A 45593-nucleotide genomic window follows, 5' to 3' on the forward strand; every position below is an offset into this window, starting at 1 on the left:
CAGGCCAGCGTCGAGGCACTGCGCACCACCCTGGCACCCGGGCTCGAGCTGTATTATCGCCGCCGCGAACAGAATACCGACCGCAAAGTCGGCAATATCGCCGACTGGGTCAGCCGCTGGGGCGCGGACTGGGATGCCATGCTGGTGCTGGATGCCGACAGCCTGATGACCGGGCGCGCGATCCATCGCCTGACCGATGCACTGGCATGCGATCCGGGTGCGGGCTTGATTCAAAGCTATCCGCAGTTGATCGGCGCACAGTCGGTCTTTGCCCGGATGCAGCAATTTGCAAATGGCGTCTATGGCATCGCCTTTGCCGAAGGTCTGGCCCGTTGGTGCGGGCAAGAGGGCAACTATTGGGGCCATAACGCGATTATCCGCACCAAGGCCTTTGCCACCAGCGCCGGCCTGCCCAAGCTGCGTTCGTTCAGCGGTCAGGACAAGCTGATCATGAGCCACGATTTCGTCGAGGCCGGCCTGCTGCGCCGCGCCGGATGGGCCGTGCGATTTCTGCCGCGTATTCGCGGGTCATATGAAGAAACACCGCCGACCCTCATCGATCACGCCATGCGGGACCGCCGCTGGTGTCAGGGCAACCTGCAACACCTGAAATTGCTGGGTTCTTCCGGATTCCGTGCCGTATCGCGATTCCACATGTTCCACGGCGCGGTCGGCTATCTGATGTCCCCGTTGTGGTTTGCGCTATTGTTGATGTGGGCGCTGATCGGTCAGGGTCAGGATGCCTCTGTCCTGCATTATTTCAGCCCCGACAATCCTCTGTTCCCGCAATGGCCCGAGATGTCGGAAACCCGCCACGTGCTGATCATTCTGGTCATGTACGCGATGCTGTTGGCCCCCAAGGTTCTGGGCGTTCTGGCCCTGCCGCTGAGCGGTGTACGCTACGCGGATTTCGGTGGCGGGCGCAAATTCCTTGCCTCTTTCCTGGCCGAGGTTCTGTTGTCGATCCTTTACGCTCCGATCCTGATGGTGCAACAGATGATCGCTGTATTCCGTACGGCTTTCGGCATTCAGCGCGGCTGGTCGCCTCAGGCCCGCGACGGTGGCACCTATGGTCTGCGAACGCTGATCCTGTGCCATGCGCTTGAAACCGTCATTGGTGTGGCGCTGAGTGTCGGTATCCTGTCCGGTCTGGTGTCGATCTGGCTGGCCCCGATCGCAATCAGTCTGGCGCTGGCTATCCCGTTGTCAGCGCTCAGCGGTGTCTCGGCAGGTGCCGCGCGCAAGATGGTCGGAATGCGGGAAGACTTCAGCGAACCCGCCATTACCCGGTCAGCACGCCGCTATCGCGATGAACTGAAGCGACTGGTCGAAGGCAAAGGCAGCATGACCCCGGCCGAGTGATCAACTGCCGGGAAGCCCTTCGTACCAATCGACTATCATATCGGCCCAGCCCGCGGGAACGGTGTGCCCTCCGGGGAACAGAGCAAATTCCAGCGCGCTGCCTTCGGCACATGTGGTCCAGCGGCGGCGCATGAAATCACCCGTCGTGCTGAACCCGGTCGGTTTGTGATCGACACAACCGTTCGCATCGCGCCAGATTTCGAGACCCGCATGGATATCTCCCTGCTGAAAGCGTCCTCCGCCCAGCAAACGCCCTTCCAGCGGCACCACATTGTCGGTCCAGCCATGCGTATGGAACATACGGATCGGACCATTGCAGGTTTCAGGGTGCGGGCGCCAGAAACCACCGGACACCGGGACATAGGCCGAGAACGTATCGGGGCTCTCGCAGGCCAGATAGTTGACCATGAAGGCTCCGGCGGAAAACCCGCCCAGCAGGACACGGTCAGTGTCGATGCCAAACCGCCGTGCCGCGTCTTGCACCGCTTCGGTCAGAAAGGCGGTTTCGTCCCGCTCACCAAAACCGGGATAGAAATTCCAGCTTTTGGTGCCGCCCCGGTCGGGCCTTTCCAACCCCTCAGGGGCCATCACCGCATAGCCGCGCTCCAGCAGCGGCTCGACCATCCCGCGATTGCGCATCGTGCCCGACCCGCTGCCGCCATACCCATGCAGGAACACCACCATGGGCGCATTGTCCGCGTCGGGCAGTTCGATGTGATAGGCGCCCATGGGAATCTCACAGGTATCCTCTTGTCCGGCACACCCCGCGAAAGCGATTTGCCCGGTCACTGCCAAGGCCAACGCCAGACTGAATTCCCGGATCATCCTGCATCCTCATCATATTTGCGCACCGGCAATCCGGCCCGAACCCATCCCGGCCCTGCGGCCGAACCCAACATACCCTCGGGCACGTCGATCACATTGGTGAATCCAGCTTCGATCAGGCGGTTGCTCAGGCGCGCCGAGCGCACGCCGCGCGCGCAAATCAAGGCCACCGGGGTCACCGGATCGCCGCCAGCCAATTCCGTCAGTGCTTTGACAAAATCCTCGCGCCGCATGTCCAGCGGCACGGCACCTTCGCCAATGCCCGATGCGCGCCATTCACGCGGCGTGCGGATATCGATCAACAGAACGTTTCCCTTCGAGGCCTGCTCATGGGCCTCGGCAACCGTTATCCGGCCGCCGCCGTGGTCTTCGGGGATCAAACGGTATTCCCTGATCGCAAACCCGCCTGCAATCGCCGCGCATGCGCCGATCAACATCCATCTTCGGGCTCGGTTCACTTTCTCGGCCAAGATTCAGCCTCCTGTTCGCTGACATGTGTTCTATCACAGATGGTCTGAAACCGGGGCGTCGAAAAACCCGACCCGCATCAAGATCACGTCATTTTTTCGAATCCTTGCAGAGTTTTTGATGCGGCCTATAGGACTCTGTAAAAAAGTTACAATATCTGGACAGTCGGGAAAATATCCTTACAAAATTGGCTTCACACTGACCGCCCAGACCGGAGTATCGCACTTGTCCCTATTCCTCATCGCGGCCCTTCCCTTTCTCGGCGCTGTTTTTCCTGCCCTGCTGATCCGGGCAGGCCGGAACGCAGCCGCATCCGCCGCCGGGTTGACCACATTCCTGGCCCTGATGGGCCTGTTGATCCATATCCCTGCGGTGATGCGCGGAGACGTCGTGACCGCCCGGTTCGACTGGATACCGGGGCTGGGGCTGAACGCGAATTTCATGCTGGACGGCCTGGGATTTTTGTTCGCGTTGCTGATCCTGGGCATAGGGCTGCTGATCATCCTTTATGCAAGGTTCTATCTGTCGCGCGAAGATCCGATGGGGCAGTTCTTTACCTATCTTTTGCTGTTTCAGGGCGCGATGGTCGGGATCGTCCTGTCCGACAACATCCTGCTTCTGCTTATATTCTGGGAGCTTACATCGCTCAGCTCATTCCTGCTGATCGGCTATTGGAAGCACCTTCCCGAAGGTCGTCAGGGCGCGCGCATGGCTTTGGCTGTCACTGGCTCTGGCGGCTTGGCGATGATTGCCGGGATGCTGATCCTCGGCAATATCGTGGGGTCTTACGACCTCAGCGTCATTTTGCAGAACAAAGAACTGATCCAGGCCTCACCCTACTACATGCCTGCGCTGATCCTGATCCTGCTGGGCTGTTTCACCAAGTCGGCGCAGTTCCCGTTTCATTTCTGGCTACCGCACGCCATGGCCGCGCCAACACCGGTTTCGGCCTATCTGCACTCTGCCACCATGGTGAAAGCGGGCCTGTTCCTGATGGCACGGATGTGGCCGGTTCTGGCCGGTACGGATGCGTGGTTCTACATCGTCGCCACGACGGGGCTGATCACAATGCTGATCGGCGCGTCTATCGCGTTGTTCAAGGACGACCTTAAGGCTCTTCTGGCGTTTTCGACCGTTTCGCATCTTGGCCTCATCACCATGCTGCTGGGCTTTGGCACAAAGATTGCAGCCGTCGCTGCCGTGTTCCACATCATCAACCACGCGACGTTCAAAGCCGCCTTGTTCATGACCGCCGGGATCGTGGATCACGAAACCGGCACGCGCGATATCAAAAGGCTGGGCGGTTTGCGCCACCTGATGCCGATCACCTTCACAATCGGCACGATTGCCGCCCTCTCGATGGCCGGGCTGCCGCCTCTGAACGGTTTCCTGTCCAAAGAGATGATGCTTGAAGAAACCGTGCACACCACATGGCTGCACTCTCATTACCTGGTGCCGGGGCTGGCGCTTTTGGCTGCGTTGTTCTCGGCCGCTTATTCCTTCCGCTTCGTCAGCCACGTCTTTCTTGGACCTCAGCGGGAAGATTATCCGGCACATCCGCATGATCCGCCCGTCGGGTTGTGGATTGCGCCCGCGTTCCTGGTCGTACTTGTCATCCTGATCGGCCTCTATTCCGCGGCCATTGTCGGCCCATTGGTCGCAGTGGTGTCCAGCGCGGTGATTGGCGGCGAGAAGCTTCCGTATTACTCGCTGAAACTCTGGCATGGCTTCACACCGGCCCTTTACATGTCGGTCGTGGCCACGCTGGGTGGTCTATTCCTGCTGGCGTTGCACAGACGAGGTGAGCAGATCTGGAACGCTCTGCCCCGCCCCGAAGCCAAGCAGATCTTTGAAGCAATCATAGAAGCGCTGACCAGGTTGAGCCGATGGATCACGGATGAGATGCACAACGGGGTCCTTAGCCGCTATGCGATCATCTTTGTCGCCTTTACCGTTGGCCTGGGTTATTACGCGTATTCGACCGGAACCATCGGCATTGAAACCCGCGTTCCGCTGCCGGCCCAGATCATTCCGATCATTGGGTGGATCTGCCTTGTGGGTGCGACGCTGGGCATCATGTGGTTCCACCGAAATCGTCTTTTGTCACTGGTATTGATCGGTGTCGTCGGCCTGATCGTTTCGGTTGCCTTCAACTATCTCTCGGCCCCCGATCTTGCCTTGACGCAGATCTCGGTCGAAGTGGTGACAATGATCCTTTTGTTACTGTCGCTGAACTTCCTGCCGACCGAAACGCCCTGGGACAGTTCGGCGGCACGGCGCTGGCGGGACGCGGCGATTTCCGTGGTCGCGGGCCTTGGCACCGGTGCGCTGATCTACGCGATGATGATGCGCGATTTCGCATTCCCGACGATTTCAGAGTTCCATCTGGCCAATTCCTACAAAGGCGGCGGCGGCACCAATGTGGTCAATGTGATCCTTGTCGACTTCCGGGGCTTTGATACCTTTGGCGAGATCATCGTTCTGGGCATCGCCGCACTGATCATCTTTGCGCTGACGGAATCCGTTCTGGGTACAAATGTCCGCAGCTATCTGCTGAACCGCAAACCGCATTGGCCGCAATCCGGCGACTCGCATCCGCTGATGATGGTTGTGGTCACGCGCGTCATGATGCCGATCGCACTGATGGTCGGGGCGTACATCTTCTTCCGCGGGCACAACCAGCCCGGTGGCGGCTTTATCGCCGGCCTGATCGTCGCCATCGCCTATCTGATGCAATACATGGCCAGCGGCTATACCTGGGCCATCGAGCGGCAGAGGTTCTATTACCACGGCACCATCGGCTGGGGCGTTCTGATCGCCGCGGCAACCGGGTTGGGCGCGTGGTTCAACGAACGTCCCTTCCTGACCAGCGATTTCGGCTACATCAACTGGCCTCCGCTGGAGGAATTCGAATGGGCCACCGCCATGCTGTTTGATACAGGCGTATTCCTGGCGGTTCTGGGTGCGGTCATGCTGGCATTGGACAGCCTGTCCCGCTTTGCGTGGCAGCCGGGGATGGCACAGGAATTCCCGATGGATATCAACCCGCTGCGAGACAACCCTCCGGAAGAAGAACAAGAGAAGGAGCAGGCCTGATGGAAGCGCTCGTAGCCTCTGCCGTCGGTATCATGACCGCTGCCGGGATCTTCCTGATCCTGCGCCGCCGGACGTTTCCGGTCATTCTGGGCCTGTCTCTGATCACATACGCGGTGAACGTCTTCCTGTTCGCGACAGGACGACTGGCGTTGAACGCACCAGCGGTTCTGAACAAGTACGAGGACGTCCCCTATACCGACCCACTGCCACAGGCGCTGGTCCTGACGGCTATCGTGATCTCGTTCGGGATGACAGCCGTGATCGTGATGATCTCGCTCAGCGCATACCTGTCCGCCAAGAATGACCATATCGACATGACCGCCCAGGACAGTGTTGACGCGCCGGGAGATGACGCATGAACCACTGGATCGTTGCGCCGATCGTCCTGCCCGCGATTCTGGCCCCATTCATCATCATGGTCCTGCGATACCATCTGGACCTGCAACGCATCTTCTCGGTCGCGGGCGTCGTGGCTTTGCTTGGGATTGCGCTGACAATCACGGCTCAGGCCTCGGGCGGGGTCATTCAGGTGTACGAGCTTGGCGACTGGCCCGCCCCCTTTGGCATCGTCATGGTGCTGGATCGCATGTCCGCAATGATGGTTCTGCTGACCGCCCTGCTGGCCCTGCCGATCGTGCTTTATGCCATCGCCTCGGGCTGGGATGACCGGGGCAAGCATTTCCACGCGCTGTTTCATTTCCAGCTCATGGGCGTCTGTGGCGCCTTCCTGACCGGCGACGCCTTCAACCTTTTCGTGTTCTTCGAGGTGCTGCTGATCGCGTCTTACGGCCTTATGACACATGGCGGTGGCGCGGTACGGTTGAAAGCGGGTGTGCAATATGTGGCGTACAACCTGTTGGGGTCGACCCTGTTTCTGTTTGCCCTTGGCACGATCTATGGCGTGACCGGTACGCTGAACATGGCGGACATCGCCCTGCGCGTCGCAGAGATTCCGGCCGAAGACACCGCATTGCTGCGGGTTGGTGCAGTGCTGTTGCTGCTGGTCTTCTGCATCAAGGCTGCCGTTCTGCCCCTGCACTTCTGGCTGCCCGCCAGCTATGCCAACGCCCCGCTGCCGGTTGCGGCCCTGTTTGCAATCATGACCAAGGTAGGGGCCTATTCGATCCTGCGAATGTACACTCTGGCCTTCGGCCCCGACGTCGAAGTCACGCAGAGTCTGGTTGGCGATTGGCTGCAACCCGCGGCGCTGCTGACGCTTGCCGTCGGTGCCGTCGGCATTCTGGGATCGCAGCATATTGCCCGCATGGTTGCCTTTTGCGCAATTGCGTCCATGGGGACTTTGCTGATCGCGATTTCGCAATTCACGCCCGGCGCGACGGCAGCCGCCCTTTATTACGTGTTCCATTCGACACTTGCGACTGCGTTGCTGTTCCTCATTGCTGACCTGATCATTGAACGGCAGGGAGGGGCCATTGCCCCCAAGCCGCCGATGCCGCAAAGCGGGTTGATTGCTGCCCTGTTCTTTGTCGGCGCCATCGCGATGGCTGGAATGCCGCCGTTGTCCGGCTTTGTTGGGAAGCTTTTGGTTCTGGACGCTTCGCGTGATGCATCCGATGCCACCTCGGTCTGGGCCGTTATCCTGATTGGATCATTCGTCACCATCGTCGGGTTGGCCCGTGCCGGGACGCTGATTTTCTGGAAAAGCTACGACGCTGAGGTTGTCACAACCGATGAAACCGCCGAAGGCGAAAACGCGTCTGCACCCGCCGCCCCCGAACCGCAACCCGGCCTTGCTTTTACGGCTGTGTTCGGGGCCGTGGCAGGTCTGGTCCTGCTGACCCTGTTCGCAGGTCCGGCCCTTGAGTACACGAGCAAAACCGCAGAGCAGTTGTTTACGCCTGAAAACTACATCTCTGCCGTCTTGGGAAGGGAAGAGTGATGAAACTGCTGCGCCGAATTTTCCCGCACCCCCACCTGACGATTTTGCTGACGCTTGTCTGGATTCTGCTGGCGAACAAGCCTTCGCTGAACTCTTTGATCTTTGGTCTGATCCTCGGGATCATCATTCCGTTCGTTACGCAACCCTACTGGCCGGATCGTCCCAAGCTTCGCAACTGGCCAATGGTTGTGGAATATATGCTGGTGGTGCTTTGGGATATCGTGGTTGCGAACGTGACGGTGGCCCGGATCATCCTGTTCAAACGCAATGACAACCGCCAGCCCAACTGGATCTGCGTCCCGCTTGAACTGCGCACACCCGAAGCGATCACAGTTCTTGCGGGCACCATCACGATGACTCCGGGCACCGTCAGTTGTGATTTGTCAGCTCAGGGGCATAATCTTCTGGTGCACTGTCTTGATGCCCCCGACCCCGAGGCCGTGCGGGACCAGATCAAACAGCGCTATGAACGTCGCCTGAAGGAGATTTTCGAATGATCGACTACGCGATTTATTTTGCATTTGCCTGTTTCGGTGCGGCGATCATGATGTGTCTGTGGCGTATCATAACCGCTGACGGGGTCGGCACCCGGGTTCTGGCCTTGGACACGATGGTGATCAACACAATCGCCCTGATGATCCTATATGGGCTGGATCAGGGGACCGAGATCTTCTTCGAGGCCGCCATGATCATTGCCATGCTCGGTTTTGTTTCCACCGTGGCCTATGCGCGCTTCATGTTGCGCGGCAACATTATCGAATGAGGGCGGGATGACATTCATCGTGGAACTGCTGATCGCCTTTTTCCTGATCGTCTCGGGTATCTTCGGCTTTGTCGGGTCTTTTGGCATGATCAAGCTGAAAGACCCGATGTCCCGCCTGCACGCCCCGACCAAGGCAACGACATTGGGGGTGGGCGGCGTGCTTCTGGCTTCGATCGTGCATTCTGTTCTGCTGGAAGGAAAGCTGTCCCTGCACGAGCTGCTGATCACTCTGTTCCTGTTCCTGACCGCTCCGATCACGGCCCTGTTCATTGCAAAATGGCACATACACCGGCATGAAAAACCCGAAGACCTGCCGGATGCCGGCGAGGATGAGCTTTGGGCCACCCACGCCGTCGAGCAGGTCGAAGACGTTCCGGATCATAGCGCGAATTGAAACCGATGCATATTCCTCCGCTGCCCCTGACCCGCGATCTGGTTCTTGTTGGCGGAGGTCACACCCACGCGCTGCTGCTGCGCAAATGGGGGATGGACCCGTTGCCGGGGGCGCGTGTGACCGTGATAAACCCCGGCCCGACGGCCCCGTATTCCGGGATGCTGCCAGGCTATGTCGCCGGGCATTATGACCGGTGGGAGCTGGACATCGATCTGGTCAAACTGGCGCGTTTTGCAGACGCGCGGGTCATTCTGGGCTCGGTCGACCGACTCGATACCGATCGTCAGGAAATCCATGTTCCCGGGCATCCTCCGGTTGGTTTCGACGTGGCATCGGTCAATGTTGGCATCACGTCGGACATGCCCGCAATGCCCGGCTTTGCGGAACATGCGGTACCGGCCAAACCACTGGGGCCATTCGCGGCAAAGTGGGCCGCTTATCTGGAAGGCAGCGGCCCTGCCTCGGTCGTCGTAATCGGAGGTGGAATCGCCGGAGTTGAACTGGTCATGGCGATGGCTCACGCGCTCAGGGCCAAAGGTCGGACAGCACAGGTTACACTGATCGACAATGCCTTCGCCCTGACGGCCACCAAACCCAAGGCGGCAGCGACGATCCGGCAAGCCATGCAGAATCTTGGTGTAGAGGTGATCGAAAACGCGGCAATCAGCCGGATCGCTTCGGATCACGTCGCATTGCAGGACGGGCGCAAAATCCCGGCCGGTTTCGTGACCGGTGCGGCCGGAGCCCGCCCCTATGGCTGGATCGAAAAGACCGGGCTGGACCTTGAGGATGGCTTCATCCGGGTAAACAGCTACCTGCAATCCAGCGATCCCGTGGTTTTTGCCGCCGGTGATTGCGCCCATCTGACGGACAATCCCAGACCCAAAGCCGGGGTTTATGCAGTGCGCGAAGCACCAATTCTGTTCGACAATCTGCGCGCGGCGCTGGGGGCTGGACGGATGCGCAAATACGTCCCGCAGAAAGATTACCTGAAGCTGATTTCGCTGGGCGGCAAATCAGCGCTGGGCGAGCGGTTGGGGTTGTCCCACAGCGGAGCGATGATGTGGAAATGGAAGAACCACATCGACGAGACTTTCATGAACAAGTTCCGGGACCTGCCGCAGATGAAACCCCCTGCGCTGCCGCGCGCACATACCGCGGGGCTTGTCGAAGCGCTGGGCGAAAAACCGATGTGTGGCGGATGCGGCGCCAAGGTCGGGCGCGGAGCATTGCAGGTGGCGCTGAAATCGCAGCCCGATCCCGTTCACCCGGATATCATCCCCCTGCCCGGCGATGACGCGGCTCTGCTTCAGACAGGCGGGGTTCGGCAGGTCATGACATCAGATCACCTGCGGGCTTTTACCAATGATCCCGCACTTATGGCGCGCATCGCCGCTGTACATGCCCTGGGGGATGTGTGGGCCATGGGGGCCGCGCCTCAGGCCGCCACGGCAACGATCATCCTTCCGCGCATGTCTGCTGCCCTGCAACGCCGTACCATGTCGGAAATCATGTCGATCGCAGGAGCCGTCATGCGGGACGCCGGTGCCGAGATTGTGGGCGGACACAGCTCCATGGGTGACGAGATGACGATCGGCTTCACACTGACCGGGTTGTGCGAATCCGCCCCGATCACACTAGCGGGCGGGCAACCGGGGGATCGTCTGATCCTGACCAAACCCATAGGAAGCGGTGTTCTTATGGCGGCCGAGATGGCCGGCCAGGCCAATGGTGCCTGGGTCGCCGCAGCCTACCAGCAGATGGTGCAGCCGCAGGGCAAGGCGGCCCGCATACTGGCCGGGGCCCATGCGATGACCGACGTGACCGGGTTTGGTCTGGCCGGACATCTGCAAGGCATCTGCGACGCTTCCGGATGCGGGGCCATGATGGACCTGGGTGCCGTGGGCGTGATGGATGGCGCGCAGGAGCTGACGGACCGGGGTGTTCGGTCAACCCTTTTTGCGGACAACCGGGCAATAGCACCTGCCCTGCCCGCCGAGGGCAAAGCCGCCTTGATGTTCGACCCGCAGACAGCAGGCGGCCTGCTGGCCGCGGTCGCGGCAAAGGATGCCGATACCGTCCTGCAAGACCTCAAGAACGCTGGGTATCCTGCCATGGCAATCGGCGAAATCACCGAAGCACCGGGGCTGCGTCTTCAAAGCTGATCCAGCAGGGTTTCGATCCGGGTCGCTGCCTCGCTCAGGCCGGCGTCGTTCAGAACGGCGATCTCAATATCGGCCAGCACCTCGACGGAACGAGACCGCCGCGACTTTGCGTATGCCGGGTCGTAATGCTGCTCCATCAGGGCCTGGGTCAGCACCTGTTTTTGACCTGCTTCGATCAGCTGCATCCAACCATCCACGACCTCGTGCCCGCGATGAAAGCGCAGCGGCGACAACCGGTCCCTCAAACGGTCACTGTCAGACAGGATGTCGTCATAGGCCTGAACGAGATAGGCAGCGCGCGCCTCGAGCGGAGCCGTGATGTTCACCCGTGGGGCTGCGCACAACGCGTTCCACAGGCTGGGCGGCAATATCAGGCTGCCGATCTTGGACGATTCCGCTTCGATGACGACCGGGCGCGCCGTATCCATCGCACAAAGCGCCCCTGCCAGGGCCGATTCAAAAGCTTTCTGGCTGGGCTGGCCGCCCGGTCTTTCCCCCAGCAGAGACCCTCGGTGATTGGCCAGTGCTTCGAGGTCAAGAACCTGCACCCCGCGTGACTGCAAAAGTGCCAGCAATTCTGTCTTGGCCGTTCCGGTATAGCCATCCAGCGCCACCAACCGATGCGGCAACGGATCATCGTACAAATACGCATTCACCAGCCTGCGGTAGGTGCGATAGCCGCCCTCGATCATATCCGCGCGCCAGCCGATTTGTTGCAGCATCCATGTAAACGACCCCGAACGCTGTCCGCCGCGCCAGCAATAGACCAGAGGGCGCCAGCTTCCTTCGTGGCGGCTTAGATGTTGCTCGATGTGGTTGGCCGCATTACGGAACACCAAAGCGGCCCCGAGTTTACGCGCCAGAAACGGGCTCTCCTGTACATACATGGTTCCGACACGGGCGCGTTCCTCGTTGTTCAGAACCGGCAGGTTGATCGCGCCTGGCAGATGATCTTCAGCGAACTCTGCCGGGCTGCGCACATCTATGACAGTGTCAAAACCATGCGCATAAAGCTGTGTCAGATCAGAAAAATTCAGGGCCATGCCGATGGTCTAGCTTGCCGCGTCTGCAAAGAAAAGGCCGCACGCCCTCACTCGTGCAAAGGCGTGATCAGATCAGGTCCGCTGGCCCGGTTCGAGTTCACGACCAGATCAACGCGATGAAACGTCAGCACATCCTCTGCCCCCGGCTGCATCAGACGAGCAGCGCCCTTTCCCGCTTCTCCCAGCCACAATGACCAGTGCTCAGGCTCGAGGATCAGGGGCATCCGATGATGGATGGTGCCAAGGTTTTCGTTGGCCGCCGTCGTCACGATGGCACAGGTGCCCTGACGGTTTTCATCCACCCCCCAATCCTGCCAGATCCCCGCAAAGGCAATGGGGGCGCCGTCCCTGCGATGGATGTACCATGGCAAGCGCGTTCCCTCGTCCGTCTTGGTCCATTCGTAGAACCCTGTTGCGGCAATCAGACAGCGACGCAACCGGCAGGCATCGCGAAAGGCAGGCTTTTCCGCCAAAGTCTCGGCGCGGGCGTTGATCAGCAAAGGCCCGGCGGTTTCCGTCTTGTACCAATGTGGCAAGAACCCCCAACGCAGCGCATCCAGACGCCGACCCGAGTCACCACCCCGAACCACATGCACCTGATTTGTCGGACAAACATTGAAGTTCGGCACGGTCGGCAACGCGTTTGCCGGACGCGCGGAGAACAGCTGCGCCATCGCGTCATTGGGAAGAGTTATTGCAAACCGTCCGCACATGGGTAATGAACCACCGGTACTACATTGATACTGGCGCAGGATCTTACGGGGTCATATGGAAAACCAAATAACGCAATCCCTCAAGAGCAAAGCAATGGCCCTTTTGGATGCGGGCAAGTTGCCGCAGGCGCTGAAAAAGGCCCAGCTGGGTATCAAGAAATTCCCGAAGGACTCGGACTACCAAGCCATCGCCGGTTTCGTTTTGACCGAGATGAAGCAGTACAGGAAATCCATTCCGTATTTTGTTGAAGCCTCGCGGATGAAGCCCGATGATCCGCAATTTGCCGAGAATCTGGCTAACGCCTTGATGCAAACGGAACAGATCGCGCGGGCTTTGGCCTATGCCGAGAAAAAGATTGAACAATTTCCTAACAACCGGGAACTCATGCGAGTCATTGACGAGATTCAGCGTGAGGGGAAAAACTGGCGGTCTATCGTTGAATTCACAACGCATAAGCTTGCTTCGGACCCCGACAATCCGGAATTGCTTGCGAAACGCGCCCGGGCTTACGATCAAATGGGTTTTGTCGAAGAGAGTACGCTTGACATTCAACGCGCGTATGAACTTGCCCCTGAAAACACCGTCGTTGCGTTCCAAAAAGCCGTCAATCTGCATCAGGCAGGTGACAAAAAAGGCTCGCTCAAGATTTTTGAGGATATTCTTGCAGCCAAACCCCATCACCCGAATGCGCTCTTGCAGGTGGCAATAATGTCGGCAAAAGAAGAAGTTCCGCAGTTCCTTGCCGCCGTAGAAGACTCCATGGCCGAGCATGACGAGCCTTTGCAAGAACTTGAATTTGCCAAGGCACACCTGATCCAGAGGAGCGACGGTCTTGCCGCAGCGATGCCTCAGTTCGAAAAGGCGAACGCTGTTCAGCACGCGACGCTGCCATATGATTTCCCCGCTGAAGAAGAAAAACTGAACCGGATCCTAAGCATTTTCTCGGACGCATCGATTGAATTCACCGGGGTCGAGAGCAAGACGCCAGTTCCGATCTTTGTCGTCGGGCAACCAAGATCCGGAACCACTTTGATGGAGATGATGCTGAGCTCTACACCTGATATTGCAGGCTGCGGCGAACTGACGTTGATGCCCGAATTGTCGTCCAGGTTTCACACAGCGGACAAGAAATTCGATGCCGAAGCTGCAAATTGGATAGCGCTTCGCTATCGAGAACAGATGCCTCAGGTTCCTGCTGGCTCTGTCGCATTCGTCGATAAACTGCCGCACAATTTTCAGCGCGTTGGTTTCATTTTGGCAGCCTTCCCCAACGCCAAGATCATCAACATGCTGCGCGACCCGCGTGATGTAGGTTTGTCGAAATGGATCAGACGGTTCCCTGCCGGCGGCATGAACTACGCCTCAAACCTTGAAGCGATCGCGCATACAGCAAATCTGTATCGCCGCTACATGTCCCATTGGGACAAGCTGTTCGGAGACCGCATTCTGACAATGCCCTATGAAGATCTGGTGGCGGACCCCCTGACCCACAGCCAGCGCGTTGCCGAGTTTTGCGGTATTGAGTGGTGCCAATCCATGGTACATCCCGAAAAGAACACCAGACAGGTGCGTACGGCCAGCGTAGATCAGGTGCGCAACAAGATCTCGACCAAGTCAATCGGGGGGTGGCGCGAGGTCGCGGATCAGATCAAACCGATGCTGGATGGCTTTGACCCGGAACTTTGGCCGGAATACGATTTCAGTTGATCCGCAGAAGCAGAAAAGCCGCATCATGATGACGCGGCTTTTTTCATTTTCAAAAACAGAGTCACTTCTGCTGGATGCGTCCGTCGACATAAGGCTGGTACGGCGCGTTTTCGGCCAGATATTCCGCGGTTACATCCGCAAGATCCGGACCGAAGTCATAGGCGTTCTTGTCATCGCCCTCGAACATCGAATACCCATCGCCACCGTTGCGGACGTAGTTGTTGGTTACGACCAGGTAGGTTTTGTTCGGGTCAATCGGAACGAACCCATCACCCTCGGCGACCATCACATCAATGATGCGCCCTTCGTTCGGCGCTACGCTGGGATCCCAGGTAAAGCGCAGGCCCGCCACTTGCGGGAACCGGCCCTTGACCTCTTCCACCTGGCTTACACCGTTTTCCAGCGCGTCAATGACGGTCTGCCCGGTGATCTCAAAAGTGGACAGCGTGTTCTGGAACGGCAGCACGGTTAGCACTTCGCCCATGGTCACTTCGCCTTCATCAATCGACGCGCGCAGACCGCCAGAATTCGCAATCGCAATCTGAGCGCCCTGATCGGCAACCCGCGCCAGCATGGCGTCGGCGACAAGGTTACCCATTTCGCATTCTTGTACACGGCAAACCGCCCGATCGCCTTCAATTGCAGCGGCTGAGCTGGCAACGACGCGTTGCTTCATTTCTTCGATCGGTGCGCCCATTTCGGCCACGCGTGCAGCGATATCCGCATCGGGCGTGACAGACGCATCAAGCAGGATAGGCTCACCTTCCGCTGAAATCAGGTTGCCGTCATCATCAAAGGTCAGTGTGATCTCGCCCAGATATTTGGAATAGGCATAGGCCTGCACGATCGGGACATCACCGACCATCATCGGATATGACCCAGCGGCACCTTCCTGCGTGTTCGAGAGCAGCGTGTGCGAATGGCCGCCGACAACAAGGTCAAGCCCCGGCACCTGCTCTGCGATCTCTAGGTCCTTGGCCAATCCAACATGGTTCAACGCGATGATGATATTGACACCTTCATCTTGCAACGCAGCCACATCAGCCTGCAGGCTTTCTATCTCATCCTTGAAAATTATGTCCTTGCCGGGGCTTGACGTTTCAACCGTGTCCGTTGCCAGTGCTGAAATTATGCCGACCTTCTGACCGCCAACGTCAAGCACAACGTGGTTGCCGACCTTGTCCTTCAACTCGGCCGACGACGACAGGTCCAGATTGCCCGAGATCACTGGGAAACTGACCGCGTCGATGAACGTCGCCAGACCTTCCGGGCCATCGTCGAATTCGTGGTTGCCAACAGCCATGACATCGTAACCGATGGCTTCCATGAACTCGGCCTCTGCCGCGCCCTTATATGTTGTGTAGAACAGCGATCCCTGGAACGGATCCCCCGCATCCAGCAGCAGCACATTCTGATCCGCCAGCGCATCGCGTCGGGCGTCTACCATGGTCTTGAGGCGGGCAACGCCGCCAAAACACTTACCTTCGGCTTCGCCTTCTGCGTCACAGGTCGAGTCGTATTTGTTGATCGACTCGATACGACTGTGAATGTCGTTAGTATGCAGAATGGTCAGCTTGTATTCTGCCGCCGCCACGCCAGCGGTCAGGCCAAGAATTGCAGCCGAAGCCAGGAAACGCGTCAACATATTGAATCTCCCTGTTTTAATTTGCAGGGATCGTGCGCCGATGACGCCAAAGAGTCAAAGAAGAAATCCGGCTTGATTCCAACGCGTACGCGGGGCATCAGGTCCGTATGCTGATTTACAAGATTTTCCGAGCCGAAGAGTGGGCCACCTTGCAGAACCAGGGTGCCTCGGACGGTGCTCCGATCGACGTCGCTGACGGGTTTGTCCACTTTTCCACCGCTGAACAAGCAGCTGAAACCGCAGCCAAACATTTTGCCGGTGTCGATGGTCTTGTTTTGCTGGCCTGTGACGCAGATGCGATGGGCGACGACCTGAAATGGGAGGTCTCGCGCGGCGGTGCCCTGTTCCCGCATCTCTATCGCCAGATCCGGATGAGCGATGTTGTCTGGTCACGCCCTCTGCCGTTTGACGGCACCGCGCACCAGTTCCCAAAGGACATGTCATGACATCCTATATCGACCCGGACCGCGACCAGTTCGAGGCCTTCAAGGCATTGGATCGGGACCAGCCGATCGAAATGCTCAACCTGGTGAAGTTTCGGGCCAAGGCGCAGTACCCACCCGCGCATGAACTGGCGAATGCAGACCTGACCGGAGCGCAAGCCTACAAGAACTACGGGGTTGAAACCGCTGCGATCATTGAACGTATCGGGGCGCGCATCCTTTGGCGTGGGGTGTTTGAATCAACCCTGATTGGCCCGGCGGACGAGGCGTGGGATGCCGTCTTCATCGCCCGCTATCCGACGGCACACGCATTTCTGGAAATGGTCACCGACCCAGCCTATCGGACGGCGGTGATCCACCGTCAGGCGGCGGTGGAAACGTCGCGCCTGATCCGATGCGGTTCAGGTGAAGCCGGGGCGACGTTCGGATGAAACTGACAGAGAAACTGGGCCTTGCCGCCCTGCACCGCATGGACCCCGAGACAGCCCACGGGATGTCGATTAGGGCGTTGAAGTCAGGGCTGGCACCCGCACCCGGGCCGGTAACGACGCCGCGCCTGAAAACGGTCGTTGCCGGGCTGACCCTGCCGAACCCGGTTGGGCTGGCTGCCGGGTTCGACAAGAATGGTGAGGTTTTGGCCCCGCTGTCCCGCGCCGGGTTCGGTTTTGTCGAGGTCGGGGCGGTCACGCCGCGCCCGCAACCGGGAAACCCCAAACCCCGTCTTTTTCGCCTGACCAAGGACAAGGCAGCCATCAACCGCTTTGGCTTCAACAACGAAGGCATGGAGGTGATGGCCAAACGGCTGGCACACCGCCCCAAAGACGCGGTCATCGGCCTGAATCTGGGGGCGAACAAGGACAGCGAAGACCGCGCCGGCGACTTTGTCAAAGTGCTGGCCCATTGTGCCGAATATCTGGATTTTGCGACCGTCAACGTATCATCCCCGAACACGGAAAAGCTGCGGGATTTGCAGGGCAAAGCCGCTCTCACCGCGTTGTTGAGCGGTGTGATCGAGACACGTGATGCGCTGCCGCGCCCGCTGCCGATCTTCCTGAAAATCGCTCCGGATCTCACCGAGGCGGAATTGCAGGACATCGCCGAGGTCGCACGCGAAACCGGGGTGGACGCTGTGATTGCCACCAACACCACCCTGTCCCGCGACGGGTTGCGCAGCGCGCAGAAAGACGAAAATGGTGGTTTGTCGGGCGCCCCGCTTTTTGAAAAGTCCACCCGCGTGCTGGCTCGGCTGAGCAAACTGACGGATGGGGAAATCCCCCTGATCGGCGTGGGCGGCATCAGCAATGCCGAGCAAGCCTATGCCAAGATCTGTGCCGGGGCATCGGCCGTGCAGTTCTATACCGCGATGGTGTATGGCGGCATTTCCCTGGCGGCCGACATCGCCAAAGGGCTGGATGACTTGCTGGCGCGTGACGGTTTTGACACCGTATCGCAAGCCGTCGGCAGCAAACGAGAGGATTGGCTGTGATCGAATACTGGCACAACCCCCGCTGTTCCAAATCCCGCGCCGGTCTGGCGCTTTTGGAAGAAAACGGTGCGCAGGTCTGCGTTCGAAAGTACCTGGAAGACGCGCCTTCAATCGACGAGTTGCGCGCTGCGCAATCCGCCCTTGGGCTGCCGCCCATCGAAATGATGCGCACAGGAGAAAAACGGTTCAAGGAACTGGGGCTGGCCAAAACCTCGCCCGACGAAGACCTGATCCGTGCCATGGCCGAAAACCCGATCCTGATCGAGCGCCCTCTTGCAATTGCCGGAGACAAAGCCGCCATCGGACGTCCGCCGGAAAACCTGTTGACGTTGCTCTAGGCCACCTGGGCTTCAAGCTTGGGATAGCGCCAGCCCATTGTCACACCACGTGCGATATTGAGAACCATCAGCGCGGCCCACAGGCCGTGATTGCCGAAGACAGGCACCAGCATGAACAAAGCGACCACATAGATCGCCACCGACTGAACCATCGCGTTTCGCATGGCGCGGGTCCAGGTGGCGCCGATGTAGATACCGTCGAACATCCAGCTTGCCACCCCGATCACCGGGGCGATCGCGGCCCAGAACAGGTATTCGCGCCCGGCTTCACGCACCTGCGGTGAAGTTGACATCAGATCGATCAGCGCCGGACCGGCAACGAAGAAAACCGCAGCCAGCAACAGCGCCCCCCCAACACCCCATTGCGAGGCCATGACAGAGGCGCGACGCACCTGATGCCTGTCTCTGGCACCGACTGCGCCTCCGACCAGCGCTTCGGCGGAAAAGGCGAACCCATCAAGCGCAAAGGCGGTGATTTCAAGAAATTGAAGCAAGACTTGATTGGCCGCCAGATTCACGTCACCCAGATCCGAGCCAACAAAAAGGAATGTCGTGAACGATCCGGTCAACAGAACCGATCGCAGCATGATATCACCGTTGACCTGCAACATGCGCCGCAGCCGGGCGGCATCGAAAACCCGAGCCCAATCGCGCCAGATTCCATCTGCGAACCCATCCCGGCAAAGCCACACCCCCAAGGCCAAACCGGTCCATTCTGCGATCAGGGTGGCAATGGCAACCCCTTCGACCCCCCAGCCAAGGCCCAGAACGAACCACAGGTCGAGACCGATATTCAACCCGTTCATCCAGACCTGAAGGATGAACACGCCGCGCGTACGCTCGACGGCGATCAGCCAGCCGGTAACGGCATATAACGCGATGGTGGCGGGCGCCCCCCAGATGCGGATTTCCAGATAGGATCGGGTCAGTGCTTCGACTTCGGGGCTTGCCGGGGAAAGCGCGAATGCACCCGCAAACACAGCCACCTGCGCAAGGATAAAGAACAGTCCCGCCGCGCCTCCAAGGATCAGGCCGCGCATCAGCAGCGCCCGGGTTTCCACGGTGTCGCCTGCCCCGCGTGCCTGCGCCGCCATCCCGGTTGTGCCCATCCGCAGGAAACCGAAGATCCAATAAATTGTGGACAGGATCACAGCCCCGATGCCGACCGCCCCGATCGGGGCCGCCTCGCCCATCTGACCGACAACGCCCGTGTCCACCGCACCCAGTATCGGCACGGTGGCATTCGACAGAACTATGGGCACCGCGATCTTCAGCACCCGCCTGTGCGTGATGGGCGCCGAGGCGTCCTGCACGGTCAGCTCTTGTCTCTGGGAGGTTGCGGCATCAGGAAATGTCCGGAAGCCTGCGCAAACAGTTTCGCATGGTTATCCTGCCAGGCTTCGACCCGGACCGAGGCGTACCGCCGCCCGGATCTGCTGATGAAGGCCCGTGCATATGCGTCCCGTGGAAGGCCCGAACGCAGATAGTCGACGGTAAAGTCGATGGTCTTGGGAAAGCGGATATTCGGGTCGGTCACAATGGCCTCTCCGTCGATCTCGCCACTTTCGATACGCGGGAACATATGTTCCCAACTAAGGGTGATGACAGCGGTCACTTCGAGGAATGCCGCGGTTACACCGCCGTGAATCGCTGGCAGGAACGGGTTGCCGATCAACTTGTCATCGAAGTTCAGAACGCCGGTCAGTTCATCCCCGCGCCGGTCGAAGCTGATATTGAGAAATCGGATATAAGGGACACCGTCAACCAGCGCACGCAACGCTGCGTCGCGTCGCTGCTTGACCACCTGCATTGGTTCGGGACGAGGTCTTGCCATGTTATTTCCCCTCAACCGTAAAGGACCCCGAGGCCGTGGCCACCGGCAGGTCTTGGTCATGGTCCATAGCCGTGGCTCGTACAAACGCCACGTTCCGCGTGATGTGATAGCAGACGGCATGCGCTGTCACCGTCTGACCCGGTGTCGCTGCGCGCATGTAGTCAATGCGCAGATCGATCGTGGCTGTCCCGCCGGGGGCCGACGGGTGGCTCATCACAGCAGCACCGCAGCATGTGTCGAGAATTGTGGAAATCGCCCCACCGTGAATCACCCCTGTGCGCGGATCCCCGATCAGATCCTCATTGTAGGGCAACGTGATCTCTGCCTCGCCCTCACCGATCTGCGTGAGCTTGAGGTTCAATGCCCGCGCATGGGGTATCGCCTCGATAAACTGGCGGGCTAAAACTGTCTTGTCGACCATTGGTTTGCGTCCTGTTCTCTGCCCGTCCTTTATGAGCCGTTGTTTCCGCAAAGGGCAAGCCCACCTGTTGCGCTTGGGATCGGGACCGCCTAGGTTGCTGACAAGGAGATCGGGAATGTCCAACAACCGTTTGTCATTCAAAGAGATGTGCGCCGAGTTCGACGTGACCCCGCGCACTCTGCGCTATTACGAATACATCGAACTTTTGCAACCGGACCGTGAAGGTCGGTCCCGGTTTTATGGCCCGCGCGAATGCGCGCGGATGAAGCTGATCATGCGCGGCCGCAAGTTCGGATTTCCCCTGGAAGAGATCCGCCAATGGCTTTTGATCTACGAAGATCAGGGCAATGAGGCGCAAATGGCCACCTTCGTCGAGATGGCGGATCGCCAGATGAACGAGCTTCAGCAGCAGCGCCAGCAACTGGACGAAGCCATGGACGAACTCAAGCGTCTGCGCGACCAGACGGCCAAGTCCTTGGGATAGCCGCCCCCCATCCGAAAAATCGAATTGATCACCCTGAATCTGCGCAAGCAGATGCGCGGTGTTTCCGCAATTGCGACAGCTTTGGCGGGAAATTCGCATGACGCTACGGAAAGAAAATTGCGTCAGACCGTGCTTACGTGACCGGATGTTACGTCAACTTTGAAATGACGCAGCGTCTGGATTACGTAAACGTCACTCTCATGTTGTAAAGCGCGTACCAACTGCGCAACTCATATCTCATGACGCCAGTGACGAGAGTATGACGAATGACCGAAGATGTGATGACCATCCGTGAGATGTGCGAGACCTATGATGTCACGCCACGCACCTTGCGGTTCTATGAGGCCAAGGAACTTCTGTTCCCGATCCGTGAAGGCCAGAAACGTCTGTTCACCAAGCGTGATCGGGCGCGGCTCAAACTGATCCTGCGCGGCAAACGATTTGGGTTCAGCCTGGAAGAAATTCGGCAACTGCTGGATTTGTACCATGTCGGCGACCAGCAGGTCACGCAGATGACCCGCACCTATGAAATCGCGTGCGAGCGTCTGGAGGACATGGAAGCGCGCCGCGAAGAGCTGACGCAGGCCATCGACGATCTGAAAGAGCAGTTGCGCTGGGGCGAGAAAGTCATCGCCTCGATGAAACAGGAAAAGAAGGCAGCCGAGTAACCTCGACCTGTCATCCGGACATATGAATTAAGGGAGCTTCACATGCCCGTTTACAACGCGCCAACCAAAGACATGCATTTCATCCTGCACGACGTGCTGAATGTCTCAAAGTCGGACATACCCGGCTATAACGAACTGGAAGCCGAGTTTACCGGCGCGGTTCTGGAAGAAGCCGGCAAGGTTGCCACAAATGTTCTGCATCCGCTGAACGTTGTCGGCGACACCGAAGGATGCCGGTTGGAAAACGGTATTGTGTACACCCCGACCGGGTTCAAGGAAGCCTTCGAGCAGATGAAGGAAGGCGGCTGGACTGGCCTCGACATGCCGGAAGAGTATGGCGGCCAAAACATGCCCTATGTGTTGGGCACTGCTGTGGGTGAGATGTTCTCGGGCTCAAACCAGGCTTTCACCATGTACCAGGGCCTGACGCACGGCGCGGCCTCGGCGATTCTGGCGCACGGAACGGACGAGCAGAAGAACAAGTACCTGCCCAAAATGGTCAGCTGTGAATGGACCGGTACCATGAACCTGACCGAACCGCATTGCGGCACCGATCTGGGCCTGATGCGCACCAAAGCGGAACCGCAGGGCGACGGCAGCTATAAAATCTCGGGCCAGAAGATCTTTATCTCGGCTGGCGATCACGACATGGCCGACAACATCATCCACCTGGTGCTGGCAAAAATCCCCGGCGGACCCGAAGGCATCAAGGGCGTTTCGCTGTTCATCGTGCCCAAGTTCATCGTGAACGAGGACGGTTCGCTGGGCGAACGCAACGGCGTCTCGGTCGGCAAGATCGAAGAAAAGATGGGCATCCACGGCAACTCGACCTGCGTCATGAACTATGACGAGGCCACCGGCTGGCTGCTGGGCGAAGAGCACAAAGGTATGCGTGCGATGTTCACCATGATGAACGAAGCGCGTCTGGGTGTGGGCATGCAAGGCCTGTCGCAGGCCGAAGCGGCGTATCAGAACGCTCTGGAATACGCCAAAGACCGCCTGCAGGGCCGCGATGTAACCGGTGTAAAGAACCCCGATGGCCCGGCTGATCCGCTGATCGTTCACCCTGACATCCGTCGCAATCTGATGGATCAGAAAAGCTTCACCGAAGGCGCACGCGCGTTCATCCTTTGGGGCGCGACCATGATCGATAAAGCGCACCGATCGGGTGACAAAGACGCGGACGGGCTGATCTCGCTTCTAACCCCGGTCATCAAGGGCTTCCTGACGGATGAAGGTTACGACATGACCGTTCAGGCGCAGCAGGTCTATGGTGGGCATGGCTACATCGAAGAATGGGGCATGTCGCAATACACCCGCGATGCCCGGATCGCCATGATCTATGAAGGCGCCAACGGCGTACAGGCGTTGGACCTTGTTGGCCGCAAATTGGCGCAGGATGGCGGTAAGCACGTCATGGCCTTCTTCGACATGGTCAAAACCTTCTGCAAGGAAAACTCAGGCCAAAACGAGGCGTATGACAAAGCCTTCATCGAACCGCTGAAGGCTGCGTCCAAAGATCTGCAGGCGGCTGGCATGTATTTCATGCAGGAAGGCATGAAAAATCCGAACAACGCGCTGTCCGGTTCCTATGACTTCATGCACATGTTCGGTCATGTCTGCTTGGGCCTGATGTGGGCGCGTATGGCCAAGGCCGCACAAGAAGCGCTGGACAGTGGCACGTCGGACAAAGAGTTCTACGAGACCAAGATCAACACCGGCCGCTTCTACATGGCCCGCCGTCTGCCCGCCACGGCGTTGCATCTGTCGCGCATTCAAACCGGCGCAGACACGGTCATGGCGCTGGAGGCTGCAAACTTCTGATCTTTCTCCGGTTCCGGGGTCCCGCCCCGGAGCCGGTTTTCGGAGGAGATACAATGCCAAAACGATTTCGCCTGACCCGCCGATTCCCGGTCGCCATGACCGAGGACGGCTATCGCAAGCTCAGGGCTTTTGCCCGTGAGGCAGGATTAGATGAAGGCGAAGCGCTGTCTTTTCTGTTCGAAAATTTCAACAGCGTCATTGATGAGGACAACCTTACCCACCGATTGCGTCTTTTCAATTCCGAGCTGGAGGCGCGCAAGCGCTAGGCACCAAAACCGCCGAGCTAGGGTGAAAGACGCACAAAACGCCACGGGAGGGGCGATTGCATGACCATTAAACTGCACTGCTTCGGAGAAAGCGGTAATTCCTACAAGGCCGCTCTGGCGCTGGAGATGTCCGGCCTCGATTGGGAACCGGTCTTTGTCGATTTCTTCAACGGCGTCACCCGCAGCCCCGAATTCCGTTCGGAAATCAACGTGATGGGCGAAGCGCCCTTCATGGTCGATGGCGATTTCCAAACCTCCCAATCCGGTGCCATTCAAGCCTATGTGACTGAAAAATCCGGCAAGTTCGGCGGCAAAAACCGGGAAGAGAACTATGATGTCCTGCGCTGGGTGCTGTGGGACAATCACAAGCTCAGCTCGATGGCGGGCCTGACCCGGTTCCTGATCAACTTTCTGCCCGAACAGCACCGCAACCCGGATGTGATCGCCTTCAACCAGGGCCGCCTGAAGGCCGCCTACCAGGTGCTGAACGCGCATTTGGAAGGCCGCGACTGGATCGTCGGCGACGGCGTGACCAACGCCGATCTCAGCTGCTGCGGCTATCTGTATTACCCTGAACCATTCGGCTTTGACCGCGCCGACTGGCCCCATATCGACGCCTGGCTGACTCGCCTGTCCGAACAGCCCGGCTGGAAACACCCATATGACCTGATGCCCGGCAACCCGTCGGATCGAGCTTGAGGAGAAGACCCATGACCGAAGCTTATATTTATGACGCCCTGCGCACCCCGCGCGGCAAGGGCCGCAAGGATGGCAGCCTGCACGAGGTGACCTCGGTGCGTCTGTCCGCCCTGACCCTGAACGCGATGAAGGAACGCAACAACCTGGAAGGCCACGCCGTCGAGGACGTGATCTGGGGCAACGTCACGCAGGTGATGGAGCAAGGCGGCTGTCTGGCACGTTCGGCGGTTCTGGCCTCGGATCTGGACCAGTCGATCCCCGGCCTGGCGATCAACCGCTTCTGCGCGAGCGGGATGGAAGCCGTGAACCTGGCCGCAAACCAGGTCAAGGGCGGCGCGGGCGACGCCTACATCGCAGGTGGCGTCGAGATGATGGGCCGTGTTCCCATGGGCAGCGACGGGGCGGCGATTGCCGTTGACCCCTCTCTGGCGATGGAGACCTACTTTGTGCCGCAGGGCATCTCGGCCGACATCATTGCCACGGAATACGGGTTCAGCCGCGATGACGCTGACGCTCTGGCTGTTGAGTCGCAAAAGCGCGCGGCGGAAGCCTGGGCGGAAAACCGGTTCGAAAAGTCGATCATCACGGTCAAAGACCAGAACGGCCTGCCCATTCTGGACCGCGACGAGTACATGCGCCCGGGCACCGACATGCAAAGCCTTGGCGCGTTGAACCCGTCCTTCCAGATGATGGGCGAGCAGATGCCCGGTTTCGACAAGGTGGCGATGCTGAAATACCCACATCTTGAGCGGATCAATCACATCCACCATGCGGGCAACAGCTCGGGCATCGTGGATGGGGCTGCGGCCGTGCTGATCGGAAACAAGGAATTCGGCGAGAAATACGGCCTGAAACCGCGCGCCCGCATCAAGGCCACCGCCAAGATCGGTACCGACCCGACCATCATGCTGACCGGCCCGGTTCCTGTGACCGAGAAGATCCTGGCCGACAACGGCATGAAGATCAGCGATCTGGACCTGTTCGAAGTCAACGAAGCCTTTGCTTCGGTCGTGCTGCGGTTCCAGCAGGCCTTTGACGTCGATCCGGCGCTGGTCAACGTCAACGGCGGATCGATCGCGATGGGTCACCCGCTGGGCGCAACCGGTGCGATCATCATCGGCACCTTGCTGGATGAACTGGAGCGTCAGGACAAGGAAACCGGTCTGGCCACGCTTTGCATTGCGTCCGGCATGGGTGCGGCAACGATTATCGAGCGGGTCTGATGCCCAAGCTGGATCTCTCTCAGATCCCGTTCAAGGGGGGCTCGTCCTATCCGGGCAAGCTGGCCGAGGCGACCGCTGGTCGTTTCGTGCAGCGCGTCGGGCATGCGGGCGGGCTGACCCAGTACGGGGTCAACATCGTGCGGCTGGAGCCTCAGGGCCTCTCGTCGCTGCGCCACTACCATATGGAGCAGGACGAGTTTGCCATCATGCTCAGCGGCAAATGCGTGCTGATCGATGACGATGGTGAGCATGAGATGCTGCCCGGTGACTGCGCCGCTTGGCCCGCTGGTGAGGCCAATGGCCACCACCTTGTGAACAAGACCGATGCGCCCGCGACCTTTCTGGTGGTGGGCACACGGACCCCGACCGAGACCGGCTATTACAGCGACATAGACATGATGGTGAAGGATGATGAAAACGGATTCTCTTTCACCCGGAAAGACGGCAGCCCGCTGACGGCTGACCAGATTGGAGATGACAATGACTGATTTCACTCTGACCAAAGACGCGGACGGCGTCGCCTTTGTGACCTGGGACGCCCAGGGAAAATCCATGAACGTGCTGACCCGCGAGGCTTTTCAAGAAGTCAGCCAACTGATTGATCAGGCCCTGAGCGACGACGAGATCAAAGGTATTGTCATTACCTCGGGCAAGGAAGGCTCGTTTGCCGGCGGAATGGACCTGAACACATTGGCCACCATCCGTCAGGAAGCCGGGGACGAACCTGCGCAGGCGTTGTTTGATTTCGTCATGGGCGGACATCACATCCTGCGCAAGCTGGAATTGGCGGGCATGGACCCCAAGACCAAGAAAGGTGGCAAGCCCATCGCCTGTGCGATCAACGGAACCTGCGCCGGGATCGGGACCGAGATCGCACTGGCATGTCATCACCGCGTCATGACAAGCAATCCAAAGTCCAAGATCGGGCTGCCCGAAATCCTGCTGGGCATCTTCCCCGGCGGCGGCGGCACCATCCGTTACAGCCGCATGGTGGGCGCCATGGCGGCGGCCCCGGTGCTGCTTGAAGGCAAGATGATGGATCCGGCCAAGGCCAAGGGCGCGCAGTTGATCGACGCAGTTGCCGACGATCCGGTCGCTGCGGCCAAGGAATGGGTTCTGAATGCCAAGGACGCCGACCTGGTGAAACCCTGGGACGCGAAGGGCTACAAGATGCCCGGTGGCGCGCCCTACCACCCTGCCGGTTTCATGACCTTCGTTGGCGCGAGCGCCATGGTTCATGGGAAAACGCAAGGCGCCTTCCCTGCGGCCAAAGCCCTTCTGAGCGCGATCTATGAAGGCGCGCTGGTCGACTTTGACACCGCTTTGAAAATTGAAGCCCGCTGGTTCACCAACGTTCTGATGAACCCGTCCTCGTCGGCGATGATCCGGTCACTGTTCCTCAACAAGGAAGCGCTTGAAAAAGGCGCGGTCCGCCCGAAAGATGTGCCCGATCAGCGTGTCAAGAAGATCGGCGTTCTGGGCGCTGGCATGATGGGGGCCGGTATCGCGCTGGTTTCTGCCCAAGCTGGCATGGAAGTCGTTCTGGTCGACCGCGATCAAGAGGCAGCCGACAAAGGCAAAGCTTATACCGAAACCTATCTGGACAAGGGTATCAAGCGCGGCAAGGTCACGGCCGATAAGAAAGAGGCCATGCTGGCCCGCATCACGGCGACACCGGATCTGGACCATCTGAAAGGGTGTGACCTGATCATCGAAGCCGTGTTTGAAGACATGGGCGTAAAGGCCGAGATGACCAAAAAGGTCGAGGCGATCATCCCGGAAGACTGCATCTTTGCCTCGAACACCTCGACCCTGCCGATCACCGATCTGGCCAAGGCAAGCGTGCGTCCCGATCAATTCATCGGCATCCACTTCTTCTCGCCGGTCGAGAAGATGTTGCTGGTCGAGATCATCAAGGGCAAGGAAACCGGTGATCGCGCCGTTGCCAAAGCGCTCGACTACGTGCGCCAGATCCGCAAGACGCCGATCGTGGTCAACGATGCGCGCTTCTTCTACGCCAATCGCTGCATCATTCCTTACATCAACGAAGGCGCACGGATGATCACCGAAGGCGTGAGCCCCGTGCTGATCGACAACGCCGCACGTCAGTTGGGCTTTCCGGTTGGTCCGATCCAGCTGACCGATGAAACCTCGATTGATCTGGGCGCCAAGATCGCCCGTGCGACCAAGGCAGCCATGGGCAATACCTATCCGGAAAGCCCCTCGGACGATCTGATCTTCTGGATGGAAGAACAGGGCCGCCTGGGCCGCAAGGCAAACGCCGGCTTCTTCGTCTATGACGAAAAGGGCAAACGCGTCGAATACTGGAAGGGTCTTCAAGAGAAGTATCCACTTGCCAAAGACCAGCCCGACCTGATCGAAGTACAGGAGCGCCTGATGTTCGCGCAGGTTCTGGAAGCGGTTCGGGCGCTGGAAGAAGGTGTGCTGGAAGACATCCGTGAAGGCGACGTGGGCGCCATTCTGGGCTGGGGCTTTGCGCCGTGGTCCGGTGGCCCACTCAGCTGGCTGGACATCATCGGCACGACCTACGCAGCCGAAAGATGTGATCAGCTGGCCGAGAAATATGGCGAACGCTTTGCCTGCCCGCCGCTGCTGCGTGAGATGGCCGAGAAGGGTCAAACCTTCTACGGGCGCTTCAACCCCGAAGCAAAAGCTGCCTGAAACAGTGATGCAGGCGCGTGAGTTCACGCGCCTGCATCGTTTTTGTCAGTGTTTGGTTAGATCTGCCATTCGGGCCGCAAAAACAGCACCGGTGCGTTTGGACGCCCCGGTCGACCCGGCCGCCTGACCCCAGAGGGCGGACGGATCGGAAATATCGGTTCCTGCGGAATGGGTGCAGGCAGGGCACCCAATGGATTGGCAAGGGCCGACATATCGCCCCTGCTTGCAATCTGGTTGACCAACTCTGTGCCGGTCTCTTCATCGGCGACATCGTAACCGGCCCCGCTGACCCTGCCGCGCATGTTGAACAGGCCGGAAGGGCAGTAAGCTTGCAGGCCGCCCTCGACAAAAATCACCTGATCTTCGTCGAAAAACAGGGACCGGACCTCAAACGACGATCCCGGTGCCTGCGACATAAACCGACCCACGCCATTCAGCAGTCTTGCGGATACGACGGAACACCCGCTGACATCGGCATCAATCTGCGACAGGTTCAGAGCGATGCCCTGTTCGGGCATCAGCCAAACGGGGCGCCCGTTATACGCGGCGCGTGCAGGTACGAAAACCGGCAAATACTCGGAACGGCGCTCTTCGGCAGGAATGACCACGACGCTGGTCGAGATGCGGCGCACCTCTTTGAACCCGTGATCCAGAGTTCGGACCAGATCGCCGACTGCAATGCGCTCAACCGGTTTCCACCCGCTGGTCGTCGCAACCTTCGTGCCGTTCAAAAAGCCACCACGGCGCGCGTTCACGGCGTGGTTCAAACCGGATGGATCAGTTTCCGACGACTGATCAAGATAAACAGAAATACTCGTAACTTCAGACACGTGCCTAACCCCCTTTGGCACAAACTCACTATGCAAAACAGCTAACATCAAAAATCGAGGCCGTCTTATTTCGGACATATTTATGCCCAATTTGAGCCGTCTCAGCGCGTTCCCAGGGCGATTTGGTGAACACTCACAAGGCATAAACAGGCTTTTGTGCAATTTTCGAAACGGTCAGCATGCATGGATCTTGCGAATCCATCTGCACCTGATCCGTTGAAATGCCCCCCTTGTTGAGGTTGCAGCGCGCAAAATCCGTTGGCAGTGCGCGGTTGTACGTGTCAGGCAAGTTCCTGCTGGGTGGATGACCGCCTGGCCCGCCAGCCCAGCAAAACCCCAGCCGCCGCGATCAGGACAATCCCGAACACCTGCATCAAATCGAGGGTCTGACCCAGTGCGACGAATGCAAAGAGCGGCCCGAAAATCATCACTGAATACTCGAACACGGCCACGTAAGAGGTCTCGCCTACCTGATAGGCTTTGATGAGCATGAAGACCGCAATGGTCGACCCGACGGCCTGAACGACAATCCATGGCAGCGCGGGCCCCACTTCCCAGACCCAACCCCGTGTAACAAAGCCATCCGGCCCGTCCAGCGTGGCAACGGGTGCAACCGTGAACAAGGCGGCGCCCACGGCCCCTGACAGCCCAAGGGTAATGACCATGGCTGCCAGCATCGCAACCGTGCTTTCGCGCGCGCAATATGTCCGCGTCATGATCGAACTCAAGGCATAGAAAAAACCTGCGGCGACTGGAAAAACCGAACGCATTTCGAATTCGACCGGGTTGGGTTGCAAAACCAGAAGGGTGCCCGAAAAACCGACCAGCACAGCCAGAATGCGCCAGGGCCCGATCTTTTGCCCAAGCGCAAAGGACGAAATCAGCAGCACGAAAATCGGCGAGGTGAACAACCCTGCCAGGGCTTGCGCAATCGGCATCATCGACAGCGACGCAAAATAGAAAAACATGGCCGTCGCAATCAGAAGACTGCGTAAGATGACCGCCCTCCACCGTTGCGGCCTCAGCCCGCCCAGCCCCATAAGGGACAGGCCGACAATCAGCGGCAGCATCAGCAATGCCCGCATGAAATGGAATTGCCACAGCCCGACCGTCTCGGCCAGCAGGATCACAACACTGTCGATCACGCCGATAATAGCCATTGCTGCGACCATAAGGGCTGAAGCCAGCACCGGAGAGGTGGTCGTGTCTGCCTGCATGTTCGCGCCCTTGTTGCGATCAAAGATCGGCGATCTTATTCCTGACAGGTATCCAGCACAAATCGGAATACCTGCGCAACAGGTTTGCGCACGGCGTTTTCACCATGCTAAGCTGCGGCAAAACTATTTCGAGCAGACCCCAACCAGATGACGGCCCTGAAACAGTACCAGCGGATCGAAGCCACCGGTCTGTGGCGCCCTTCGCCCGATGAACAGCGGCGCGAAGTCGTGGTATCGATTGGCAAGGCGACCCTGACCATTTCCGATTTCAATGACAGGGCTTTGACGCATTGGTCTTTGGCGGCGCTTGAACGGCAGAACCCCGGCGCCTTTCCGGCTGTTTTTTGCCCCGACGGTGATCCGGATGAGACACTGGAACTGGGAGAATCCGAAACCACGATGCTTGAAGCGATCGATCGGCTGCAACGTGCCATCGAACGCTCGCGCCCCCATCCCGGCCGTTTGCGCTGGATGAGCGTCGGAGGCGTTGTGGCCGCGGTTCTGGCCGTATTGTTGTTCTGGCTGCCCGGTGCGTTGCAAAACCATGTTGTCTCGGTCGTGCCCGAAATCAAACGGCAGGAAATCGGAGACACGATCCTGCGTCGGATCGAACGCGTCTCGGGACCGGCCTGTTCTTCCGTGGATGCGCAGGCTTCACTGGATCGCTTGGCCAGTCGTACGGGCGTGCGGCAGATCGTTATTCTGCCCGCCGGCGTTCAGGACAGCCTCAGCTTGCCGGGTGGCACCGTTCTGTTGAACCGGGCGCTGGTTGAAGACCACGAAGACCCTGCTGTCGCAGCAGGCTATGTTGTTGCAGAGCGCGCGCGGACGGCGTTCAACGACCCGCTGGATGATCTGCTGGACAGAACCGGGGCGGCGTCGGCCTTTCGGCTGTTAACGACCGGGGAACTGACACCTGAGATCATCGACACCTATACCGAACAGGTCCTCTCGCAGCCCCGACCTTCCCTTCCGGACGAAGACTTGCTGGCGATGTTTTCGCAAAGCGCGCTGCCTTCCACCCCTTACGCCTATGCTCAGGATATTACCGGAGAGTCAGTATTGGGCCTGATCGAGGCTGATCCCATGGCCGGCCGGACACTGGAACAGGTGTTGCCGGACCGTGATTGGGTCCGGCTGCAAAACATATGCGGTGAATAAGCCGGTTTACTTGGTTCCAAACATCCGGTCGCCCGCATCGCCCAGTCCCGGCATGATATAGCCTTTCGAGTTCAGCTCGCGGTCCAGTGCAGCGGTGACGATGTGCACATCCGGGTGCGCCTCTTTCATACGCGCCACACCTTCCGGCGCGGCCAACAGGCACAGAAAGCGGATATCTGTCGCCCCCGCCTCTTTCAGCAGGTCAATCGCCGCGGCCGAGCTGTTGCCGGTGGCCAGCATCGGATCCACCGCGATAACCAAACGGTCTTTCAGGCTCTCGGGTGCCTTGAAGTAATACTGCACGGGCTTCAGCGTTTCTTCGTCGCGATACAGACCGACAAAACCGACGCGCGCAGAAGGAACAAGCTCCAGCACCCCATCCAGCATCCCGTTTCCAGCACGCAGGATCGACACCAGCGCCATTTTCTTGCCCGCCAGAATGGGTGCATCCATTTCTTCCATCGGTGTTTCGATATGGCGCGTGGTCAACGGAATTTCGCGCGTGACCTCATAGGCCAGCAGCAGCGTTATTTCGCGCAGCAACTGCCGGAACACGGCGGTCGATGTGCCCTTGTCCCGCATGAGCGTCAGTTTGTGTTGCACCAGAGGGTGATCGACGATGGTCAGATGTTCGCTCATGTTATCTCCAGTCTTTTCTTGATCCGCGCGCGGGTAGCGTCATCGCAAAAGGCCGCTTCCAGGGCGGTTTCGTTCAGGGCCGCAAAATCTTCGGCCTTCCAGCCAAAAGCTGCGTTCAGCATTTCATATTCCCGCCGCATGGTCGTGTGAAAAAATGGCGGGTCATCCGTTGAGACGGTGACCTTCACGCCCGCATTACGCAAAGCCGCGATTGGATGTGTCGCAAAATCCGGGAAAAGCCCCAGAACCACATTCGATCCCGGACAGACCTCAAGAGTGATGTCCCGGTCGACCAGTTCGCGAACAAGGTCCGGATCCTCGATGGCGCGAACACCGTGCCCGATGCGCTCGACCCCCAGATCACGGACGGCATCGCGCACGCTTTGAGGGCCTCCGAACTCACCGGCATGTGTCGTCAGCCGCAGGCCGGCCTCGCGCGCGCAGTCGAACGCCCATTTGAAATCGCCCTGAGCGCCAACGGATTCATTGCCACCCATGCCAAAACCGGTGATCCAGTCGCCCGCAGTCTCTGCCGCGCAATAGGCGCTGCGCTTGGCTTGATCGGGGCCGAAATGGCGCACACAGGTAATGACGCCGCGCAGGGTGATGTCAAACTTGCGCTCGGCCTCGTCCGCCGCGTCCTGAATGGCGTTCAGATAGTCCCGCCAGGCGTGCAGGTCGCCGCCGCCACAAAAATCGGGGCTCAGAAAAGTCTCAGAATAGACGACACCGTTTTCGGCGCTTTCTTCGAGAATGGCCAATGTCAGCCGCCGAAAGTCTTCGGGCGTCTTCAGGACTTCGCAAGCAGCTTCATACACATTCAGGAAATGCGCGAAATCGCGGAAATCATAGGATCCGTCCGGCTTGAAGATACCGCTCAGATCCACCCGTTTTTCATGCGCAAGCTGACGTATGAATGCCGGGGGGGCGGCGCCTTCGTGATGCAGGTGCAGTTCTATTTTCGGCAGATCGGCGACGCTCATAGAAAGTTCCTTCCCGGCCCTTGCGCCGGAATGTTCAGGTGATGGGCGATGCTGGCGGCAATATCGGCAAAGTCTACCTGGCCGATCTGCCCCGTGCCCGACCCGGAAATCAGAACCGGCACTTGTTCACGTGTGTGATCTGTCCCGGTCCAGCTGGGATCATTGCCATGATCGGCGGTCAACACCAACAGGTCGCCGGGGCGCAGCCTGGCCAGAATCTTGCCGATCTCGTGATCGAACCATTCCAATGCTCGGGCATAGCCGCTGATATCGCGACGGTGGCCGTAAAGGCTGTCGAATTCAACAAAGTTGGCAAAAGTCAGGCTGCCCTCTTCGGCGTCATCCACCAGATCTGAAAGGTGCCGCATGAGTTCAGCGTCCGACCCTTTGCGCAGCGTGTCGATACCCTGCATGGAAAAGATGTCGCCGATCTTGCCCACCGCGTGCACCGTCCGCCCGGCATCCTGCACCCAATTGGTCAGAACCGGTGCCGGCGGCAGAATGGCGAAATCCTTGCGGTTGGTTGTTCGTTCGAATCCCGCCTCTGGCGAGCCGACAAAGGGGCGCGCGATGACACGGCCCACTTTCATTTCGTGCAAGCGCGGTGCAAGGGCACGGCACATGTCCAGCAAACGGTCCAGCCCGAAACTCTCTTCATGGGCTGCGATCTGAAACACACTGTCGACTGAGGTGTAGCAGATCGGCCAGCCGGTTCGCATATGCTCGGCACCCAGTTCAGCGATGATCGCCGTGCCCGAGGCGTGGCAATCGCCAAGGATGCCTTCGGTTCCGGCGGCCTGGGCCGCTGCGCGGCTCAGGTCAGCAGGAAAAGCCGGAACCGTATCCGGGAAATAGTGCCAATCCCACGGCACCGGCAGACCTGCCAGTTCCCAGTGGCCCGAGGGCGTGTCTTTGCCGGGCGAATGCTCGCGCGCGCAGCCCCACAGCCCATTGGGTTCGGCGTCCAATCCGGGGGTTGCGTCCCCAGACGCCAGTCGCGCAGCCGCACCCAAACCCAGCGCGTCGAGGTTCGGCAGGTTCAAGGGGCCCGAGCGCCCGTCTTCGGCCCGCCCTTCGACACAGGCCTGCGCGATATTGGCCAGCGTATTTGCCCCACTATCCGGGACGTCGCCATTGAAAAAACGATCGGCATCAGGCGCACCGCCTATTCCGACGGAATCCATGACGACGAGAAATGCACGGCTCATACGCTGATCCTTTCATGGATCAGATCCGGAAGCGCCGGGGTCATGTCGCTGATCTCAATCGCGCTCAGCACGTTTTCTGCGGCTCGGCGCGCGGCATCTTCCCGAGCAGCATGGATCACTGCAATCGGCGCACCTTTTGACACGCGATCCCCAAGCCGAAGAATACTGGATATCCCGACGGCGGGGTCGATCTCATCACTTTCGACCTGACGGCCACCGCCCAGCGCAACCACGGCAAGACCCAGAGCTTCTCCGTCAACGGCCGAGATGAAGCCGTCCCGCGGGGCCGGAACCTCTTGGATGACATTCGCCTCAGGCAGGAACCGGGCCCAGGTATCGACAAACTGAACCGGGCCACCGACCGCTGCCATCATGCGCCCGAACCGTTCGGCAGCACGACCGTCACGGATAATTTCAAAGATCTTCTCACGCCCTTCCTCAATCGTTCCGCACATTCCTGCGTCGGTCAGCAGGACGCCTCCCAGCTCGGCGGAAATGTCTGCCAAAGGCGACGCATTCGACCCCGTCAGCACCTTCATCACTTCCGCGATTTCCAAGGCATTGCCCAACGCCGAGGCCAATGGTTGGTTCATATCCGTGATCACCGCCGACGTGCGGCATCCTGCTGCGTTTGCGGTCTGGGTCAATGCGGTGGCCAATTTGCGGGCATCTTCCATCGTTTTCATGAAAGCACCGCTGCCGGTTTTGACATCAAGAACCAGTGCATCCGGGCTGGCGGCCAGTTTCTTGGACAGGATCGACGCTGTGATCAGATCCAGGCTCTCGACCGTCGCGGTCACATCCCGCACTGCATAAAGGCGCTTGTCTGCCGGCGCGATCTGGCCCGTCGCTCCGACGATGGCCGCGCCGGTATCGCGTAAAATCTGCGCAAGACGGTCCTGCCCGATCTGAGTGCTGACCCCCGGTATCGCCTCTAGCTTGTCCAGCGTTCCGCCGGTATGCCCAAGACCCCGGCCCGAGATCATTGGGACATACGCCCCACATTCCGCCAACGCCGGAGCAAGAACCAGGCTGACGCTGTCCCCGACCCCTCCGGTCGAGTGCTTGTCGATCACCGGCCCGTCCACGTCCCAGGTCAGAACGTCACCGCTGTCGCGCATCGCAATCGTCAGATCCGCGCGCCCCCGAGGGTCCAGTCCGCCCATGCAGACAGCCATGGCGAATGCCCCGGCCTGCGCGTCGCTGACGCTTCCATCCGCAAGCCCCTGCGCAAACCAGATCAGCTCCTCGCGACCGGGCACCTCCTGCCTGCGCAGTTTTGCTATGATCGAGCGGGCATCCATGCGTTCAGACATCCTCCATGTGTGACGCGTCGAATGCGCCCGGCAACAAATCCCCGATGGTTGTCTCGAATTCAGCGCCGTCCACGGTTGCAAGGGTAACCTTCACATAGGGCTTGCCAAACTCGGCCAGTTTCTGGCGACACCCACCGCAAGGCGGCACGGGCTGAGGGCTGGAGGCGACCACATAGACCTCGGTCAGTTCCTGCTCTCCTGCGGCGACCATCGCGGCGATTGCGCCGGCCTCGGCACAAGTGCCTTCGGGATAGGCCACGTTTTCAACGTTGCACCCGGAAAAGATCTGACCCGTCGAAGCCCGAAGCGCTACGCCAACCTTGAAATTCGAATAAGGCGCATAGGCGTTTTCGCGGACTGACAAGGCAGCGTCTTTGAGCGACATGGCGATTCCCCGTTTTTTGATCATCTGGTCAGAAATTTGGATCGTTACGTAAAAAGGCCGAGGAATTGAAGCCCCCAGCCAATGTTTTTCCGTCAGCCCAGCGTTGTCGTGAACGTACCGGGCAAGATGACTTCCAGCAACTCGATGTTGTCCGAGGGCGAGGACAAGCGCGTGCGCATCCCGGGCGGGATGACAAAAGCGTCTCCTTGCTCCAGCCGGTAGGGCTCGCGCCCCTCGCCTTCCAGCGTGACCGCCCCGTTCATCACGAAGGTAAAGTGAATGTCCGTATCGTGACTGGCCCATTCGGTATCGCCCTGCCCCTTGCGGACGACCTGGACGCCAGCGACCCCTTTGGTGTTCTCGGCAATCGTCGTATCGCGGCAGATGTAACCCGGAAGACGGAATGGCACCCATTCAGCGCCCTTGGCCTGGTTGAAGACAAAGCGTTGTCCCTGCCATTCACGGTCCGGGCGAAAATGCGGCGTGGGAAGCTGCATGTCATGGTCGATTTCCGTGACATGTTCCGCTGGCACACCTATCTCGATGACCTGAACATTGTCTGACGCCTCGAGCACGCGATGACGAATTTCCGGCGGCTGGATAAAGCAATCCCCTGCGGTCAGGCGCATTTTTTCTCCCTGATCCTCGTAAACGACATCCACCCAGCCATGAATGCAGAATATCAGCTGGAACCCAACTTTGTGAAAATGCACCATATCGGGCACCGGACCCCCGTCCGGGATGCGGATATGGCTGGCGATGATCGATCCGCCCAGACGATCCGGCACCAGATCGCGATAGTGCATCCCCGCCCGACCGATGATCCATGGCGCCTGATCCTTGAGCCTGCGCACCACGAAGGAATGAACCGTTTCAGGCATCACCAGCGGCGGGTTACGCTCTTCGATTTCGATCCGGGTCCCATTCGGCGCGACAAGAACGCGTTGGCCATCTGCAAAGCTTTCCGGGTCATCTGTCAGGATGCGCAATGTTCCCGGACCTTCGGGCGCGTCTTTTTCAATCCGCAGCCGCAGACCGTGCCCTGAAAACACTGCGACGCGCGGATCGTCCGCGGGATAGATCATGTCCATCTGCATCCCCAACACCTTGGTATAAAAGGGGATGTCGTTTCGAATTTCCTGGGTAGGCAAACGAAATTCAGCTTGGGTCCGGGAAGGCTCGGATGTCTTTGTCATGAGATGTCTCGTCAGAACTCGATTTGGACCATCCGATCAGAACAGAGGCCAAAATGCCAATCGAAAAGAACATCTCGAGCGTTTCTTCCATCACGAAAAGCCGCGTCTCCATAACTGACGACAAAGCTTGGCCGTGCAGCCCGGTTAATTCTTCAAGAAGCTGAGCGATGACGGCAAGACAGCCAGCCGCAATGAACACGATCATAAAGGACGCGCGCCGCTTGACCGCACGCCATCCCGTCGGGATCCCGTGCCAGATGACACCTCCCAGGACAACGCAGGCCAGCAAAACCCTGACCAGAGTGACGTCCAGCACCGCATCCAGACCGTCAAGGATAAGAAACGGCAAGCTGCCTTCAGGATAAACGCCTGCTTCCAGCTCACGCTCGGCCAACAAAAGGAATGTCAGCCCGATATACAGCCGGGTGACACCCGGATATCGCCACAAAGCGGCCACACCCGCTGCAAACAAACACGCCGCGGAAATTGTTTCAAACAACCCGCCTTCCTGATTGAAAACCAGTACCTGTTCTGGCCAGATGCCAACAGCACCAAGAAGCACAACACACGACAGCACCGCAAACCAAAGGGTTAGCCGCACAACTTCGGTATCCGCCACAGAACCGGAGAACAGGCCATCGACCTGATCATTTGCCTTGAAAGTCATTACTGCTTCGTCTTGCCTGAGTGTTTGTTCGTTTCGCAAAGTTGCTTAGATGTAAAAAAAATATGTCAAAATTCAACCCATTTCGGGTGTGCAACTGCGCCACGTCGGCAAAATTACGCAACGTAGCCAAGCTTGGACGAATAGTTTAATGTTAAATCAAATTCTAAGAGGGAACTGAAACTTCAATGTCTGACACCCCCAGCCTGCGACAGGCCGCGCTTGACTATCACGCCCATCCGAAACCCGGAAAACTTGAGATCAAGGCCACGAAACCGATGGCCAACGGTCGCGATCTGGCGCGCGCCTATTCGCCCGGCGTGGCAGAGGCCAGCCTTGAAATCAAAGCCGACGCCGCAAACGCGGAAAAGTACACGGCACGCGGCAACCTTGTCGCCGTGGTATCCAACGGCACCGCGGTTCTTGGTCTGGGCAACATAGGGGCGCTGGCCTCGAAACCGGTGATGGAGGGCAAAGCCGTCCTGTTCAAGAAATTCGCTGGCATTGACTGTTTTGATATCGAAGTAGACCAGCCTGATCCTGAAAAGCTGGCGGATATCGTCTGCGCGCTGGAACCGACATTCGGGGCCATCAACCTGGAAGACATCAAGGCACCGGATTGTTTCATTGTCGAAAAGCTGTGCCGCGAGCGTATGAACATTCCCGTTTTTCACGACGATCAGCACGGAACCGCCATTGTCGTCGGGGCCGCAGCCAAGAACGCTTTGCATGTGGCGGGGAAATCCTTTGCGGACATCAAAGTCGTATCAACCGGTGGCGGGGCTGCGGGGATTGCCTGTTTGAACATGCTGGTGAAACTGGGTGTGAAACAGGAAAACATCTGGCTGTGCGACATTCACGGGCTCGTCTACGAGGGGCGCGCCGAGGATATGAACCCGCACAAGTCGCAGTTTGCGCAGAAAACGGAATTGCGGACTCTGGATGATGTCATCGGCGATGCGGATCTGTTTCTGGGCCTGAGCGGTCCGAATGTCCTGAAGCCTGAAATGGTTCAGAAAATGGCAGATCGTCCGATCATCTTCGCACTGGCCAACCCAACGCCAGAAATCCTGCCTCAGGCCGCGCGTGAGGTTGCACCAGACGCGATCATTGCCACCGGGCGCAGCGATTTTCCCAATCAGGTCAACAACGTATTGTGCTTTCCGTTCATCTTCCGGGGTGCTCTGGATGTGGGCGCGACAGAGATCAATGACGCGATGCAGATCGCCTGCGTCGACGGTATTGCGGAAATGGCCCGCGCGACGACAAGCGCCGAGGCCGCAGCCGCCTACAAGGGCGAGCAACTGACCTTTGGGCCGGATTACCTGATTCCGAAACCTTTTGATCCGCGTTTGGTGGGTGTCGTCTCATCTTCCGTTGCCAAGGCAGCCATGGAAAGCGGCGTCGCTAAGCGCCCCATTAAAGATCTTGAGGCCTATAAGGAAAAACTCAACCAGTCTGTTTTCAAGTCGGCGCTTTTGATGCGCCCCGTATTCGAGGCCGCGGCCGTCGCATCCCGTCGCATCGTATTTGCCGAAGGCGAAGATGAAAGGGTGCTGCGGGCTGCACAAGCCATTCTTGAGGAAACGACGGAAACGCCGATCCTGATCGGACGTCCCGAAGTCATCGAATCCCGATGCGAAAAACTGGGCCTGACCATACGCCCGGGCACAGACTGCCAGATCGTGAACCCGGAAAACGATCCGCGTTACTACGATTACTGGAGCTCATATCATCAGATCATGCAGCGCCGAGGTGTGACCCCGGATCTGGCCAAGGCGATCATGCGCACAAATACAACCGCCATCGGCGCAATCATGGTGCATCGGGGCGAGGCTGACAGTCTGATCTGCGGCACGTTCGGCGAATATCGCTGGCATCTGAATTACGTTGAACAGGTGCTTGACGATGGCAACCTGCGCCCGCACGGCGCGTTGTCGCTGATGATTTTGGAAGACGGCCCCCTATTCATAGCCGACACGCATGTCCGGCAATTGCCGACGCCCGAAGAACTGGCGGAATCCACCATTGGCGCCGCGCGGCATGTTCGCCGATTTGGGATCGAACCCAAGATCGCATTCTGTTCGCAATCACAATTCGGCAATCAGGCGGAAGGATCGGGAAAACGCCTGCGCGCTGCATTGGACATCCTGGACCAGAAACCGCGCGACTTTGTCTATGAAGGTGAAATGAACCTGGATGCGGCCCTTGATGCGGATCTTCGGGCGCGGATTTTTCCGGGATCTCGCCTACAGGGCGCGGCAAATGTGCTGATCTTTGCTCATGCGGATGCGGCCAGCGGCGTGCGCAATATCCTGAAAATGAAAGCGGACGGGATCGAAGTTGGCCCCATTCTGATGGGGATGGGCAACAAGGCGCACATCGTCACCCCATCCATTACCGCACGCGGATTGCTGAACATGGCTGCCATCGCGGGGACCCCGGTGGCGCATTACGGGTAAGCCGGCCGCCCGACGCCCAAAACCGCATCCCCTACGGGGGTGCGGTTAACACAATTCTCACCTTTTGACTGCTATATGCCGTTGCATCTCCGTGGGAGCCGTGGGGCACGCGGAAGAAGGGCGAATTGGCTTTGCGCCGAGTCGCCTCGGACGTGATCTTTTGCATGGTTGAATTTGCAAGTTTGCAAAATGGCCTATTTGGCGCAGAAAATCCAATGCTGGAAAAGAAGTTTGCAAAAATTTGCAAGCTGTTGCGCGAATTACTGCAAATATTTTGCGATAAACTGACGCGTCGTCATTTGACGCGCTTGCCCGATAGTTTTCTGGGTCCTAACACAAAGACCAAGTCGTTGTGAGGAGGACGAGATGGCGTATCAGGACGTTTATGACAGTTGGAAGAAAGACCCCGAGGCGTTCTGGATGAACGCCGCCAAGGGGATCGATTGGGTCAAAGAACCCAGCAAAGCTCTGTTCGACGACAACGCGCCTTTGTACGAATGGTTCAGCGACGCACGGGTCAATACCTGCTGGAACGCCGTGGACCGCCACGTTGAAAACGGGCGTGGCGAGCAGACCGCCATCATCTATGACAGCCCGATCACCCATACCAAGCGCGAGATTTCATATGTCGAGCTGCGCAACCGCGTGGCCAATCTTGCCGGCGCGCTGCGGGCGAAAGGTATCGAGAAAGGTGACCGCGTCATCATCTACATGCCGATGATCCCCGAGGCGCTTGAGGCGATGCTGGCCTGCGCTCGTCTGGGCGCTGTGCATTCCGTTGTGTTCGGCGGATTTGCCAGCAACGAACTGGCAGTCCGTATCGACGACGCCAAACCCAAAGCCGTCATTGCGGCGTCCTGTGGTATGGAACCTGGCCGGGTCGTGCACTACAAGCCGCTTCTGGACGGCGCCATCGAACTTGCCGAGCACAAGCCGGATTTCTGCGTCATCTTTCAGCGCGAACAGGAAGTTGCGCAACTGATCGAAGGGCGCGACTACAACTGGCACGGGTTCCAGTACGGTGTCGAACCGGCGGAATGTGTTCCCGTCGACGGCAACGATCCGGCGTACATCCTGTACACTTCGGGCACCACGGGAGCGCCCAAGGGCGTCGTGCGCCCCACTGCCGGGCATCTGGTGGCACTGAACTGGACCATGAAGAACATCTATGACGTTGATCCCGGTGATGTATTCTGGGCGGCATCTGATGTGGGTTGGGTCGTTGGACATTCCTATATCTGCTATGCACCCCTGATCCACGGCAACACGACGATTGTGTTCGAAGGCAAACCGGTCGGCACCCCTGATGCGGGAACCTTCTGGCGCGTAATCTCTGAACATAAGGTGAAAAGCTTCTTCACCGCCCCTACGGCGATCCGTGCCGTGAAACGAGAAGACCCCAAAGGCGAATTGATCGCCAAGTATGATCTGTCTCATCTGCGGGCACTGTATCTTGCGGGGGAACGGGCTGACCCCGACACCATCATCTGGGCGCAGGATGCGCTGAAGGTTCCGGTGATCGACCATTGGTGGCAGACCGAAACCGGATGGGCCATCGCCGGAAATCCGCTGGGCATCGAAGAGCTTCCGATCAAGCTGGGTTCGCCCGCGAAACCGATGCCCGGCTATGACGTGCAAATTCTCGACGAAGGCGGCCACCCGATGAAAGCCGGCGAACTGGGGGCCATCGCGGTCAAACTGCCCTTGCCTCCGGGCACCCTGCCGACCTTGTGGAACGCCGAGGAGCGGTTCAGGAAATCCTATCTTGAACATTTCCCCGGGTATTATGAAACCGGCGATGCCGGTATGATCGACGAGGACGGATATCTTTACATCATGGCCCGCACCGATGATGTCATCAACGTCGCGGGCCACCGTCTGTCGACCGGGGGGATGGAAGAAGTGCTTGCCGCTCACCCGGATGTGGCCGAATGCGCGGTGATCGGTGTATCGGATCAGCTAAAGGGTCAGATGCCCGTTGGGTTCCTGTGCCTGAATGCCGGCGCTGATCGGGATCATGGCGACGTGGTTCAGGAGGTCGTCAAGATGGTGCGGGAAAAGATCGGCCCGGTGGCGGCCTTCAAACTGGCCGTCGTCGTCGATAGGTTGCCCAAGACACGTTCGGGTAAAATCCTGCGGGGTACGATGGTGTCGATTGCAGACGGTCAGGATTACAAAATGCCTGCAACGATCGATGATCCAGCCATTCTTGACGAGATCAAAGAGGCCTTGCAGACAATCGGTTACGCCAAGTAACCCGAGGGGCGGCATTAGCCGCCCATTTTTTTGTCTTCTCTTGCAACTGGAAGCAGCCCCTCTACTGTCACGTTAAGACAGTGAGGACCCATGACACAGACCGATATCTGGCGTCTCAGCGCCACAGACCTGACCACCCTGACAAGACGCGGCGACCTGAGTGCGACCGAGGCGGTTCGGGCCTCGATCGAGCGAATGGATGAGGTCAACCCGGATTTGAATGCGGTTGTGGAAGACCTGCGCGAGCAAGCGTTGGAACGTGCCGAAGCGCTTGACAATGCGCGGGCTGGCGGCAAACCCACGGGTCCGCTGCATGGCGTGCCGGTCACGATCAAGGTGAACATTGACCAAAAAGGCCATGCCACAACGAACGGTGTCGTCGCATTGAAGGATGTGATTGCACCGGATGACGCCCCGGTTGTGAGAAATCTGCTAGAGGCCGGGGCTGTTGTTGTCGGGCGAACCAACACGCCCGAGTTCTCTTTCCGCGCCGACACGGACAATCCGCTGTATGGCCGTACGCACAACCCCTGGGGGCGGCATATCTCGCCCGGCGGCTCTTCCGGTGGGGCTGGCGCCGCGGTCATGGCCGGAATCGGCGCGCTGGCCCACGGCAACGATATCGGCGGCAGCCTGCGCTTTCCCGCGGCGGCCAACGGAGCCGTGACGGTGAAACCCGGGCTGGGGCGTGTCCCGGCATGGAACCCAAGCCAGAAGGTCGAACGCGGTTTGCTGGCGCAGTCGATGTCAGTTCAGGGCCTGATTACCCGGTCGGCCGCTGACCTGCATCTGTCCATGCCCAGCCTGATCACCGCCGACGCGCGTGACCCGTTTCACGTGCCGATGCCCTGGCGTGGTCCTGATCCCGACGCGCCCGTCAAGGTGGCATTCACCAAGAACACATTCGGCTATGCCCTGCACCCCGAGGTGGAAAAAGCGCTCGACACGGCACGGGACGCATTGACCGACGCGGGTTATGTGGTGCAAGAGATTGACCCGCCCGATGTATTTGAATGCGGTCGGATCGGTTACCGTACGCTGATGGGCGAAGTGCTCACGCTCATGCAGTCAGATATCGAAGCGGCCGGTTCGAAAACCATTCAGAATATCTTTGTGGTCTATTTCCAGGAATTCCCGCCTATTGTCGAAACCGAGATGGTTCAGATGCTGGCCAAACGAAGCCACTATGCGCGGAAATGGTCCCTGTTTTTGCAGGATTACCCTTTGGTGCTGTCGCCTTTCCTGCCACAACCGTTCTTCAAACCTGACCGGGACACCGAAGGCGCCGATGGAGTGCATGAGGTTCTGGGGTGCGCCGTTTATTCCTATGCGATGAACTTTCTGGGCCTGCCTGCGGCATGTGTCCCGGCCCGGCTGGCTGAATTGCCAAAGGGGCCCCAGCCGATCAATGTTCAGATAGCGGCACAGCGCTGGCGCGAAGATCTGGCGGTGGATGCGGCCGCGGCAATCGAGGCACGCGTGGGCCAAATGTGCCTGCCGCTTTGGGAGAAGTCAGAGTAGCAGGGCTGCTGCAAAAAATAGACCCCGGGACATTGTACCCGGGGCCCGACTGCTAAAATAAGCCCGGATTTCTGATGACGAGCGTAGCACCACCCACCCTCGCCAGCGCAAAATCTGCGCAATCATTCGAATACGCCGTTCAGGTGGCCACTCACTCCCACCTTGGCGTGTTCTCCGGGCAATTTCACATTAGCCAATTGCCAACAGATTCCCTGTGAACTGCTTCACACAGTTTCAAAAAATCCTCGCAGAGGCACAATTTTATGTGAATTGCTCGGAAATCAGTCGTTCTTCCAAACCGTGCCCGGGGTCGAAAAGAATGCGATGTGAAATCGTAGGCTCGGACCGGATTTCGACCCAGTCAATGTCTGGGAAAGCTACGGAATCAGCGGCAACGATAACGGGTCGCTTGTCCGCATCCAGCACATCGAACCGTACCTTCGCGATTTTTGGCAGCAAGGCACCACGCCACCGGCGGGGGCGGAATGCGGCGATTGGGGTCAACGCGAGAACGTCCGAACCAATCGGCAGAATAGGCCCGTGTGCCGAGTAGTTATACGCCGTGGACCCAGCCGCTGTGGACAGCAGCGCTCCATCGCATACAAGTTCATCCATTCGCTCGCGGCCATCAACGCTGATCTTCAGCCGCGCGGCCTGCGGGCCTGCCCGCAACAATGACACTTCGTTGATCGCCAACGCCTCGTGCAGCTTTCCGGACTGATCCATCGCCCGCATCGCCAGCGGATTGATGACCTCTTCCTCGGCATCCTCCAGGCGGGCCATCAGGTCGTCTTCGTGATACGCGTTCATCAGGAACCCGATCGTGCCACGGTTCATCCCGTATACCGGTGTATCAAGATGCTGCATTTTGTGCAGGGTATGCAACATGAAGCCATCCCCCCCAAGAGCAACCACAACATCTGCGTCGCGGGGCGCCACATTTCCGTGTTTGGACACCAGAATATCCCGGGCCGTTTGCGCCACTTTGACCTCACTGGCAAGAAAGGCGATTCTTTTTTTCATGTTTTCCGGTTTCCGGTGCTGCACATTTGGTTCCGAAACAAACATACCTTTCCCCGATAGGCCAGTCTTGACGCCGCAGCGGGCCAAATCGTCGCTTTAAGCCTTTTGCGAATGTGGCGTTTCCGATAGGAAATCCGCAAGATTTTTACCCAGCCATGTGGAGCGCCCATGAACGCCAATCTTCGTGATACCGGATTTTTCACCCAGTACCTTTCTGATCGTGATCCCGAGCTTTTTGGCTCGATCACGTCGGAACTGGGTCGTCAGCGCGACGAGATCGAG

44 protein-coding genes (1 of these 44 running past the window's edge) are annotated in these 45593 nt (G+C 58.9%); 26 read left to right on the forward strand and 18 right to left on the reverse strand.

Features of this window, described 5'->3' with window-relative positions:
- Positions 1-1362 carry the 3' portion of a glucans biosynthesis glucosyltransferase MdoH gene (gene mdoH, locus ACR0A2_RS06130; RefSeq protein ID WP_480834409.1) on the forward strand. It extends 510 nt beyond the left edge of the window, so the window shows 1362 of its 1872 coding nt (coding positions 511-1872); its start codon lies beyond the left edge, outside the window; it ends in the stop codon at positions 1360-1362.
- Here mdoH and ACR0A2_RS06135 read toward each other — a convergent pair whose 3' ends face one another.
- Positions 1363-2187, reverse strand: a complete 825-nt coding sequence (locus ACR0A2_RS06135) for a CE1 family esterase (RefSeq protein WP_171170366.1) — start codon at positions 2185-2187, stop codon at positions 1363-1365. It lies immediately after the preceding gene.
- Positions 2184-2624: a rhodanese-like domain-containing protein gene (locus ACR0A2_RS06140; RefSeq protein WP_480834480.1), complete on the reverse strand. Its 441-nt coding sequence runs from the start codon at positions 2622-2624 to the stop codon at positions 2184-2186. The genes ACR0A2_RS06135 and ACR0A2_RS06140 overlap by 4 nt, the downstream gene beginning before the upstream one ends.
- Positions 2625-2880: 256 nt before the next feature.
- Between ACR0A2_RS06140 and ACR0A2_RS06145 the strand changes: the two genes are divergently transcribed.
- Genes ACR0A2_RS06145 through selD form a run of 7 tightly spaced genes read left to right on the forward strand, consistent with a single transcriptional unit; the run spans position 2881 to position 10973 of the window.
- A complete protein-coding gene (locus tag ACR0A2_RS06145; RefSeq protein WP_480834410.1) occupies positions 2881-5751 on the forward strand; it encodes a monovalent cation/H+ antiporter subunit A in 2871 nt (956 codons plus the stop codon).
- The gene (locus ACR0A2_RS06150) at positions 5751-6110 is read left to right on the forward strand and encodes a Na+/H+ antiporter subunit C (RefSeq protein WP_152457442.1); all 360 of its coding nucleotides are present in this window, start codon (positions 5751-5753) and stop codon (positions 6108-6110) included. The genes ACR0A2_RS06145 and ACR0A2_RS06150 overlap by 1 nt, the downstream gene beginning before the upstream one ends.
- Positions 6107-7651, forward strand: coding sequence for a monovalent cation/H+ antiporter subunit D (locus ACR0A2_RS06155; RefSeq protein ID WP_480834412.1), 1545 nt, complete (start codon positions 6107-6109; stop codon positions 7649-7651). The genes ACR0A2_RS06150 and ACR0A2_RS06155 overlap by 4 nt, the downstream gene beginning before the upstream one ends.
- Positions 7651-8148, forward strand: a complete 498-nt coding sequence (locus ACR0A2_RS06160; protein WP_171119435.1) for a Na+/H+ antiporter subunit E — start codon at positions 7651-7653, stop codon at positions 8146-8148. Before ACR0A2_RS06155 ends, ACR0A2_RS06160 begins: the two co-directional genes overlap by 1 nt.
- Positions 8145-8414, forward strand: a complete 270-nt coding sequence (locus ACR0A2_RS06165) for a K+/H+ antiporter subunit F (protein ID WP_152457439.1) — start codon at positions 8145-8147, stop codon at positions 8412-8414. Before ACR0A2_RS06160 ends, ACR0A2_RS06165 begins: the two co-directional genes overlap by 4 nt.
- A 7-nt stretch (positions 8415-8421) precedes the next feature.
- A complete protein-coding gene (locus ACR0A2_RS06170; protein WP_152457438.1) occupies positions 8422-8808 on the forward strand; it encodes a Na+/H+ antiporter subunit G in 387 nt (128 codons plus the stop codon).
- Between the two features lie 5 nt (positions 8809-8813).
- Complete coding sequence (gene selD / locus ACR0A2_RS06175; protein WP_480834413.1) at positions 8814-10973, forward strand: selenide, water dikinase SelD; 2160 nt, start codon at positions 8814-8816, stop codon at positions 10971-10973.
- Here selD and mnmH read toward each other — a convergent pair.
- Together mnmH and ACR0A2_RS06185 are read right to left on the reverse strand one after the other, a co-directional pair.
- Positions 10964-12016, reverse strand: a complete 1053-nt coding sequence (mnmH, locus tag ACR0A2_RS06180) for a tRNA 2-selenouridine(34) synthase MnmH (RefSeq protein ID WP_480834415.1) — start codon at positions 12014-12016, stop codon at positions 10964-10966. The genes selD and mnmH overlap by 10 nt on opposite strands.
- Before the next feature lie 47 nt (positions 12017-12063).
- Positions 12064-12729 (reverse strand): SOS response-associated peptidase, encoded by a 666-nt coding sequence (locus ACR0A2_RS06185; protein ID WP_480444607.1) that lies wholly within the window; start codon positions 12727-12729, stop codon positions 12064-12066.
- A gap of 94 nt (positions 12730-12823) precedes the next feature.
- On the opposite strand from ACR0A2_RS06185, the gene ACR0A2_RS06190 reads away from it, so the two are divergent.
- Positions 12824-14437 carry a tetratricopeptide repeat-containing sulfotransferase family protein gene (locus tag ACR0A2_RS06190; RefSeq protein ID WP_480834417.1) on the forward strand — a complete coding sequence of 538 codons (1614 nt, stop codon included), beginning with the start codon at positions 12824-12826 and terminating at the stop codon, positions 14435-14437.
- Positions 14438-14498: 61 nt separating this feature from the next.
- Here the strand turns inward: ACR0A2_RS06190 and ACR0A2_RS06195 are convergent, their stop codons facing one another.
- Positions 14499-16082 (reverse strand): bifunctional metallophosphatase/5'-nucleotidase, encoded by a 1584-nt coding sequence (locus ACR0A2_RS06195; protein WP_480834419.1) that lies wholly within the window; start codon positions 16080-16082, stop codon positions 14499-14501.
- 107 nt (positions 16083-16189) lie between these two features.
- On the opposite strand from ACR0A2_RS06195, the gene ACR0A2_RS06200 reads away from it, so the two are divergent.
- Genes ACR0A2_RS06200 through arsC form a run of 4 tightly spaced genes read left to right on the forward strand, consistent with a single transcriptional unit; the run spans position 16190 to position 18349 of the window.
- Positions 16190-16528, forward strand: coding sequence for a DUF952 domain-containing protein (locus tag ACR0A2_RS06200; protein WP_171633684.1), 339 nt, complete (start codon positions 16190-16192; stop codon positions 16526-16528).
- The gene (locus ACR0A2_RS06205) at positions 16525-16956 is read left to right on the forward strand and encodes a DUF1330 domain-containing protein (protein ID WP_480834421.1); all 432 of its coding nucleotides are present in this window, start codon (positions 16525-16527) and stop codon (positions 16954-16956) included. The genes ACR0A2_RS06200 and ACR0A2_RS06205 overlap by 4 nt, the downstream gene beginning before the upstream one ends.
- A complete protein-coding gene (locus ACR0A2_RS06210; protein ID WP_480444599.1) occupies positions 16953-18011 on the forward strand; it encodes a quinone-dependent dihydroorotate dehydrogenase in 1059 nt (352 codons plus the stop codon). Before ACR0A2_RS06205 ends, ACR0A2_RS06210 begins: the two co-directional genes overlap by 4 nt.
- A complete protein-coding gene (arsC, locus tag ACR0A2_RS06215) occupies positions 18008-18349 on the forward strand; it encodes an arsenate reductase (glutaredoxin) (protein ID WP_480446163.1) in 342 nt (113 codons plus the stop codon). Before ACR0A2_RS06210 ends, arsC begins: the two co-directional genes overlap by 4 nt.
- On the opposite strand, the gene ACR0A2_RS06220 is transcribed toward arsC, so the two are convergent.
- From ACR0A2_RS06220 to ACR0A2_RS06230, 3 genes are read right to left on the reverse strand one after another with little or no spacing between them, the layout of a single operon-like run.
- Positions 18346-19662, reverse strand: coding sequence for an MATE family efflux transporter (locus ACR0A2_RS06220; protein ID WP_480618793.1), 1317 nt, complete (start codon positions 19660-19662; stop codon positions 18346-18348). The two genes, arsC and ACR0A2_RS06220, sit on opposite strands and share 4 nt — an antisense overlap.
- Positions 19663-19664: 2 nt before the next feature.
- Entirely contained in the window at positions 19665-20183 is a 519-nt protein-coding gene (locus ACR0A2_RS06225; protein WP_152457427.1) for a PaaI family thioesterase, read from the reverse strand.
- Between the two features lies 1 nt (position 20184).
- Positions 20185-20604 (reverse strand): PaaI family thioesterase, encoded by a 420-nt coding sequence (locus ACR0A2_RS06230; RefSeq protein WP_171119426.1) that lies wholly within the window; start codon positions 20602-20604, stop codon positions 20185-20187.
- A 115-nt stretch (positions 20605-20719) separates the two neighbouring features.
- Here ACR0A2_RS06230 and ACR0A2_RS06235 point away from each other — a divergent pair, with 115 nt between their 5' ends.
- The 8 genes from ACR0A2_RS06235 to ACR0A2_RS06270 all read left to right on the forward strand — a co-directional run bounded on the left by ACR0A2_RS06235 (position 20720) and on the right by ACR0A2_RS06270 (position 28450).
- Complete coding sequence (locus ACR0A2_RS06235) at positions 20720-21088, forward strand: MerR family transcriptional regulator (protein ID WP_152457425.1); 369 nt, start codon at positions 20720-20722, stop codon at positions 21086-21088.
- A gap of 266 nt (positions 21089-21354) precedes the next feature.
- Positions 21355-21756, forward strand: coding sequence for a MerR family transcriptional regulator (locus ACR0A2_RS06240; protein WP_152457424.1), 402 nt, complete (start codon positions 21355-21357; stop codon positions 21754-21756).
- A 42-nt stretch (positions 21757-21798) separates the two neighbouring features.
- Positions 21799-23580, forward strand: a complete 1782-nt coding sequence (locus ACR0A2_RS06245) for an acyl-CoA dehydrogenase C-terminal domain-containing protein (protein ID WP_480834423.1) — start codon at positions 21799-21801, stop codon at positions 23578-23580.
- A 53-nt stretch (positions 23581-23633) separates the two neighbouring features.
- A complete protein-coding gene (locus tag ACR0A2_RS06250) occupies positions 23634-23846 on the forward strand; it encodes a hypothetical protein (RefSeq protein ID WP_152457422.1) in 213 nt (70 codons plus the stop codon).
- 60 nt (positions 23847-23906) lie between these two features.
- The gene (locus ACR0A2_RS06255) at positions 23907-24545 is read left to right on the forward strand and encodes a glutathione S-transferase family protein (protein ID WP_480834425.1); all 639 of its coding nucleotides are present in this window, start codon (positions 23907-23909) and stop codon (positions 24543-24545) included.
- A gap of 11 nt (positions 24546-24556) precedes the next feature.
- Positions 24557-25768 carry an acetyl-CoA C-acetyltransferase gene (locus ACR0A2_RS06260; RefSeq protein WP_152457420.1) on the forward strand — a complete coding sequence of 404 codons (1212 nt, stop codon included), beginning with the start codon at positions 24557-24559 and terminating at the stop codon, positions 25766-25768.
- Complete coding sequence (locus tag ACR0A2_RS06265; RefSeq protein WP_171170341.1) at positions 25768-26256, forward strand: cupin domain-containing protein; 489 nt, start codon at positions 25768-25770, stop codon at positions 26254-26256. Before ACR0A2_RS06260 ends, ACR0A2_RS06265 begins: the two co-directional genes overlap by 1 nt.
- Positions 26249-28450: a 3-hydroxyacyl-CoA dehydrogenase NAD-binding domain-containing protein gene (locus ACR0A2_RS06270; protein WP_480444589.1), complete on the forward strand. Its 2202-nt coding sequence runs from the start codon at positions 26249-26251 to the stop codon at positions 28448-28450. Before ACR0A2_RS06265 ends, ACR0A2_RS06270 begins: the two co-directional genes overlap by 8 nt.
- A 56-nt stretch (positions 28451-28506) precedes the next feature.
- Here ACR0A2_RS06270 and ACR0A2_RS06275 read toward each other — a convergent pair whose 3' ends face one another.
- Both ACR0A2_RS06275 and ACR0A2_RS06280 read right to left on the reverse strand, forming a co-directional pair.
- Positions 28507-29280: a Hint domain-containing protein gene (locus ACR0A2_RS06275; protein WP_480618795.1), complete on the reverse strand. Its 774-nt coding sequence runs from the start codon at positions 29278-29280 to the stop codon at positions 28507-28509.
- 281 nt (positions 29281-29561) lie between these two features.
- On the reverse strand, positions 29562-30497 hold the full coding sequence (locus tag ACR0A2_RS06280) for a DMT family transporter (protein WP_480834426.1): 936 nt from the start codon (positions 30495-30497) through the stop codon (positions 29562-29564).
- A gap of 147 nt (positions 30498-30644) precedes the next feature.
- Between ACR0A2_RS06280 and ACR0A2_RS06285 the strand changes: the two genes are divergently transcribed.
- A complete protein-coding gene (locus ACR0A2_RS06285) occupies positions 30645-31658 on the forward strand; it encodes a hypothetical protein (RefSeq protein WP_480834428.1) in 1014 nt (337 codons plus the stop codon).
- Between the two features lie 6 nt (positions 31659-31664).
- Here ACR0A2_RS06285 and upp read toward each other — a convergent pair whose 3' ends face one another.
- The 7 genes from upp to ACR0A2_RS06320 all read right to left on the reverse strand — a co-directional run bounded on the left by upp (position 31665) and on the right by ACR0A2_RS06320 (position 38052).
- Complete coding sequence (gene upp, locus ACR0A2_RS06290; protein ID WP_152457415.1) at positions 31665-32297, reverse strand: uracil phosphoribosyltransferase; 633 nt, start codon at positions 32295-32297, stop codon at positions 31665-31667.
- Positions 32294-33280 carry an adenosine deaminase gene (locus tag ACR0A2_RS06295; protein WP_480618797.1) on the reverse strand — a complete coding sequence of 329 codons (987 nt, stop codon included), beginning with the start codon at positions 33278-33280 and terminating at the stop codon, positions 32294-32296. The genes upp and ACR0A2_RS06295 overlap by 4 nt, the downstream gene beginning before the upstream one ends.
- Positions 33277-34488 (reverse strand): phosphopentomutase, encoded by a 1212-nt coding sequence (locus tag ACR0A2_RS06300; protein WP_480834430.1) that lies wholly within the window; start codon positions 34486-34488, stop codon positions 33277-33279. Before ACR0A2_RS06300 ends, ACR0A2_RS06295 begins: the two co-directional genes overlap by 4 nt.
- Complete coding sequence (locus ACR0A2_RS06305; protein WP_480834481.1) at positions 34485-35792, reverse strand: thymidine phosphorylase; 1308 nt, start codon at positions 35790-35792, stop codon at positions 34485-34487. Before ACR0A2_RS06305 ends, ACR0A2_RS06300 begins: the two co-directional genes overlap by 4 nt.
- A gap of 4 nt (positions 35793-35796) precedes the next feature.
- Complete coding sequence (locus tag ACR0A2_RS06310; protein ID WP_480834432.1) at positions 35797-36213, reverse strand: cytidine deaminase; 417 nt, start codon at positions 36211-36213, stop codon at positions 35797-35799.
- Positions 36214-36281: 68 nt separating this feature from the next.
- Positions 36282-37385 (reverse strand): cupin domain-containing protein, encoded by a 1104-nt coding sequence (locus tag ACR0A2_RS06315; protein WP_480834433.1) that lies wholly within the window; start codon positions 37383-37385, stop codon positions 36282-36284.
- Complete coding sequence (locus ACR0A2_RS06320) at positions 37348-38052, reverse strand: hypothetical protein (RefSeq protein ID WP_480618800.1); 705 nt, start codon at positions 38050-38052, stop codon at positions 37348-37350. Before ACR0A2_RS06320 ends, ACR0A2_RS06315 begins: the two co-directional genes overlap by 38 nt.
- A 185-nt stretch (positions 38053-38237) precedes the next feature.
- On the opposite strand from ACR0A2_RS06320, the gene ACR0A2_RS06325 reads away from it, so the two are divergent.
- The 4 genes from ACR0A2_RS06325 to ACR0A2_RS06340 all read left to right on the forward strand — a co-directional run bounded on the left by ACR0A2_RS06325 (position 38238) and on the right by ACR0A2_RS06340 (position 44288).
- Complete coding sequence (locus ACR0A2_RS06325; RefSeq protein WP_171329025.1) at positions 38238-40511, forward strand: NADP-dependent malic enzyme; 2274 nt, start codon at positions 38238-38240, stop codon at positions 40509-40511.
- A 164-nt stretch (positions 40512-40675) separates the two neighbouring features.
- Positions 40676-40867: a hypothetical protein gene (locus tag ACR0A2_RS06330; RefSeq protein ID WP_171228373.1), complete on the forward strand. Its 192-nt coding sequence runs from the start codon at positions 40676-40678 to the stop codon at positions 40865-40867.
- Positions 40868-40877: 10 nt separating this feature from the next.
- A complete protein-coding gene (gene prpE, locus ACR0A2_RS06335) occupies positions 40878-42767 on the forward strand; it encodes a propionate-CoA ligase PrpE (protein ID WP_480834435.1) in 1890 nt (629 codons plus the stop codon).
- A gap of 90 nt (positions 42768-42857) precedes the next feature.
- On the forward strand, positions 42858-44288 hold the full coding sequence (locus tag ACR0A2_RS06340; RefSeq protein WP_480834437.1) for an amidase family protein: 1431 nt from the start codon (positions 42858-42860) through the stop codon (positions 44286-44288).
- A 261-nt stretch (positions 44289-44549) separates the two neighbouring features.
- Here ACR0A2_RS06340 and ACR0A2_RS06345 read toward each other — a convergent pair whose 3' ends face one another.
- Positions 44550-45311 carry an NAD kinase gene (locus ACR0A2_RS06345; RefSeq protein ID WP_480834439.1) on the reverse strand — a complete coding sequence of 254 codons (762 nt, stop codon included), beginning with the start codon at positions 45309-45311 and terminating at the stop codon, positions 44550-44552.
- Positions 45312-45593 lie beyond the last annotated feature (282 nt).

It is taken from the genome of Ruegeria sp. H8 (assembly GCF_056532905.1).

What these genes read in the sequence shown, in the direction of transcription:
- ACR0A2_RS06135 (WP_171170366.1), bottom strand. Translation starts at nt 2,187, where the DNA reads ATGATCCGGGAATTCAGTCTGGCGTTGGCCTTGGCAGTGACCGGGCAA.
- ACR0A2_RS06140 (WP_480834480.1), bottom strand. Translation starts at nt 2,624, where the DNA reads ATGTTGATCGGCGCATGCGCGGCGATTGCAGGCGGGTTTGCGATCAGG.
- ACR0A2_RS06150 (WP_152457442.1), top strand. Translation starts at nt 5,751, where the DNA reads ATGGAAGCGCTCGTAGCCTCTGCCGTCGGTATCATGACCGCTGCCGGG.
- ACR0A2_RS06155 (WP_480834412.1), top strand. Translation starts at nt 6,107, where the DNA reads ATGAACCACTGGATCGTTGCGCCGATCGTCCTGCCCGCGATTCTGGCC.
- ACR0A2_RS06160 (WP_171119435.1), top strand. Translation starts at nt 7,651, where the DNA reads ATGAAACTGCTGCGCCGAATTTTCCCGCACCCCCACCTGACGATTTTG.
- ACR0A2_RS06165 (WP_152457439.1), top strand. Translation starts at nt 8,145, where the DNA reads ATGATCGACTACGCGATTTATTTTGCATTTGCCTGTTTCGGTGCGGCG.
- ACR0A2_RS06170 (WP_152457438.1), top strand. Translation starts at nt 8,422, where the DNA reads ATGACATTCATCGTGGAACTGCTGATCGCCTTTTTCCTGATCGTCTCG.
- selD (WP_480834413.1), top strand. Translation starts at nt 8,814, where the DNA reads ATGCATATTCCTCCGCTGCCCCTGACCCGCGATCTGGTTCTTGTTGGC.
- mnmH (WP_480834415.1), bottom strand. Translation starts at nt 12,016, where the DNA reads ATGGCCCTGAATTTTTCTGATCTGACACAGCTTTATGCGCATGGTTTT.
- ACR0A2_RS06185 (WP_480444607.1), bottom strand. Translation starts at nt 12,729, where the DNA reads ATGTGCGGACGGTTTGCAATAACTCTTCCCAATGACGCGATGGCGCAG.
- ACR0A2_RS06190 (WP_480834417.1), top strand. Translation starts at nt 12,824, where the DNA reads ATGGCCCTTTTGGATGCGGGCAAGTTGCCGCAGGCGCTGAAAAAGGCC.
- ACR0A2_RS06195 (WP_480834419.1), bottom strand. Translation starts at nt 16,082, where the DNA reads ATGTTGACGCGTTTCCTGGCTTCGGCTGCAATTCTTGGCCTGACCGCT.
- ACR0A2_RS06200 (WP_171633684.1), top strand. Translation starts at nt 16,190, where the DNA reads ATGCTGATTTACAAGATTTTCCGAGCCGAAGAGTGGGCCACCTTGCAG.
- ACR0A2_RS06205 (WP_480834421.1), top strand. Translation starts at nt 16,525, where the DNA reads ATGACATCCTATATCGACCCGGACCGCGACCAGTTCGAGGCCTTCAAG.
- ACR0A2_RS06210 (WP_480444599.1), top strand. Translation starts at nt 16,953, where the DNA reads ATGAAACTGACAGAGAAACTGGGCCTTGCCGCCCTGCACCGCATGGAC.
- ACR0A2_RS06225 (WP_152457427.1), bottom strand. Translation starts at nt 20,183, where the DNA reads ATGGCAAGACCTCGTCCCGAACCAATGCAGGTGGTCAAGCAGCGACGC.
- ACR0A2_RS06230 (WP_171119426.1), bottom strand. Translation starts at nt 20,604, where the DNA reads ATGGTCGACAAGACAGTTTTAGCCCGCCAGTTTATCGAGGCGATACCC.
- ACR0A2_RS06235 (WP_152457425.1), top strand. Translation starts at nt 20,720, where the DNA reads ATGTCCAACAACCGTTTGTCATTCAAAGAGATGTGCGCCGAGTTCGAC.
- ACR0A2_RS06240 (WP_152457424.1), top strand. Translation starts at nt 21,355, where the DNA reads ATGACCGAAGATGTGATGACCATCCGTGAGATGTGCGAGACCTATGAT.
- ACR0A2_RS06245 (WP_480834423.1), top strand. Translation starts at nt 21,799, where the DNA reads ATGCCCGTTTACAACGCGCCAACCAAAGACATGCATTTCATCCTGCAC.
- ACR0A2_RS06250 (WP_152457422.1), top strand. Translation starts at nt 23,634, where the DNA reads ATGCCAAAACGATTTCGCCTGACCCGCCGATTCCCGGTCGCCATGACC.
- ACR0A2_RS06255 (WP_480834425.1), top strand. Translation starts at nt 23,907, where the DNA reads ATGACCATTAAACTGCACTGCTTCGGAGAAAGCGGTAATTCCTACAAG.
- ACR0A2_RS06260 (WP_152457420.1), top strand. Translation starts at nt 24,557, where the DNA reads ATGACCGAAGCTTATATTTATGACGCCCTGCGCACCCCGCGCGGCAAG.
- ACR0A2_RS06265 (WP_171170341.1), top strand. Translation starts at nt 25,768, where the DNA reads ATGCCCAAGCTGGATCTCTCTCAGATCCCGTTCAAGGGGGGCTCGTCC.
- ACR0A2_RS06270 (WP_480444589.1), top strand. Translation starts at nt 26,249, where the DNA reads ATGACTGATTTCACTCTGACCAAAGACGCGGACGGCGTCGCCTTTGTG.
- ACR0A2_RS06280 (WP_480834426.1), bottom strand. Translation starts at nt 30,497, where the DNA reads ATGCAGGCAGACACGACCACCTCTCCGGTGCTGGCTTCAGCCCTTATG.
- ACR0A2_RS06285 (WP_480834428.1), top strand. Translation starts at nt 30,645, where the DNA reads ATGACGGCCCTGAAACAGTACCAGCGGATCGAAGCCACCGGTCTGTGG.
- upp (WP_152457415.1), bottom strand. Translation starts at nt 32,297, where the DNA reads ATGAGCGAACATCTGACCATCGTCGATCACCCTCTGGTGCAACACAAA.
- ACR0A2_RS06295 (WP_480618797.1), bottom strand. Translation starts at nt 33,280, where the DNA reads ATGAGCGTCGCCGATCTGCCGAAAATAGAACTGCACCTGCATCACGAA.
- ACR0A2_RS06300 (WP_480834430.1), bottom strand. Translation starts at nt 34,488, where the DNA reads ATGAGCCGTGCATTTCTCGTCGTCATGGATTCCGTCGGAATAGGCGGT.
- ACR0A2_RS06305 (WP_480834481.1), bottom strand. Translation starts at nt 35,792, where the DNA reads ATGGATGCCCGCTCGATCATAGCAAAACTGCGCAGGCAGGAGGTGCCC.
- ACR0A2_RS06310 (WP_480834432.1), bottom strand. Translation starts at nt 36,213, where the DNA reads ATGATCAAAAAACGGGGAATCGCCATGTCGCTCAAAGACGCTGCCTTG.
- ACR0A2_RS06315 (WP_480834433.1), bottom strand. Translation starts at nt 37,385, where the DNA reads ATGACAAAGACATCCGAGCCTTCCCGGACCCAAGCTGAATTTCGTTTG.
- ACR0A2_RS06320 (WP_480618800.1), bottom strand. Translation starts at nt 38,052, where the DNA reads ATGACTTTCAAGGCAAATGATCAGGTCGATGGCCTGTTCTCCGGTTCT.
- ACR0A2_RS06325 (WP_171329025.1), top strand. Translation starts at nt 38,238, where the DNA reads ATGTCTGACACCCCCAGCCTGCGACAGGCCGCGCTTGACTATCACGCC.
- ACR0A2_RS06330 (WP_171228373.1), top strand. Translation starts at nt 40,676, where the DNA reads ATGGTTGAATTTGCAAGTTTGCAAAATGGCCTATTTGGCGCAGAAAAT.
- prpE (WP_480834435.1), top strand. Translation starts at nt 40,878, where the DNA reads ATGGCGTATCAGGACGTTTATGACAGTTGGAAGAAAGACCCCGAGGCG.
- ACR0A2_RS06340 (WP_480834437.1), top strand. Translation starts at nt 42,858, where the DNA reads ATGACACAGACCGATATCTGGCGTCTCAGCGCCACAGACCTGACCACC.
- ACR0A2_RS06345 (WP_480834439.1), bottom strand. Translation starts at nt 45,311, where the DNA reads ATGAAAAAAAGAATCGCCTTTCTTGCCAGTGAGGTCAAAGTGGCGCAA.